The organism is Erwinia piriflorinigrans CFBP 5888 (genome assembly GCF_001050515.1).
Lineage (GTDB): Bacteria > Pseudomonadota > Gammaproteobacteria > Enterobacterales > Enterobacteriaceae > Erwinia > Erwinia piriflorinigrans.
Genome location: NZ_CAHS01000015.1, coordinates 518634 through 576304, shown reverse-complemented (window position 1 = coordinate 576304; position 57671 = coordinate 518634). Strand labels below are relative to the sequence as shown.

The 57671-nt window shown below is 51.8% G+C and carries 45 protein-coding genes, 1 tRNA gene and 2 pseudogenes (2 of these 48 cut by a window edge); 31 read left to right on the top strand and 17 right to left on the bottom strand.

Going from position 1 to position 57671, the window contains the following annotated elements:
• The 3 genes in view from EPIR_RS10815 to fes are tightly spaced (at most 59 nt apart) and all read right to left on the bottom strand, a layout consistent with a single transcriptional unit that may run on beyond the window.
• On the bottom strand, positions 1-5377 hold the 5' portion of the coding sequence (locus EPIR_RS10815) for a non-ribosomal peptide synthetase (RefSeq protein ID WP_048697367.1). It extends 3164 nt beyond the left edge of the window; the window shows 5377 of its 8541 coding nt (coding positions 1-5377); it begins with the start codon at positions 5375-5377; its stop codon lies beyond the left edge, outside the window.
• A 59-nt stretch (positions 5378-5436) separates the two neighbouring features.
• The gene (locus EPIR_RS10810; protein ID WP_023655437.1) at positions 5437-5649 is read right to left on the bottom strand and encodes an MbtH family protein; all 213 of its coding nucleotides are present in this window, start codon (positions 5647-5649) and stop codon (positions 5437-5439) included.
• Between the two features lie 5 nt (positions 5650-5654).
• Positions 5655-7001: an enterochelin esterase gene (gene fes, locus EPIR_RS10805; protein ID WP_023655436.1), complete on the bottom strand. Its 1347-nt coding sequence runs from the start codon at positions 6999-7001 to the stop codon at positions 5655-5657.
• A 304-nt stretch (positions 7002-7305) separates the two neighbouring features.
• Between fes and EPIR_RS10800 the strand changes: the two genes are divergently transcribed.
• Complete coding sequence (locus EPIR_RS10800) at positions 7306-9495, top strand: TonB-dependent siderophore receptor (protein WP_023655435.1); 2190 nt, start codon at positions 7306-7308, stop codon at positions 9493-9495.
• 200 nt (positions 9496-9695) lie between these two features.
• On the top strand, positions 9696-11624 hold the full coding sequence (locus EPIR_RS10795; RefSeq protein WP_023655434.1) for a sigma-54-dependent Fis family transcriptional regulator: 1929 nt from the start codon (positions 9696-9698) through the stop codon (positions 11622-11624).
• A 63-nt stretch (positions 11625-11687) separates the two neighbouring features.
• On the opposite strand, the gene EPIR_RS10790 is transcribed toward EPIR_RS10795, so the two are convergent.
• Both EPIR_RS10790 and EPIR_RS10785 read right to left on the bottom strand, forming a co-directional pair.
• Positions 11688-12743 carry a 2,3-butanediol dehydrogenase gene (locus EPIR_RS10790; RefSeq protein ID WP_023655433.1) on the bottom strand — a complete coding sequence of 352 codons (1056 nt, stop codon included), beginning with the start codon at positions 12741-12743 and terminating at the stop codon, positions 11688-11690.
• A gap of 203 nt (positions 12744-12946) precedes the next feature.
• Positions 12947-14404 carry an AMP nucleosidase gene (locus EPIR_RS10785; protein ID WP_023655432.1) on the bottom strand — a complete coding sequence of 486 codons (1458 nt, stop codon included), beginning with the start codon at positions 14402-14404 and terminating at the stop codon, positions 12947-12949.
• 443 nt (positions 14405-14847) lie between these two features.
• Here EPIR_RS10785 and EPIR_RS10780 point away from each other — a divergent pair, with 443 nt between their 5' ends.
• On the top strand, positions 14848-16071 hold the full coding sequence (locus EPIR_RS10780) for a cupin domain-containing protein (protein ID WP_023655431.1): 1224 nt from the start codon (positions 14848-14850) through the stop codon (positions 16069-16071).
• Between the two features lie 57 nt (positions 16072-16128).
• On the opposite strand, the gene EPIR_RS10775 is transcribed toward EPIR_RS10780, so the two are convergent.
• Both EPIR_RS10775 and EPIR_RS10770 read right to left on the bottom strand, forming a co-directional pair.
• Positions 16129-16788 carry a DUF421 domain-containing protein gene (locus tag EPIR_RS10775; protein ID WP_023655430.1) on the bottom strand — a complete coding sequence of 220 codons (660 nt, stop codon included), beginning with the start codon at positions 16786-16788 and terminating at the stop codon, positions 16129-16131.
• 161 nt (positions 16789-16949) lie between these two features.
• The gene (locus EPIR_RS10770) at positions 16950-17441 is read right to left on the bottom strand and encodes a hypothetical protein (protein WP_023655428.1); all 492 of its coding nucleotides are present in this window, start codon (positions 17439-17441) and stop codon (positions 16950-16952) included.
• A 319-nt stretch (positions 17442-17760) separates the two neighbouring features.
• Between EPIR_RS10770 and EPIR_RS10765 the strand changes: the two genes are divergently transcribed.
• On the top strand, positions 17761-18228 hold the full coding sequence (locus EPIR_RS10765; protein ID WP_023655427.1) for a nuclear transport factor 2 family protein: 468 nt from the start codon (positions 17761-17763) through the stop codon (positions 18226-18228).
• A 116-nt stretch (positions 18229-18344) separates the two neighbouring features.
• Here the strand turns inward: EPIR_RS10765 and EPIR_RS10760 are convergent.
• Positions 18345-18420, bottom strand: a tRNA-Asn gene (locus tag EPIR_RS10760).
• 504 nt (positions 18421-18924) lie between these two features.
• Here EPIR_RS10760 and EPIR_RS10755 point away from each other — a divergent pair.
• From EPIR_RS10755 to EPIR_RS10715, 9 genes are all read left to right on the top strand, one after another.
• The gene (locus tag EPIR_RS10755) at positions 18925-19848 is read left to right on the top strand and encodes a sugar ABC transporter substrate-binding protein (RefSeq protein WP_023655426.1); all 924 of its coding nucleotides are present in this window, start codon (positions 18925-18927) and stop codon (positions 19846-19848) included.
• Positions 19849-19881: 33 nt separating this feature from the next.
• A complete protein-coding gene (locus EPIR_RS10750; RefSeq protein WP_023655425.1) occupies positions 19882-21366 on the top strand; it encodes a sugar ABC transporter ATP-binding protein in 1485 nt (494 codons plus the stop codon).
• A 33-nt stretch (positions 21367-21399) separates the two neighbouring features.
• On the top strand, positions 21400-22413 hold the full coding sequence (locus EPIR_RS10745; protein ID WP_420834761.1) for an ABC transporter permease: 1014 nt from the start codon (positions 21400-21402) through the stop codon (positions 22411-22413).
• 335 nt (positions 22414-22748) lie between these two features.
• Entirely contained in the window at positions 22749-23666 is a 918-nt protein-coding gene (gene nac, locus EPIR_RS10740; RefSeq protein WP_048697362.1) for a nitrogen assimilation transcriptional regulator NAC, read from the top strand.
• A gap of 147 nt (positions 23667-23813) precedes the next feature.
• Positions 23814-24770: an HTH-type transcriptional regulator Cbl gene (gene cbl / locus EPIR_RS10735; RefSeq protein WP_023655422.1), complete on the top strand. Its 957-nt coding sequence runs from the start codon at positions 23814-23816 to the stop codon at positions 24768-24770.
• A gap of 148 nt (positions 24771-24918) precedes the next feature.
• Positions 24919-25521, top strand: coding sequence for a LysE family translocator (locus tag EPIR_RS10730; RefSeq protein WP_048697505.1), 603 nt, complete (start codon positions 24919-24921; stop codon positions 25519-25521).
• Between the two features lie 176 nt (positions 25522-25697).
• Positions 25698-26546 carry a GNAT family N-acetyltransferase gene (locus EPIR_RS10725; protein ID WP_023655419.1) on the top strand — a complete coding sequence of 283 codons (849 nt, stop codon included), beginning with the start codon at positions 25698-25700 and terminating at the stop codon, positions 26544-26546.
• Positions 26546-27472, top strand: coding sequence for a 2-hydroxyacid dehydrogenase (locus tag EPIR_RS10720; RefSeq protein WP_048697360.1), 927 nt, complete (start codon positions 26546-26548; stop codon positions 27470-27472). The genes EPIR_RS10725 and EPIR_RS10720 overlap by 1 nt, the downstream gene beginning before the upstream one ends.
• Positions 27473-28002: 530 nt before the next feature.
• The gene (locus tag EPIR_RS10715) at positions 28003-28461 is read left to right on the top strand and encodes a hypothetical protein (RefSeq protein ID WP_048697357.1); all 459 of its coding nucleotides are present in this window, start codon (positions 28003-28005) and stop codon (positions 28459-28461) included.
• Positions 28462-28520: 59 nt separating this feature from the next.
• On the opposite strand, the gene EPIR_RS10710 is transcribed toward EPIR_RS10715, so the two are convergent.
• The 5 genes from EPIR_RS10710 to EPIR_RS10690 form a co-directional block, all read right to left on the bottom strand.
• Positions 28521-29714 carry a glycoside hydrolase family 28 protein gene (locus EPIR_RS10710; RefSeq protein WP_048697503.1) on the bottom strand — a complete coding sequence of 398 codons (1194 nt, stop codon included), beginning with the start codon at positions 29712-29714 and terminating at the stop codon, positions 28521-28523.
• A gap of 452 nt (positions 29715-30166) precedes the next feature.
• Positions 30167-31003 (bottom strand): glycosyltransferase family 8 protein, encoded by an 837-nt coding sequence (locus EPIR_RS10705; RefSeq protein ID WP_023655415.1) that lies wholly within the window; start codon positions 31001-31003, stop codon positions 30167-30169.
• The gene (locus tag EPIR_RS10700) at positions 31003-32397 is read right to left on the bottom strand and encodes a D-arabinono-1,4-lactone oxidase (RefSeq protein WP_023655414.1); all 1395 of its coding nucleotides are present in this window, start codon (positions 32395-32397) and stop codon (positions 31003-31005) included. Before EPIR_RS10700 ends, EPIR_RS10705 begins: the two co-directional genes overlap by 1 nt.
• Positions 32398-32542: 145 nt before the next feature.
• A complete protein-coding gene (locus tag EPIR_RS10695; RefSeq protein ID WP_023655413.1) occupies positions 32543-33178 on the bottom strand; it encodes a TetR/AcrR family transcriptional regulator in 636 nt (211 codons plus the stop codon).
• A gap of 80 nt (positions 33179-33258) precedes the next feature.
• The gene (locus EPIR_RS10690) at positions 33259-34023 is read right to left on the bottom strand and encodes a hypothetical protein (RefSeq protein WP_023655412.1); all 765 of its coding nucleotides are present in this window, start codon (positions 34021-34023) and stop codon (positions 33259-33261) included.
• 275 nt (positions 34024-34298) lie between these two features.
• Between EPIR_RS10690 and EPIR_RS10685 the strand changes: the two genes are divergently transcribed.
• Genes EPIR_RS10685 through EPIR_RS10670 form a run of 4 tightly spaced genes read left to right on the top strand, consistent with a single transcriptional unit; the run spans position 34299 to position 38942 of the window.
• On the top strand, positions 34299-35822 hold the full coding sequence (locus EPIR_RS10685; RefSeq protein WP_048697500.1) for an ABC transporter substrate-binding protein: 1524 nt from the start codon (positions 34299-34301) through the stop codon (positions 35820-35822).
• Positions 35819-36754: an ABC transporter permease gene (locus EPIR_RS10680; protein WP_023655410.1), complete on the top strand. Its 936-nt coding sequence runs from the start codon at positions 35819-35821 to the stop codon at positions 36752-36754. Before EPIR_RS10685 ends, EPIR_RS10680 begins: the two co-directional genes overlap by 4 nt.
• Positions 36755-36765: 11 nt before the next feature.
• Complete coding sequence (locus EPIR_RS10675) at positions 36766-37554, top strand: ABC transporter permease (protein ID WP_048697498.1); 789 nt, start codon at positions 36766-36768, stop codon at positions 37552-37554.
• Complete coding sequence (locus tag EPIR_RS10670; RefSeq protein ID WP_023655408.1) at positions 37551-38942, top strand: ATP-binding cassette domain-containing protein; 1392 nt, start codon at positions 37551-37553, stop codon at positions 38940-38942. Before EPIR_RS10675 ends, EPIR_RS10670 begins: the two co-directional genes overlap by 4 nt.
• Positions 38943-38997: 55 nt before the next feature.
• Here the strand turns inward: EPIR_RS10670 and EPIR_RS10665 are convergent, their stop codons facing one another.
• Positions 38998-40131 (bottom strand): ABC transporter substrate-binding protein, encoded by a 1134-nt coding sequence (locus tag EPIR_RS10665; RefSeq protein ID WP_023655407.1) that lies wholly within the window; start codon positions 40129-40131, stop codon positions 38998-39000.
• Positions 40132-40442: 311 nt separating this feature from the next.
• On the opposite strand from EPIR_RS10665, the gene EPIR_RS10660 reads away from it, so the two are divergent.
• Together EPIR_RS10660 and EPIR_RS19075 are read left to right on the top strand one after the other, a co-directional pair.
• Entirely contained in the window at positions 40443-40805 is a 363-nt protein-coding gene (locus EPIR_RS10660) for a type II toxin-antitoxin system HigB family toxin (RefSeq protein WP_023655405.1), read from the top strand.
• On the top strand, positions 40806-41279 hold the full coding sequence (locus EPIR_RS19075) for a helix-turn-helix domain-containing protein (protein ID WP_023655404.1): 474 nt from the start codon (positions 40806-40808) through the stop codon (positions 41277-41279). It abuts the gene before it with no gap.
• On the opposite strand, the gene EPIR_RS10650 is transcribed toward EPIR_RS19075, so the two are convergent.
• Positions 41263-42477, bottom strand: a complete 1215-nt coding sequence (locus EPIR_RS10650) for an FAD-dependent oxidoreductase (protein ID WP_023655403.1) — start codon at positions 42475-42477, stop codon at positions 41263-41265. The genes EPIR_RS19075 and EPIR_RS10650 overlap by 17 nt on opposite strands.
• Positions 42478-43034: 557 nt before the next feature.
• On the bottom strand, positions 43035-44261 hold the full coding sequence (locus tag EPIR_RS10640) for an ATP-grasp domain-containing protein (protein WP_023655401.1): 1227 nt from the start codon (positions 44259-44261) through the stop codon (positions 43035-43037).
• A gap of 243 nt (positions 44262-44504) precedes the next feature.
• Here EPIR_RS10640 and EPIR_RS18580 point away from each other — a divergent pair.
• Positions 44505-44726 (top strand): annotated as a pseudogene (locus EPIR_RS18580) (transposase); the annotation flags it as partial.
• A 51-nt stretch (positions 44727-44777) separates the two neighbouring features.
• Here EPIR_RS18580 and EPIR_RS18280 read toward each other — a convergent pair.
• Positions 44778-44990 (bottom strand): annotated as a pseudogene (locus EPIR_RS18280) (transposase); the annotation flags it as partial.
• Between the two features lie 567 nt (positions 44991-45557).
• Here EPIR_RS18280 and EPIR_RS10635 point away from each other — a divergent pair.
• The 11 genes from EPIR_RS10635 to pabB all read left to right on the top strand — a co-directional run.
• Positions 45558-47006: a class I adenylate-forming enzyme family protein gene (locus tag EPIR_RS10635; protein ID WP_023655400.1), complete on the top strand. Its 1449-nt coding sequence runs from the start codon at positions 45558-45560 to the stop codon at positions 47004-47006.
• On the top strand, positions 46999-47265 hold the full coding sequence (locus EPIR_RS10630; protein ID WP_023655399.1) for an acyl carrier protein: 267 nt from the start codon (positions 46999-47001) through the stop codon (positions 47263-47265). The genes EPIR_RS10635 and EPIR_RS10630 overlap by 8 nt, the downstream gene beginning before the upstream one ends.
• Positions 47266-47278: 13 nt before the next feature.
• Positions 47279-48025, top strand: coding sequence for a class II aldolase/adducin family protein (locus EPIR_RS10625; RefSeq protein ID WP_048697352.1), 747 nt, complete (start codon positions 47279-47281; stop codon positions 48023-48025).
• A gap of 68 nt (positions 48026-48093) precedes the next feature.
• A complete protein-coding gene (locus EPIR_RS10620) occupies positions 48094-49386 on the top strand; it encodes a nitroreductase family protein (protein WP_023655398.1) in 1293 nt (430 codons plus the stop codon).
• 38 nt (positions 49387-49424) lie between these two features.
• Positions 49425-50684 carry a serine hydroxymethyltransferase gene (locus tag EPIR_RS10615; RefSeq protein ID WP_023655397.1) on the top strand — a complete coding sequence of 420 codons (1260 nt, stop codon included), beginning with the start codon at positions 49425-49427 and terminating at the stop codon, positions 50682-50684.
• Between the two features lie 58 nt (positions 50685-50742).
• Positions 50743-51609, top strand: a complete 867-nt coding sequence (locus EPIR_RS10610) for an alpha/beta fold hydrolase (RefSeq protein ID WP_023655396.1) — start codon at positions 50743-50745, stop codon at positions 51607-51609.
• On the top strand, positions 51606-52577 hold the full coding sequence (locus EPIR_RS10605; protein WP_023655395.1) for a TauD/TfdA family dioxygenase: 972 nt from the start codon (positions 51606-51608) through the stop codon (positions 52575-52577). The genes EPIR_RS10610 and EPIR_RS10605 overlap by 4 nt, the downstream gene beginning before the upstream one ends.
• Positions 52577-53659, top strand: a complete 1083-nt coding sequence (locus EPIR_RS10600; protein WP_048697347.1) for a TauD/TfdA family dioxygenase — start codon at positions 52577-52579, stop codon at positions 53657-53659. Before EPIR_RS10605 ends, EPIR_RS10600 begins: the two co-directional genes overlap by 1 nt.
• A gap of 4 nt (positions 53660-53663) precedes the next feature.
• Positions 53664-54857: an MFS transporter gene (locus tag EPIR_RS10595; protein WP_048697345.1), complete on the top strand. Its 1194-nt coding sequence runs from the start codon at positions 53664-53666 to the stop codon at positions 54855-54857.
• A gap of 2 nt (positions 54858-54859) precedes the next feature.
• Positions 54860-55588, top strand: a complete 729-nt coding sequence (locus EPIR_RS10590; protein WP_023655392.1) for a glutamine amidotransferase-related protein — start codon at positions 54860-54862, stop codon at positions 55586-55588.
• A gap of 3 nt (positions 55589-55591) precedes the next feature.
• Positions 55592-57671: the 5' portion of an aminodeoxychorismate synthase component I gene (gene pabB, locus EPIR_RS10585; protein WP_023655391.1), read on the top strand. 14 nt of this gene lie beyond the right edge of the window; the window shows 2080 of its 2094 coding nt (coding positions 1-2080); its start codon is at positions 55592-55594; its stop codon lies beyond the right edge, outside the window.

Genomic DNA, 57671 nt, shown 5'->3' with positions numbered 1-57671 from the left:
CGCGCTGGCGGCACAGCGCCAGCAGGCCCTGTTCCAGTTCCGGCTCCAGCACTGTGTCAATGTGATGCACTGGCCCCTGCTGGGGCTGGTTGCCAAACAGCAGCGTTGGGCGCACATCCTGCATCACCTGCTGCCACAGCTGGCGCGAGGCGTTGCCGTCGCGTGCCACCAGCTGACGCACGATATCGGCGTAGCTGAAACGGTGTGGGATCAGCGCCTGCGGCCCGTGCCAGAGTGCGGTAAACAGATCGCTGAGAATAACCGGGGTAGACCAGCCGTCCACCACCAGGTGATGGGCATTCAGCAGCAGGGTAAAACGCGCTTCGCTGGCGTGCTCTACCAGCAGGGCGTGCAGCATCACCGGTTGCTTAAACAGATCCCGTGCCAGCTCACGTTTTTCCAGCGCCAGCAGCGCGGCGGCTTCCTCGGTGGCGCTGAGTGGTGGAAGCTGATGGCATGTCAGCGTCCAGTGCTGTTGCTGTTGTGAAAGCTGTGGGATCAATTGCAGGGGCAGCAACGCCTGCTGGCTGTCGAAACGCGCCGCCAGCTGCGGATGGTGATGCACCACCGCATCCAGCGCGCTGCGCAAACGACATTCGTCGAGCGTACCGCTAAGGCTGATGCGCGTTAACGAGTTGTAGCTGCCGCTGTTATCAGCGGTTTCGGCATGAAATAGCAGGCCTTTTTGCAGCGGCAGCAGCGGCAGTATGGCTGCAACCGGGCCATGACGTTGTGTCAGGCTAACCACATCCTGCTGGTCAATTCCGGCGATGCCCACTTCGGCAGCCACCAGAGTGTCAGCCGCCTGCTGCGGGTGACGGCGGGCAAAATCGCTCAGCGCATCGCTGGCCTGAGCGATGGCGTGATGCAGGGCGTCAATATCCTGCTCGCTGAGCACGCCGTTTAGCCAGCCCCAGTTGATCGCCAGCCTCGCGGCACCGGCGCTTTCATCAACAAAGATATTGACCTCCAGCCCGTGCGGCTGCGGCATATCCGGCGTTTGCCAGACGGCGAACGCATCGCGGAAGTGTTTACGCGTGCGCTGCGGCGTCCACAGCTCGTCGCCTGAACAGAAGCGGCCGAGGTAGTTAAACAGCACTTCAGGCGCATGCTGCTGCGCCAGCTGCCGTAAACCGCTGCCGTGCACCGCGTCGAGATAGCGCAGCTGGCCGTAGCCAATACCGCGATCCGGCACGGCGCGCAGCACGCTTTTCACTGCACGTATCGCATTGTGCGGTTTGCTGCTGTCGCTGCCATCAAGCTCGATCAGCAGCGGGTATTCGGCGGTCAGCCAACCAACGGTACGGGCCAGGTCGATGTCGCCTTCTGCTTCGGCCCGGCCGTGGGACTCCAGGGTGTAACGCAGCCGAGTGACGCTAAAGCGATTGTTCAGCGCCAGCGTCAGCGCGCTCAACAATATCTCCTCCACGTTGGCGCGATACCGTGGCGGCAGCGTGGTCAACAGGGCTTCGGTTTGGCTTGCGTTGAGTAGGGTGCGTTTCTCGCGCAGCGCGCCGTGACGGTCGCTAACCCGCAGTGCGCGCTGTCCAAGCGGCGGCAGCCGATGCTGCAACATGCTTTGCCAGAACGGGAGTTCAGCGGCGCGTTGCGCCACTCCGCTTAACAGGCTGTCTGACCAGTCATGCAGCGAGGTCTCTTCGGCTGGCAGCGCCAGCGGTGTACCCCTTATCGCCGCCTCGGCCGCCTGGCGCAATTCGTCCAGCAGCACGCGCCAGGAAACGCCGTCAACGACCAGGTGATGGACAACCAGCACCATTCCAAAGGTCTGCTGGCCCTGTTGCAGCAGGGTTGCCTGCATCATCACCCCGTTTGCCGGATCGAGACGCGCGACGGCGGCCTCGAACGCGTCTTCTGCGCAGATCTCCGGCGCGTGATATAGGGCGAGGGTATCTGACCAGCGGCTGAACCCCGCCGGACGCGCTTCACCGACAATCAGCTGATTATTACGGGTAAAGGCAGCCAGCGCCGGATGCGCCACGCTCAGCGTCAGCAGCGCCTGTTCCAGCTGCGCGACGTTCAGTTCGGGCGGAACCCGTAAGAACACGCCGTGGGCAAAACGTTGGTTGATGCCGCCGTGCTGGCTAAACTCGTGCAGGATCGGCAGGCCGTCGATCGCCCCCTGGCGGGCAACGCGTGGTGATGCCGCACGGGTCAACAGCAGCGCCATATTTTGTGCCATGCGCGCCGGGGTTCGCTGGGAAAAGACATCACGTGGTCGCAGCAGGTAACCGGCACGGCGTGCGGCGGTGCCAAGACCCATCGCTGAGATACTGTCACCGCCGAGGGCAAAGAAGTCGTCGTCAGCACCGACGCGCGCAAGACCCAGCAGATCGGCTATCGCCTCACAGATCAGCTTCTCCTGTGCCGACTCCGGCTCGCGGCTCGCCGTTAGTGCCGCCTGCTGTGGGGCAGGCAGCGCCTGGCGGTCAATCTTGCCGTTGACGTTGAGCGGCAGTTCGTCCATCACCACCAGCACCGCCGGAACCATATAGTCAGGTAGCGTTGCCGCCAGGCGCGCCAGCAGTTGCGCGGATAGCTGCCCGTCGGCACGCAGGTCGTCATTGTGTACCGAGCAGTAACCGATCAGACGGTTGGTCGCACCAAGCGGCTGGGCGATAACCACGGCGCTACTGATTTCGTCCAGCGCCGCCAGGGCATTTTCCACTTCTCCTAGCTCGATACGGAAACCGCGTACTTTAATCTGGTGATCGACGCGACCAATAAACGCCAGCTGGCCGTCGCTGCGCCAGCGCATCAGGTCGCCGCTGCGGTACATCACCTCACCGTCAAGGAACGGGTTGGCGACAAAGCGTGCGGCGGTGAGATCCGGACGATGCAGGTAACCGCGTGCGATGCCACGACCAGAAATGTACAGCTCGCCAATGCAGCCCACCGGCACCGGGCGCAGTTTGCTGTCCAGCAGCCATACCCGGGTGTTCGCCACCGGGCGACCAATCACCGGCTGGTCGGAAACCATCACGCTGGCCCCGAGGGTATCAATGGTGTATTCAGATGGCCCGTAGTAGTTGACTATCTCCAGTTCCGGGTGCTGCTGCATCAGCTTCCACAGCGTGGGCGTGGCGGCCTCGCCGCCGATCATCACAAACGCCGGGCGGTGATTGCCCGCTTCGAACAGCCCGGCATCGATCATCTGCGAGAAGAACGACGGGGTTATATCCAGCAGGTCGATCGGCACCTGTTTCATTTTTTGCAGCAGCGCCCAGGCATCCCGTCTCAGCTCTTCATCAAAGATATGCAGTTCGCAGCCCATCATCATGCAGAACAGCGGCTCCCACGAGGAGTCGAAAGAGAATGAGGCGGTGTGACCGGTGCGCACAGGGCGCGTGCGGCTGCGGCGGAGTTTCTCCACCGCCGGGCCAAACAGATTGCTCTGGTGAGAGAGGAACAGATTCAGCAGGCCGCCGTGGGTGCTCATCACTCCTTTTGGCCGTCCGGTGGATCCGGAGGTGTAAATCATATAGGCCAGATGTTCGCCACGCAGGGGGACGCGCCGCTGCGCATCGACGATTGGCGTCGCCGGATGGGCATCACAGCGCACGCGGAACGCGGCATCATCAAGGCAGAGAGAAGGTAACGGCGGCATCTGCGCCAGAGTGCTGCCGTGAGTCAGCAGTAGCCGTGGACAGGCATCGTCGCACATCAGCGCCAGGCGCTCACGGGGATAGTCGAGATCCAGCGGCATATAGGCGGCACCGCTGGCCAGCACGCCGAAGATAGCCACCAGCGAGTCGACGGAGCGCGGTATCCCGATGGCGACCACATCCTCCGCGCCGAGGCCACGGGCGATCAGCTCGTGAGCAAGCTGCATCACGCGTGCCGATAGCTGGCCGTAGGTCAGGCTGGCATCACCGCAAACCACGGCAACGGTATCCGGCTGCTGCTCAACCCGCTGCTGAAGCATCGCCAGAATAGAGACCTCTCCAGCCGCCGGGGTGACGCTGATACCCTGTGACCAGCTGGCGATCTGCTGCTGCTCGTCGCTGGCCGCCAGCGCCAGAGAGCCCAGCGGTCGCTGCGGCTGGTCTGCCAGCTGTTGTGCAAGGAAGGCAATGCGTTCTCCGTGCCAGGCCAGCGTCTGACGGTCATATTTTTCCGCGTTAGCCACCAGCGTCAGCTGTAGCTGGCCCTGCTGGAAACCGACCTCAAATTCCATATCGTCCACCGGCCCCATTGCCAGGGTATGAGTGCTGGCGGGGATGCCGTCAAACATCAGCGGGTGGTGATAAACCTTCAGATTGATCACCGGGCCGTATAGCGGCTGGCTGCTGCCGACCAGTCCGAGGTCGCGTCTTAGCTGTTCAGCATCATAACGCTGGTGGCGGCGCACCAGCCTGATTTCATCCTGTAGCGCCTGGCCGATCTCTGCCAGCGTCATTTCCTCGCGAATGGTCAACAGTAGCGGCAGGACGTTGACTACCGGGCCGGTAGCGGTCAGCGCCGCCGAACCCATCCGGCGCATAAACGGGAAACCGATGCTCAGGCGCTGTTCTCCGCTGATGCGTGCCAGGTAAGCCACAAGAAGGGCACTGACTATCTCACCCGGGCTGCTTTCTTTCAGAGCTGGGATCTGATGAAGCTGGTTGAGCACGCTGGCGGGCAGGATGACCTGCTGCTTCAGCGGGGCACCATTATCACTCAAGGCGAACTGCTCGCTGGAGAGTGAAATGGCTGACGGGAATGGCTTTGCATGCTGTTGCCAGAACAGCGCGGCGCGCTCACGGGCGGGAGAGTGTTGCCAGGCCTGATATTCAGTCACCACATCGCCGAAGGAGATAAACGGCGATGGGGAAGGGGGAACCCCGGCACGCAATGCCTGATAGACCGCCGCGACGCGTGTCGTCAGGGCTTCAAAACTAAAACCGTCAAGCATTAAATGATGATAACGCTGATACCAGAACCAGCAATCGGCACTGACGCGGATCATCAGCTGGCGACAGAGCGGGCGATCGCCGTCCGCAGGCAGGTCGGCGGCAAGGTCGGCCTGCATCAGGCGCTGTGCGGCCTGCTCCCCATCGGTACGCTGGCTGAAATCCAGCCACTCCACCGTTGGCAGCTCTCCGCAGTGACCCGCAGAAGGCAACTTTTGCACCACGCTGCCATCGGCAGAAAGGCCAAACTTTGCCTGTACGGTATCGGTTTCCACCAGCGTCTGGCGAATGGCGGCATCCAACAGTGGGCGATCGATATCACCATGCAGTTTGCTGTAGTGGGCGATGGCAAAGGTATTTCTACGGCTGGCAATCTGATCGGCGATCCAGATGCCTGGCTGCGCGGCAACCAGCGGATATTCGGTATATTCAGCCTGAACTTCAGGCCGGGTCGGAGTTTTTGGCACGATGACAATTCCTGTCGGCAAAACGAAAAAGGGAACCTGTGTAAAGGCGGGGCCGCGTTTTAGTCCAGGTTCTGCAACTCTGCGGGACGCATGTCCTGCCAGTGCTCTTCGATATAATTGATGCATTCAGCGCGGCTTAGCGCTCCGGCAACCTGCTGCCAGCCAGCGGGAACCTCGGCAAAGGCGGGCCACAGGCTGTACTGTCGGCGTGCGTTCAGCAGCACCAGAAAGCTCAGGCTTTCATCGTCAAAGGGATTGTGTTGTTCGTTCATGGTAATTACCTGTTTTCGCCAGAAGGGGATGAAGGGATAAAATCGGCCAGCAGCCAGAGCAGCCCATCGAGCAGCCCGCCACGCCAGCAGAGGGCATCATGGCCGCCGGAGAAAATGCGGAAATTAACCTGGTGCCCGGCGGAGACCAGCGCCTCGCGCATCTGTTGATTAACCCAAACCATGTCGCATTCGCGATCGCCAGCTTCCTGAAATATTTTGAGCGTCCCGGCAGGCAGTTCGCCTGACCGCAGCCGTTTGGTCAGCCATCCCATTTCGTGCGGCTGGGCCTGATCGAAATGCGTAATCAGTTTGACATGGGGCCACCAGAATGAGCCGGACTGGCTCAGCACGCGGCCAAAGCGATGTGGCCAGTGCAGCCCGGCGAACATCGCCGCCAGCCCGCCGTAGCTCTGACCGGCCACGAGCGTGCTGTCCGACCGCTGGCTGAAGTCGACATACGAGCGCGCCAGCGGCAGCAGCTCTTCCTGTACCGCCTGCCAGAATAAAGTGCTGCACGGCAGCTCTTTTTCACGCCAGTCACCGTCAATGGCATCAATAAGCAGCCAGCAGGCGGCAGGCAGATGACCGCTGGCGGTTTCTGCATCAAGGGCGGAAAACAGCGGCAGCCCTTCTGCCCAGTGTTGTCCGTCCAGCAGGATAGCAAGCGGGCGTTGTTGCGGGTCAGTGGTGCTGCCGGTGGTATAAAGCCAGATACGGCGTTGATTACCCAACAAACGACTGTTCCAGCTAAACGGTTGCAGGCGGCGCTGGTCTGTGTCGGCGGGCTGCCCGCAATCGAAAGTGTGCCAGCCGGGCTGGTCCGGGGCCGCAGGCATATGCGCGGCAGACAGCCTCTGACGACGACTGTTGTAATAAGGGCGGCTGCGATTAAGCGGATCGGAAATGGCGAGCGGGAACAGCGAAATCCACCATTCACGTTGCTGTCTGCGGCGCGATGCTTCATCGCCACTGAAGGGCGGCGGTAGCTGTGATGCCTCTACCGGGATCAGGCTGTAGCTGCCGCGCCATTGCTCATCGATGGGGGTTGACCAGTGCCAGACGTCCGTTCCGGGCAGGCGTTGCAGGCTTTGTGGCTGCGGACTGTGATGGTCGGTCACGCAGTTAATATCCACGTAAACCTGTTTGATTGTTGAACGGGTTTCATCACCCTGCGGATCGCGCCAGAGATAGCTGGTCAACACTTGCCCTTCGGCAAATTCTTCCACCAGCGGAGTGCCGGTTTCGGCAATGTGCTGCCACCACGCCTCTTTGCCAACGTTATCGGCGGCAAGCCTTTGTGCCACATAACCAGCGACCTGACGCAGCACACACGTTCTATTCCCTGTTGCCACGATAATTTTCCTTGTTTGATATTGAATGACTTACCGCAGGTCTCAGGGATCTCATTTACAGTAAGTTACGATAATGCGAATAGTATTGAGAATAATTTACATTTGCAATAAGATGTATAGCAACTTTCTTCTGCAATCTTAACCTGTGGTAAATAAGGGGTTTTTGAAGAAGGTGAGATGAAACGCCGCAATCCGTGGCAGACATCATGCTGAATCTTCGCCATCACCCGTCTGTGATGCTTATGGATGGGCAGGCTTTATGATTTATTTCTTAGGCAGACTGTACCCGCAGAGATAACAGAACATGTTTACTTCGAAGAAAAAAAACGCAATACCCCTTTATGCAATACGTTCCGAACGATCAGCAATGCGACTGGTTCTGGCATCCTCGCTGTTCATGTTACCCGCTGCACCGATGGTGGCTGCGGCAGAGAATACCCTGACGGTCACCGCTGAAACCCAGGAAAGCGTCACCGCACCCACTAAAGGCATCGTCGCAAAAGAGAGCGCATCAGGGACAAAAACCGCCACCGCGCTGCGCAAAACGCCGCAGTCCATTTCTGTGGTAACCCGCGATCAGATGAACGATCAGACTCCGGCCTCGGTGGCGGATACGCTGAACTACAGCAGCGGGGTGATCACCGGCTATCGCGGTAACTCAAACCGTAACGATGAGGTGATCAGCCGTGGTTTTCGCTATGCGCCGAAACTGCTGGACGGACTGCACTACGGTTTGTCCAGCTCCAGCGGCGGGGCGGGGCAGTTTGAACCCTGGCTGTTAGAGCGCGTGGAAATGGTGCATGGCCCGGCAGGCGTGCTATACGGCCAGGTCAGTCCCGGCGGGCTGCTGCTGATGACCAGCAAGCGCCCGACCGCAGAGAGCATTCATGAGGTAAAACTGAGTACCGGTAATCGTCATTTCGGCGAAGCGGCGTTTGACTTTGGCGGTAAGCTGAACGACGACAACACGCTGTTCTATCGTCTGAACGGCATTGCTAATACCCGAAACGAGTTTGTGAAGAACAGCAAACAGCAGCGGGTGGCGATTGCGCCAGCCGTCACCTGGCTCCCGAATGAAGACACCAGCTTTACGCTGTTAACCAGCTATCTGAACGATCCGAAAGCCGGTTCGCGTAACTTTCTGCCACGTTCAGGAACGCTGTATGCCAGCCCGGATGGCTACAGCGTTCCCTATGACTTGAACGTCAGTGATTCAACGTTCGCCAGGTCGAAGCGTCAACAAACCTCAATCGGCTACAGCCTGGAGCACAGCTTTAACGAAGCGCTCTCTTTTACCCAGAATCTGCGCTACAGCCATCGTGATGAAGATTACAAATACCTGGTGTATAACGTTGACTCCGGCGATCACCGCATCACGCGTATGCCGCAGCATGAAAAAGTCATGACCAACGAAATTAACCTTGATAATCAGCTGAAAGGGGTGTTTGAAACCGGCGATGTCTCTCATACGCTACTGGGCGGGATGGATTATCGTTACAGCCACATTGATGCAAAACTGTCGCGTGACAGAAGCAGTGACTATCTGCTCGACTGGACTAATCCGACCAGTACTGACATTGATGAAAGCAAGCTGGCGTTGGCCAGCAGCACGCTGAAAACCCTGAATCAGTACGGCGTTTATGCCCAGGATCAGCTGGAGTGGAATCACTGGAATGTGGTGCTGTCAGTACGTAATGACTGGTCGCAGGTGCGTACTCAGGATCGCGTTAGGGGCAGCGATCTGAGCTACAATGACAGCCAGATCACCGGTCGTGGCGGCCTGCTGTACGCCTTTGATAGCGGCGTCTCCCCTTATATCAGCTACAGCACCTCGTTTGAGCCGGTGCTGGCGCAGAGCCTGCCGGGTAGCGATGCGCTGAAACCGACCACCGGTAAGCAGACCGAGGTGGGCGTCAAGTATCAGCCGACCGGCAGCAATATGCTGATGACCCTCTCGTGGTTCAATATCGACCAGAAAAACGTGGTCAGCGCTATCCGTAACACGAACTATTCCGACCAGATTGGTAAGGTCAACTCGCAAGGGATCGAAAGCGAACTTCACGCGCAGCCGACGCCGGAAATCAGGCTGATCGCCGCCTATACCTATACCGATGCCACCACCAAAGAGTCAAGAACTGCCGCAGAAGTGGGGCACACGCCGCCCGCCATTCCGCGCCATACCGGTTCAGTATGGGGCAGTTACAGTTTCCTTGATGGCGCTCTGAACGGACTGACCGTTGGCACCGGCGCACGCTACGTGGGTAAAAGCGCCGGGGATCCGACCGGTGAATACTACGTTCCGCACTACATGCTGTACGATGCAATGGTGAAATATGAACTGGGACAGGCGCTGCCGGTGCTGAAGGGGACGACCCTACAGTTCAATGCCCAGAACCTGACCGACGAGCACTATGTCTCATCCTGCTCCAACAGCGGGGCATGCTTCTACGGGGCAGGACGCACCTTCATTGCCTCGGTCGATTACCGCTGGTAACTCATCTGACCATTAAGTCATCACAAGGAGCCCACTCTGGCTCCTTTTTTTTATTCGCCGCCTGCCAACTCTCTGCCGTTAAATTTTTTACCTCTTGACTCATTATTACAGGCAAAATTAAGCAGTAACGTTCCAATAAGCGTATCCTGTTAGCGCATAAATAAACGTTGTCATTCCCACTCTCCACAGGAGAAAGGCCCGTGAACCAGAGCCAGCGCGAACATATTGCCACCGTGGTAGCCAGTACACGCGAAAACCTGCCATCCACGGCGGAGCATCAACACGATCGGACTATCCGTGACTCCTGGCTGCGCTGCATTGAGCTTCACGGTTTGGAGCCTGGCCGAATGCAGGAAGCGCGTATCCTGCCGTGGACACAGCTGCGTGAACATCGCGATCGCATGGAAGAGTTTCGCGGCATTGCCCGTCATGCGTTGACGGCGCTCTATCAACAGATTGCCGGAGCGGGTTATGTGGTGCTGCTAAGTGATGCGCAGGGGGTGACCGTCGACTATCTCGGGGATAATACGGCGGAGAGCGGGCTGCGCCGTGCCGGACTGTATCTGGGAGCGCAGTGGTCTGAAGCCTGGATGGGAACCTGTGGGGTGGGCACTTCGCTGGCGACGGGCAGGGCGCTGACCGTGCATCAGGCCGATCACTTCGACGTGGCGCATATCGCGCTGACCTGCTCCGCCGTGCCGCTGTTCGATCCTCAGGGGCAGCTTATTGCGGTGCTGGATATTTCGGCGCTGAGTTCCCCGCAGGCTAAATCCAGCCAGCTGCTGGCATTACAGCTTGCCCGACTGGCTGCGCAGCAGATTGAAAGCGCCTGGTTGGTATATCGCCACCGCGATGACTGGATACTGAAACTTAGCCCATCGCCCTCAGCTGGGCTTAATCCAGATTTTCTGATAGCCATTGACGCGGCTGGACGCCTATCCGGCGGTAATCAGCGCGCCCGACTTATGCTGGAACAAGAGCTGGCGCTCTGCCCGGCGTCCTCTTCCGGCGGCGGCATGCTGCTGGGCAGGCCGATGGAACAGCTGTTTACCGCCTCCATCGACAGTTTGCCGCAGTGGCTGGCCAGCGCCAGTGGTCATCAGAAAACGCTGGCGTTGTGCAATAGCGGGTCAGAACTCTATGCCAGCGCACAACAGCCTGCCACAAGGCCAGGGCAGCTGATGCCAATGGCAGCGCAGGCGTTGCCCGCTCCGCTGGCAGCACTGTGCGGCGGGGATCGGGGGTTACAGATGCAGTTGCAGCGCGCGGCACGCCTGTTGAATGCGCGTCTGAATCTGCTGGTTCACGGCGAAACCGGCTGCGGGAAAGAGTACTTTGCCAAAGCCTTTCATCAGTCGGGCGAACGTAGCAACCGGCCGTTTGTTGCCGTTAACTGTGCTGCTATCCCGGCCGAGCTGATCGAAAGCGAGCTGTTTGGCCATCTGCCGGGCAGCTTTTCCGGGGCGGGCAGTAAGGGACGGCGTGGTCTGATCCAGGAGGCTGATGGCGGAACGCTGTTTCTTGATGAAATCGGTGATATGCCGCTGAAAATGCAAACGCGCCTGCTGCGCGTACTGGCGGAGCAGGAAGTGCTGCCGGTGGGGGCGTCTCGCCCGGTGGCGGTTAACATCCGGGTGATTTCGGCGTCTCATCACGCGCTAGACCAGCTGGTTGCGCAGGGGCGTTTTCGCGCCGACCTGTTTTACCGTTTGCAGGGCGCGCATATTTCCCTGCCGCCACTGCGCCAGCGCCGCGATCTTGACTGGCTGATCGACAATATGCTTGATGCACCGGTGCAGCTGTCGGCGGCCGCGCGGCAGTGCCTGCATCAGCACGACTGGCCCGGTAATCTGCGTGAGCTAAGCAATGCTCTGGCCTATGCGATGGCGATATGTGACGGCGGGCGTATTGAAGCCGGCGATCTGCCGGACGGGATTGGGGGAAGGCCGTTAGCAGAGCACACCTTGTGCGATCGGCCTGAACTGTCACAGGAAGCATTGAGGCTTATCCAACATCTGCGCGCCGCCCGCTGGAACCACAGCGCCGCCGCTCGTCAATTGGGGATCAGTCGTATGACGTTGTACCGCCGTATGCAGCGCTTTGGTATTGTTTCGCCCCGACAACAATAAATGTCACCCTCGCCGGAGGGCTGCCATATGCGGCTGTGCTCCCCGGCGACAGTTACGGCGCGTTTATTGTGGCGGACGTACCAGAATTTTCACCTGGTTCTTCTCTTTCACCAGCGTTTCAAACCCTTCGGTCACCAGGTCTGCCAGATCGATACGTTTGGTCACCAGCTTTTCAGCCTGGAAATAACCCTGGGTCATCAGTTCCATCACCGCCGGGAAAATATGGCGATAGGCGATGATACCCTTCACGCTACGTTCGGCCAGCACCACTTTATTCGGGTGGAACGAGGCTTCGCCCTCCCAGATGGAAACAATAATGGTTTCGCCTTCATAGCGCGTACTGTCAATGCACTGTTTCAGCACCACCGGCACGCCGGTCACTTCGAAAGCCACATCCACCCCGCCTTGACTGCGTTCACGAATGGTCGCTACCGCGTCCTGCTGGCTGGGGTCGATAACCACGTTTGCCCCCAGCTCACGCGCTTTTTCTGCACGCTGCGGCGACAGCTCCACCACATAAATTTCTGAGGCACCCGCTGCACGCAGCGCTTCGATCATCAACAGGCCAATCGGCCCCGCGCCAAACACCGCCGCTTTATCTCCGACCTTGAGCTTACTCATCCGCACTGCGTGCAGCGCAACGGCTGCCGGTTCAACCAGCGCGCCCTGCTCATATGAGAGTCCTTCTGGCATGGGATGCACCATGTGTTCGTCGACCACGGTAAAGGAGGAAAAACCGCCGCCGCCGCCCGATAAACCGTGAAAACCGAGGTCTGCACACAGATTGTATTTACCTTCGCGGCAGGCTTCACAGGTGCGGCAGGAGAGGATTGGCTCGACCACCACGCGTTCACCCACTTTCACTTTCGTGACGCCGTTACCCACCGCAACCACCTGACCCGAAAACTCGTGGCCCATCACGATGGGGGCTTCGTCATGGCTCAGCTTGTGCGGCTTGCCGACCGGAGCAAAGATAGGGCCAGCCAGATATTCATGCAGATCGCTGCCGCAGATGCCGGTCCAGGCAATTTTGATTTTTACTTTGCCTGCACTGACCCGGGGTTCTTCGATATCTTCCACGCGAATATCATGGGCTTTATGCCAACGTGCTGCTTTCATCTTATTTCCCTTGAGATTGGATAACTGCCTGCCCATTGTCACCTATTGGTGACCGGTAAAGGCGCTCGGGGAGGGTGATGCGAAAAGCGTGCCAGGATCGGAATGAGGATCAACAGGGCTACAGAAGGTCATCTGCCGTTGAGTGAGCGCGAAAGTGACGCAAATTGTGACACCTGTAACGGTGACAGGTGTCACTCAGGGGGTTAACGGAACGGCGGCTCGTCAAAGGTGCGCAGTTTGCGCGAGTGCAGCCGATCGCCTTCGGCACGTAGCAGATCGATAGCACGAATACCGATTTGCAGATGCTCGGAGATCGCCCCTTCATAGAAGCGGTTTGCCTGGCCCGGCAGCTTAATCTCGCCGTGTAACGGTTTATCTGAGACACACAAAAGCGTGCCATAAGGGACGCGGAAGCGATAACCCTGGGCAGCGATAGTGGCGCTTTCCATATCTACCGCGACCGCCCGGCTGAGATTGAAACGCAGCGCCGAGGCACTGTAACGCAGCTCCCAGTTACGGTCGTCAGTGGTCACCACGGTGCCGGTACGCAGACGCTGTTTTACCTCTTCGCCCGGCATACCGCTCACCTGTTTGGTGGCGTCATACAGCGCGCGCTGAACCTCTGCAATGCTTGGGATCGGGATATCCGGCGGCAGCACCGCGTCCAGCACATGATCGTCGCGCAGATAGGCATGAGCCAATACATAGTCGCCGATGGTCTGGCTTTCACGCAGCCCGCCGCAGTGCCCAATCATCAGCCAGGCATGTGGACGCAGTACCGCCAGGTGGTCGCAGATGGTTTTCGCATTTGACGGACCCACGCCGATATTAACCAACGTGATGCCCTGACCATTTTCGGCGGTCAGGTGCCAGGCCGGCATCTGGTGCTTTTTCCACGCCAGATCGGATACCGCTTGTTCCGGATGTAAGGTGTCGCGGGTAATGGTGGTGCCGCCTGCACAGGACAGGGTCTGGTACGGCGATGCGGGGTCGGCGATCTGCGCGCAGGCCCACAGCACAAATTCATCTACGTAGCGTGTGTAGTTAGTAAACAGCACGTAGGGCTGAAAATCCTCCACCGGAGTCCCGGTGTAGTGGCGTAAACGTGCCAGAGAGAAATCCGTGCGCAGCGCATCAAAGTGCGACAGAGGGAAGGTTTCTCCCGGTGTCAGCAGGCCGTCGGCATTTTCATCGCCAATCTGCGACAGTTCGGTGGTGGGGAAATGCCTGGCGATACCGGCGCTCATACTGCGGTCCAGCGCCAGATCGGAACCATCGAGCACGTATGGGAAGGGGATCTCCTGCTGTGACGGCAATACCGCGATCTCAATCGGATATTCGCCGCTCAACATATTGAGCTGCTCACTCAGATAGTGGTGCAGCAGCGCCGGGCGGGTAATGGTGGTGCTGTAACAGCCTGCACGAGTGAAGCGACCAAAGGCGCGGGTGAGGCGCTGCACCGGTGCGCTGCCGTTCCAGCTGACGCGCAGCTGCGGGTAGACAAACAGTCCGGCGGCGCGCTGAACCGGATCCGGCAGGCTGCCATTATCGATAAAAGCGGTAATGGCAGCACGCAGAGCTTCTACCGCCGCGTTGTACTGGTTTTCAAGGGCATCAAGCGCTTCGTTAACCGTCAGGGATCGCACTTCGGGGTGAGTCATGAAAACTCCTTGCATCATTTACAGGTTTGTTGCACAGACTAACCGAAGACAACAATAAAAGGATAGCACCCGTGAGATAGCTGACGAAATGGCGTTCAGGGAGATGAAGGATGCAGTCGGTAGAGCAGCTAAAGCCAACAGAATTTATCCTATAAAATGAGTCAGAATGTTAAATTTAATTAATTTAAATCATAAGAAAAGAAAAGGTTAATGGCTGCGATTGGCTATTTTAGCGATAATCGCAATTTATAACGTTAAATAAATCTTGATATTATCAGCTGGAGTATGGTCGTGGGGATGCTTTGCTGAACCAATGATATTTCTTATTGAGCGGTAAATTGTTACATATCCGATGCCCTGATTATTCCCGATCCTGATTATAGCTGTTTAGCTGGTTAAATAGTTTCCAGCGTCACAATGACATGGATTAAGGAATATCAGTGATGAATAAACTCTCCAGAAGACGTTTTATGGCGTTCGCAGCGGGTGGGACGGTGGCGTTGGCTGCCGGTCAGGTTTACGCACATGACGACAGCATCAAATCTTATCCCGCCAATCCCGCATCTGGCGGCAGGGACCCCGGCCCGCACGATCCCGTCCGGGAGGCAGAAAATCCGGACATCCTCAACCCACCGATAACCGATAGCGGCACATTGCCCAATTTGCGTTTTTCATTCAGCGATGCGCATGTGCGCAAAAGCAGCGGCGGCTGGACGCGGCAGGTTACCCAGCGTGAGCTGGGCATATCAACCACCATTGCCGGCGTTGATATGCGCCTGAATGCGGGTGGCATCAGGGAACTTCACTGGCATAAGGAGGGGGAGTGGGCCTACATGACCTGGGGGAACGCGCGCGTCACCGCATTTGACACCGACGGAGGCTGGTTTGTCGATGATATCGGCGTTGGCGACTTATGGTATTTCCCACCCGGTGTACCGCACTCTATTCAGGGGATTGGCGCTGAGGGCTGTCAGTTTTTACTGGCGTTTGACGACGGAAGTTTTGATGAGGACAGCACCTTTTTACTCTCCGACTGGTTTAAACATATTCCGGCGGATATTCTGGCCAAAAACTTTCAGGTGCCTGTTTCGACATTTTCTAATCTTCCTTCCCCTGCTGACGAATATATCTTCGCGGGAAAGGTGCCGGGTAGCCTGGCCGGAGACAGTATCACCGGCGCGGCCAAATCAAAGATCGCCTTTACCCACCGCATGCTGGCCCAGGAGCCCATCAGAGCACCGGGCGGAACGGTGCGTATCACTGACTCTTCAAACTTTCCGATAGCAAAAACCATTGCGGCAGCGCTGGTGGAAATTGAGCCGGGTGGAATGCGTGAATTACACTGGCATCCTAATAATGATGAATGGCAATATTATCTCGAAGGCGAGGGGCGTATGGGCGTTTTTGCCTCCTCAGGTCAGGCCAGAACCTTTAACTACCGGGCGGGTGACGTAGGGTATGTTCCCTTCGCGATGGGGCATTATGTTGAGAATACCGGCAGTACCCCTCTGCGTTTTCTGGAGTTGTTTAAAAGTGATTACTATGCCGATATTTCTCTCAACCAGTGGCTGGCCAGTACGCCTCCAGAACTGGTGAGGCAGCATCTGAAGCTGGATGACACCTTTATGAACGCTCTTTCGCTGAAAAAAAATCCGCTGCTGAAATAGCCTTAATGACCAGCCTGGCTGGTCATCATCATTGGCAATCACCGGGTTATCGCTTTATTACTCAATGTTGCGCTTAACGTCACCATTTTTCATAATAAAGGTCAGCTTACCGTCCCAGAATTCAGCAATAAAAACATCATCGCGGTTAACGCCTATTTTCTCCAGCCTGGCGTCCAGCCACTCTTCATCTTTATCAATGCCGTTTAACTCCGAAAATCTCGGCGTACCGTCTTTCATCAATATCACCGAAGGCATTTTTCCCCCTTCGCAAACCACGGAAAGAGAGCCGCTGGGTTCAATCTGGGCGTAGCGGATCTCCTGGAAGGAGTGAATCCCCTGAGAATGAAGTTGAGAGGCAACGTTTAATATATCAATTTTATTCTTTCTTTTAAGGATGTTATCCATCAAGAACTTACCATTCTTGATGATTGGGATCGGTTCGCCTATGGTAAAGGAACGGAAGAACCAAATATGTTTGCTGATCCAGTTCAACAGAGATATCAGGGTGACACCCATCAGAAGAACCAGAATATACTGATGCATAGGAATGGCATCGCTGTAAATCACACCGCCAATAATCCCACCAAGCACAAAGTTGCCGATGAAATCAACGGGAGTCATTTGAGAGAGTTGAGTTTTGCCGGAAAAGTTGAGGTGTGAAATAACCACCACGAAACCGATAATAAATTTGAGCAGAACAATCGCATAGTAGATCATATTGTGTCCTTGCAAGGAAAAGGGGCATACAGCCCCTTTAAATGACGATTGAGTCGATGATGGCAGCCCATCGCAATGGGCCGCTGCCCCATTCCACGGAGGCCGGGGAGGGCAAGGATAAAATGCCCATTTCCGGCGACTTGTCAGGCAGTTTTTAGCACTTATTGTTGTTGTGAGTTGCCAGCCTGTGGCTGAACATCAGACTCTTTTGGCTGAATACTGTCTTTAATCTCTTTTGCCTGACCGGCTGCATCTGAAGCCAGAGTATTAGCCCCGGCAATGGCATTATCCTTGATCTGGCTTGCCTGCTGGACAATCTGATCACTTTTCTGTTTAGCATCAGCCTTGATGGCATCAGCTTTGTTTTTGGCTTCTTCTGACAGCGAGGCTGCTTTGTTATCCGCCTCAGCTTTGATCGCTTTAGCCTTATCGGCCAGCTGCTGAGCCTGGGTAGACGCCTCCTGCTTTATGGCGTCAATATGCTTATCCGCCTCTTTTTCAACCGCACTGGCTTTATCGGACGCAGCGTCTTTGATCTGCGCGGCATTGTCTTTCGCCTTATCAAGGTTAGCATCCACCTTTGATGCATCGTCACAGCCTGCAATCAGCAGACAGATAGCAGAAGCAAGCAGGGTTTTATTCCATAATTTCATACGCTTTCCTTTTGGATTTCATCATATTGAACGCAAAATATTCCGATACAGAAGTCAATCGAGGCCAGTGTTGCCGAAAATGGAGTAACAAACGCCATCAGAAAGTCGTTGTTCTGTATTGGTAGGAATTATCCTATTGTCATGAATATAGTAAATTATTTCCGTGCGTCAAGTCATTTTGCCTGTCAGAAGTGGCCGGGGTAACATGGTTTGAACGCCACTCTGCGGTTGACAGAGATCGTCGATTGGGTTGTCAGTTTGCATGCTCTACTATGGGTAAACAAACCTGTCTACTTGATATCATCATGAGGTCGCCCGAATGAATATACGCCCCCCTTTACCGCCTTTCACCCGTGAAAGTGCCATTGAGAAAGTCAGATTGGCTGAAGATGGCTGGAATAGCCGTAATCCTGCTAAAGTCGCGCTAGCCTATTCAGCGGATACTCAATGGCGAAACCGAACAGAATTCGCGACTAACCGAGATGAAGCTCAGGCATTTCTGGAACGAAAATGGAAGAAAGAACAGGATTATCGCCTGATTAAAGAGCTTTGGGCATTTACAGAAAATCGAATTTCCGTGCGTTACGCGTATGAATGGCATGATGACAGCGGAAACTGGTATCGATCTTACGGCAATGAAAATTGGGAATTCGGTGAGGACGGACTGATGAATCGCCGTTTCGCCTGTTTAAATGATATGCCTATCGATGAATCTGAGCGGTTGTTCCACTGGCCGCTGGGAAGACGTCCTGACGATCATCCGACTCTTAGCGATCTTGGACTTTAGGATTTAACAGTGTCTTCGAGTGTTTTTTAACAGACGTGAGTAGATAAGTGGGAAGGGATAACCCATTGATAAAAAGCAAAAAACCAGATACCCAAAAGCATCTGGTTTCTTAAATTTGGCTCCTCTGACTGGACTCGAACCAGTGACATACGGATTAACAGTCCGCCGTTCTACCGACTGAACTACAGAGGAATCGTGTGAACGGGGCGCATATTAACGGCGCAGCGTATAAATGTCAAAGTACTATTCCTTCCACCAAATGCGTTTGCTGATAAAAACAGCACGCTGGCATGGCGATGTGAAAAACTCCCTTCTTCCCCTGCGTCAGATCCCACTTCGTCACGTTTTCACCACCGATGTTAGATGTGCGTCAAATTTTAGTGATCTGCCTGTTTCAAAATAATCGTTTCAATGATTTTATGTTAATAGTTTCACTTGATTAAATAATGAAATAAACGTATCAATCATTTTTGAGGCCTGTATTTTTCATCGGTTTTTTATGGATTGTTTTTGTGCAAAATTCTGTTTTATAAGTAATTTATACACTATTAGCGAATGTGCTTATCGCCAGTAAAAATCACACTTCTCTTCCATAAACGTTTGTGTTTCCGCAGGTGGTGTTCAGTGAAAATAAAAGAAATTTTTCATTCGCTGTTTCACACACTTTGCGTACACCTGAATAAAAAGGGCATTGCTATGAAGATAAGAAAAACCATTTTAGCGTCGCTGTTAGTCTGTATGTTGCCTGCTACCAGCTTGGCCAAGGATTTACAGTTTGGTGTCTCAATGGCGCTGTTTGATGACAACTTTCTGACTATTGTGCGTAACGCTATCTCACAGGAGATGAAAACAGAGCAGATAAAAGGGCAGATTGAAGATGCCAAAGGTGATGTTGCGCAACAGTTGCAGCAGGTACAGAACTTTATCGGTCAGGATGTTGACGCCATTATTATTAACCCGGTGGACACTAACGCGGTGAAACCCATCGTTGACCTTGCGGCCAAAGCCGGCATCCCTCTGGTATTTGTCAACCGTAAGCCCGCCAGCCAACTGGTTGGAAAAACGGCCTTTGTCGGGTCTGACTCCGAACAGGCCGGGCGTCTTCAGATGGAGGCGTTAGCTAAGCGTATGGATTTCAAAGGCAATGTGGCGATTTTACTGGGCGATCTGGCCAATGAATCAACGCGCGAGCGCACCAAAGGCGTGAAAGCGGTAGTGGCGAAATATCCCGGCCTGAAGGTGGTGCAAGAGCAGACGGCGAAATTCACCCGTAATGATGCGGTCGACGTGGTGAGTAACTGGATGACGGCGGGGGATGATATTCAGGCTATCGCCTCAAACAACGACGAAATGGCTATCGGTGCTTTGCAGGCGCTGGGTAAAAACGCCGATCGTATCCTGGTTGCCGGGGTTGACGGCACGCCCGATGCGTTGCAGATGATTAAAAACGGCAAGATGGTGGTCAGCGTCTTCCAGGATGCTAAAGGCCAGGGTGTGGGTGCCGTACAGACAGCGGTTAAGCTAGTGAAGGATGAACCGGTACAGCAAGTTGTCGATATCCCGTTCAAGCTGATCACTGCGGATAATTACACGACGTTCACCAGCCAGAATCTGAAATGACTATTCCCGCACTCGGGCTAAGGGGATGTTGCGATGATCACATATGCGCTTGAGGCAGAGGGTATCAGCAAATTTTTTCCGGGCGTTAAGGCATTGAGCAACGTTTCCCTACATATCAAACCGGGAACGGTACATGCCCTGATGGGAGAAAATGGTGCGGGTAAATCAACGTTGATGAAGTGTCTGATCGGAATTTACCGCCCGGATGAGGGGCAAATCCGTATTAAGGGACAACCAGTACAGTTTGCCGATACGCTGGACGCGTTGCGTTCAGGGATCTCCATGATCCATCAGGAGCTTAATCTGGTTCCGCATATGACGGTGGCGGAAAATATCTGGCTGGGTCGGGAGCCGATGAAATTTGGTTTCGTCGATCGCAAAAGCCTCAACCGTTTAACTCAACAGCTGCTGGTGAAACTGAATATTGCTCTGCGTGCGGATCAAATGGTTGGCTCACTCAGTATTGCCGCGCAACAGATGGTGGAGATAGCTAAAGCGGTATCATGGAACGCGGATATCGTCATCATGGATGAACCGACCTCGGCGTTAACCGAAACCGAAGTGGCGCATCTGTTCACCATTATTCGCAACCTGCGTGAGCAGGGCAAAGCCATCATCTATATCAGTCACAAGATGGATGAAATTTTTGCCATTACCGATGAAGTCAGCGTATTTCGTGACGGTCGTTGGGTGGGCAGCGACGCCACGGCAAACTACACGCGTCAGTCGCTGATTACGCAAATGGTGGGGCGCGAACTGACACAGCTGTTTCCCAAAGTGCACAGCACGATCGGCGAAGACGTTCTGACGGTGCGCAATCTGACGCGAAGCGGGGTTTTCCACGATATCAGTTTCAGCGTGCGCCGTGGAGAGATCCTCGGGGTCGCGGGGCTGGTGGGAGCAGGGCGCAGCGAAGTGATGGAAAGCCTGTTTGGTATGACGACGACAGACAGCGGGCAGATACTCATCGACGGGGTGCCGACGACCATTGATTCACCGGCTAGCGCCATTGATAAGGGGCTGGCGTTCCTGACCGAAGATCGTAAAAAGTCGGGCCTGTTCCTGGTGCTGTCGGTGATGGAAAACATGAGCATCGTTAAGATGTCCCACTACAGTGCAAAAGGAGGCTTCGTCAACCATAGCGATATGGCGAACGATTGTCTGGAGCAGATAAAGCGGCTAAATATTAAGACCCCAACGATGGACCAGATCATTAATAACCTGAGCGGCGGTAATCAGCAGAAGGTATTGATCGCCCGCTGGCTGTTGGCACAACCCAAAATTCTTATTCTTGACGAACCCACCCGGGGTATCGATGTCGGGGCGAAAGCGGAGATCTACCGTCTGATCGGCGAACTGGCAAGCCGTGGTGTCGCTATCATTATGGTCTCACCCGAGTTGCCGGAAATTATTGGTATGAGCGACCGCGTGATGGTGATGCACGGCGGGCGCATTACCGGCATCCTCAATAAAGAGGACGCTGACCAGGAAACTATTTTGTCATTAGCGTCCGAATAGGCCGCTGAGGGAAAAAATATGAGTGATGTGAAAATGAGCGGGCAATACTCTGATGAGGTTTCATGGTTCGGCATGCTGAAAAGTAAGTTGCCGAAAGATACCGGTATCTTTCTGGTCATGGTGGGAATTGCGCTGGTTTTTGAAGCCTTCGGCTGGTATGTGCGCGATCAGTCATTTCTGATGAATCCAAACCGTCTGGTACTGATTGTGCTCCAGGTCGCCATCATCGGGATTATTGCGGTGGGGGTGACTCAGGTGATTATTACCACCGGAATTGACCTCTCTTCCGGTTCAGTAATTGCCTTAGCGGCAGTGGTCGCAGCCAGCCTGGCCCAAACATCCGAGAGTCTTTCACCCATGTTTCCTTCGCTGGTCAACATGCCTGCCGCGCTACCGATTGGTGCCGGTATTGGGGTTGGGCTGATATGCGGCATTGTTAACGGTGTGCTGATCACCAAAACGGGAATTCCCCCCTTTATTGCCACGCTGGGCATGATGGTCTCTGCCCGTGGGCTGGCGCAGTATTACACCCAGGGCAACCCCATCAGCTTCCTTTCCGACGGTTTTACCGCCGTTGGCCAAGGTGCGATGCCGGTGATTATCTTTCTGGTGGTAGCCGTTATCTTCCATATTGCTCTGAAGCACACCCGCTACGGTAAATATGTTTATGCCATCGGCGGCAATATGGTGTCGGCGAAGGTCTCGGGGATCAACGTCAGTAAATATCTGGTGATTGTCTATACCGTGGCAGGGGGATTATCTGGCCTGGCAGGGGTGGTGCTGGCGGCACGCGTCAGCAGCGGTCAGTCAAGCATGGGGCTGGCCTACGAGCTGGATGCGATCGCCGCAGCGGTGATCGGCGGCAGCAGTTTGATGGGCGGCGTGGGGCGCATTACCGGTACTCTGATCGGTGCGATAATACTCGGGCTGATTAAAAGTGGTTTTACCTTCGTCGGGGTCGATGCCTATATGCAGGATATTATCAAAGGCATGATTATCGTTGCGGCAGTGTCCATTGATATGTATCGCAACCGCAAGAAACGTTAGTCCTATCGGCTGCTGGTCCCCGGCGCACCGTATCGGGTGCCGTTGGGGATTGGCGAATGATCATGGCGCACCCCCCGCGCCAGCCTGCACAGTAGGATCGCATTACTGCACCATCAATGAGCAAGGTTTTCAATACCCTCTCGCAGCGGTGAAACAACGCCCGGCCGCAGTTCATTAGATTCGTTTATTTCTCCGTCTGTTAGTAGGAATATTTTAATGTTCCTATGCATTAGTTATCTTTTGGCATGTTCCTTGCTCATACCTGTGAGTCAGAATGAAAACTTATTATAAATCGCCAGCACCAATGGCACCCAGGGATGTGCTACGGAGGTATAATGAATTTAAGACGACTGAAGTATTTCGTTATTATCGTCGATACCGGCAGCCTGACTCAGGCGGCGGAAGTCCTGCATATTGCTCAACCCGCTCTTAGCCAGCAGGTGGCTACGCTGGAAAACGAGCTGGATCAGAAGCTGCTTATCCGCACCAAGCGCGGTGTCACCCCTACCGAAGCGGGTAAAATTCTCTATTCGCACGCACGAACCATTTTGCGTCAGTGCGAACAGGCCCAGACGGCGGTGATCAATGCCGGACAGGTGATGACCGGGCAGGTATCCATTGGTTTCGCACCGGGACCGGCGGCAGCATCGCTGACCATGCCTCTGCTGCAAACCGTTCGTGAACAGTTCCCGGATGTATTGGTATATCTTCACGAGAATAGCGGCGTTTCATTAAACGAAAAAGTGATGAATGGACAGCTTGACATGGCGGTGCTGCATGAGCGCGCGCCGACGGCTGGCATTACCAGCATTCCGCTGATGAAAGAAGAACTCTGGCTTGTTGGCACCGGTCTTTGTCCGGGGCAAAGCGTTGACCTCGCTGATGCAGCCGGGATGGGTTTGTTCCTGCCGCGTGATTATAGCGCAGTGCGCAAGCGCGTCGATGAAGCCTTCGCGTTACGCCGTCTCAGCGCGCGCATTATCGGAGAAATTGAATCGATAGCCACCCTCACTGCCGCGATTTCCAGCGGAATGGGCGCATCCGTGCTGCCTGAATCTGCCGCACGTGCGCTGGTAAGTTCAACACATGCCTGGATGGCGCGTATCATTAATCCAACGCTGAATCTGCCGCTATCACTCAACTTCTCCGCCAGACAGCCGCTGTCACCTGCTGCTCAGGCGGTAAAAAGCATTCTGTTAGCGTTGCTGAACAAGCCAACGGTAGAAGACCGCCAGCTACAGCTGGCAAGTTAATCCCCCCTGATGTCGGGCGTGTGAGTGCGCGCCTTGCTTGATGCCTTATCGCTAAAAGACATATAAAACCTCTTTTTATTATTTGTTGCTATCGATTTGTCTCCTTAACATGGCATTTATCAGTAGATAACAAATTGAGGTAAATTGGTGAATTTTCAGCAACTTAAAATCATTAAAGAAGCGGCGCGCTGTGAATTTAATCTCACCGACGTGGCGAATGCGCTGTTTACCTCTCAGTCTGGCGTTAGTCGACACATTCGAGATTTGGAAGATGAGCTGGGCGTTGAGATCTTTATCCGCCGGGGCAAGCGGTTATTGGGGATGACCGAACCGGGCAAAGCGCTGTTGACCATTGCCGAGCGTATTCTTGATGAAGCGGGTAAGGTCAGACGCCTGGCGGATGTGTTTACTAATGAGTCCAGCGGCGTGCTGACCATCGCCACCACCCATACCCAGGCGCGTTACAGTTTGCCAAAGGTGATCAAGGCGTTCCGCGTGCTCTATCCCAACGTTCGTCTTGAGCTTAATCAGGGGTCGCCACAGGAGATCGTGTCCATGCTGATGACCGGCGAGGCAGATATCGGTATTGCCAGTGAGCAGGTGGTGAATAACCCGGCGCTGGCCGCGTTCCCGTGGTTCAGCTGGCATCATGCGCTGCTGGTACCGCAAGGACATGAGCTGGAACAGCAGCAGCCGGTGTCGCTGGCCGCGCTGGGTCGCTACCCGCTGATTACTTACCGTCAGGGGATCACCGGGCGTTCAAAGGTCGACCGCGCCTTCCAGGCTGCCAGTTTGCAGGCGGATATCGTGCTAAGTGCGCAGGATTCTGATGTGGTGAAAACTTACGTCGAACTGGGGTTAGGGGTTGGGATACTGGCGGATCAGGCCTGCCAGCTGGATGAACACTCTTTGCTCACCCGGCTGGATGCGCGCCACCTGTTTGAATCAAACACCGTCTGGCTGGGATTGAAGCGCGGCCAGTTGCAGCGTAATTTTGTCTGGCAGTTCCTGGAGCTGTGCAACGCTAACCTGTCGCTCGAGGAGATCAAACGTCAGGCGCTGTCGCTGGGTGAAGAAGAACCGGCGATCGATTTTCAAATCTGAGCGTGGCCGAATGATTAGCGCAAGCCTGACGGGTGGGGCTGAATAGCGGTTCCATCTCGTTGATATTGGGCGAAACCGACTCTAAGAGTTCACTGATTTCTGCTGTGGCACTGGTGAGCCTGGCGCTTATCATCTAATGTTCAGCCATATGGATCTCAATTTAGTTGGCTTTATCCCCGCACTTTTACCCGTCGCGCTCTCCCCCGGCGCGAGTTTCACGTTGGTAATGAATAGCGCCTTAGCGGGTGGGTTGAGAGGGCTTCTCACCACGCTGGCCGGAACCGCCCTCGGCATCTATACCCATGCTCTGCTTATCAGCTTCGGTATCAGCGCCTTAGTGATCGCCTCTCCAGTCGTTTTTGGCCTGCTGAAACTGGCCGGAACGGCTTATCTTCTGTGGCTGGGAATTCAGCTGATCCGCAGTGGTTGTCAACCCCAGGGCAGCTCGCTCGGCTGCACGGCTGCGGTCGTGACGCTCAAAGGCGCATGGCTGGCTAACGTGATAAATCCGAAAGCCATTATGTTTTATCTGACCGTGGTCAGTCAGTTTGCTGGCAGTCACGGGGAAATCAGTGCTTATCTGCTGCTGGCCTCGCTACATATCATCGTTATGAGCATCTGGCTTATCGCCGTGAGCAACACGCTGGTGTTCTCGGCCAGAAAGGTAGATCCACGCATGCTGGAAAAATACGTCAATATAGGCGGCGGAATAATGCTGATTATTTTCTCTTTCCGCAGCCTGTTTCACTAAAAATTTTTATCCTCGTCTGACGGGCAAAACCTTTATATCCTCCCTCCGCTCGATACGTCATGAGATTATCGTGGTGAAAAATGGCTGCATGGTGACCCGGATTGTAGGCGATAACTTTCATTAGCCGTCAAGCTGCCTGTACTATGGGTGTTTGAAACGGGCGGCAAGGAGCAGAGATGACAATTGAATTGGCTACCATGAATGAAAGCCATCTGGATGCGGCGTTTGCCCTGACGCAACGGCTACAGTGGCCACACCGCCGGGTCGACTGGCAGCAAATGCTGCTGCTGGGAGAGGGGCTGGTCGCGTTGGAAAACGGCACGCCGGTTGGTACTACGCTGTGCTGGCGCTGGGGGCGCGACTACGCCACTCTCGGCCTGGTGATTGTCGATGCGGGCTACCGGGGGCGCGGTATCGGCAAGCTGTTGTTGCAGGCCACGCTGGAACCGCTGGGCGACCGTCGCGTGCGTCTGCACGCTACCCCGGAGGGGCAGCCGCTGTATGAAAAGCTGGGTTTTGTTGCCAGCGGCCAGGTGTTGCAACATGAAAGCTGTGCTTTGGCAGCGGTGCCCCCCATCTCCTGTTCAGCGCGGCAGCGGCTGCGCCATGCCACGCCGGAGGATGCGGCATTACTGATTGCTCTCGATCGTCAGGCGCTGGGACAGGATCGCTCGCCGCTGATAGGCCAGCTGCTTGCCAGCGCGCAGCGCGTGCTGATACTGGAGGAAGACGACATGGCGGCCGGGTTTGCCGGTTTGCGCCGGTTTGGTCACGGTTATGCCATCGGCCCAGTGGTTGCCGCTCATTTGATGCAGGCCCAGCTGCTGATCGGCCAGCTGTTGCGTGGTCTTGAAGGGCAGTTTGTACGTATTGATAGCGGGGGGACGGCAGGGCTGGCCCTGTGGCTGAATGAGTTGGGGATGGTGCAGGTCGATGCCCCAACCACCATGTATAAAGGCAAGCCATGGCAGCCGGAAGCGGGCGGTATGCACACCTTCGGGCTGATGAGCCAGGCGATGGCCTGATGAATATTGTCTATAAATCAGACCCTCAACGTGGCCAACAGTGGGCTGCGCTGTTGGCCGAACTCGCGCCTGCCGCCCGCTTTCACCAGTGGCCAGACGTCGGCGACCCGCGTGAAGTGGAGTACCTGGTGGCCTGGCAACCGCCGGACAATATCATGCAGCAGTTCCCCAACCTGAAAGTGCTTTTCTCCGTAGGGGCTGGAGCCGACCAGTTTGATTACGCTAGCCTGCCGCCACACCTGCCGGTGGTGCGAATGGTCGAACCGGGCTTGATTGCAGGGATGGTTGAGTATGTGACCTTTGCCGTGCTCGCCCTGCATCGTGATATGCCGCGCTACCTGCAACAGCAGCGCATAGGCATCTGGCAGGCGCACTCAGCTCCAACAAGTACAAAACGGCGGGTTGGGGTGATGGGGCTGGGTAGCTTGGGTGAAGCGGTACTGCAACCCTTGGTGGCACTGGGTTTTGACTGCGGCGGCTGGAGTCGCACCCCACGCATTCTACCCGGCGTGCGCTGCTGGTCGGGCGATGGGCAACGTAACGCATTCCTCGCACGTAGCGATATCCTGATCTGTCTGCTGCCCCTTACCGCCAGCACCTGCGGGATGCTGAATGCTGAACTTTTCCAACAGCTACCGCTGGGGGCGGCGCTGGTACAGGTGGGACGGGGCGCACAGCTTAACCATCAGGACTTGATCGACGCGCTGGATAACGGGCAGCTGAGCGCGGCGGTGCTGGACGTAACCGCACCGGAGCCGCTGCCCGACGGGCATCCTTTCTGGCAGCGGCCGGATATCTGGTTGACGCCACATATCGCCAGTCAGACCCAGCCCGAAAGCGCGGTTAACGCGTTGCTGGAGAATATTCGCCGCTTTGAAGCAGGAGAAAACATGGTCGGCGTAGTTAACCGGGAACAGGGGTACTAATATAGATATTAATAAATGAGTGGGACTGCGGCGTGATATTCACCCATATCCAGATGGCTGATATTTTCCAGTCTGTTTTTACGAACCGACCATTATTTTCACAGAACCTGGAGATTTTTCCCGATGGCAGGCTTAACGGGAAACTTCTCAAGTTTTTATATTCTATAGCTGAACATTAAAATTCTTTGATTAAAAAATCAGTGATGCCACCGAGTACAGGCTCAGTACTGGATTAATGCTCTGTAAATCCTGCTTGTTTTGGCTTGGAATACAAATTGTGATGATAAAAATAAGAGAACAGAAATTCATACTTTGAATAAATAAATTGATTCCTTTTTTTTTGAAAAAAATAAAATTGCGGTTATGGTTTTTGTGGTCAACAGGATTGGCTATTTTTTATAAACTCATCCTGTTTAAGTGGCTGAAATCGATAATTCAATATGCTTCTATCCTGACATCATTGGTTCAAATAAATCTCATGTTTGGCATGGGGTAAATAAATGACTATCACTTAAAAAGGAATAATTAAAATGGAAAAAAATTTAGCTAGCCCTGATTTTCGGGTAAAAATCACCCCCGAAGATGTACAAAGAATGACCGACCATGCCGGCACATATTATGTGCATAACAAAATCGAGGGTTTCTCTAATGAGATTATCGCCCTTACCGTTGTTCATAGCACAAGCCGATTTGGCAGGCAGTCTACGAACTTTAGCCATATACCAACGGGAGGCCGGACTGCTGGTACGAAATTTAAATATACGACCGGTGCATTTTCACCTTTTGATTACTGGTATGTGGAAGGACATGTCGATTTCGGTCCGGGAATGGCGACATTCAGAACGAAAGATAACTTTTACTGTAGTGTGGCTGCCAGTGATGATGGCAATGTCGATCTCATTCTAACCAGTTACAGACTGGACGGTTCTCCACGCTCTTTACAGGTTGAATTTAGTGATTCATCCGGTTGCGAGACCATGTTTGTCTAATTTGAGAATGCCGGATTGAAATCCTGCACCCGGACAGGGTGCAGGATATAACAGGCTATTTATTTAACGATTTCAGCATTGTTGAGGGTATATTTTGTTGCCGGATCGAGCTTAACGTTGGTCATTTTGACAACGATTTTCTGTTTGGCATTCTGTCCATTCAGGTTAACCACACCGGCTCCTGTCGAGGTAATATCCTGGTAGCTGATGTTTTTCCAGTCTGCTTTTTGCGAACCGGTTTTATTTTCATAGACGGTATCAATGACGATCGGTCTTTTAACGTTGGTCATGGTGACGTTTTTATAGGTCACGCCATCCACCTCACCGGCATTTGATTTATCGCTCTTAATACGTAGGCCATTATCAGTGCCGCTTAACGTTAAATCGTCAACCAGCACATCATAGATGCCATTTGTTTCGCTGCCAATCGACATGCCGTGCCCGAAGCCAAAGGTATTATGAATAACGGATATATTTTGCGAGTTGCCTTTATGGGTATAAGCCTTGATAGCGACATTATCATCGCCCGTAGAGATATTGCTGTGGGCGATAGTCACATTCTTAGATGAAATGGGGTCGATGCCATCGGTATTCCTTGCATCTCGCGGCGTGTTGATGGTGGTATTCCAAACCGTCAATCCATTGCTTTGATTAAAGACAACATGGAAATTGGGGGAGTTAGTCAGGGTAATATCATATAAGGTAAAATCAGTACTGTTATCGATCTGAATCAGACGCGGGGCATTTTGTTTCATCGATTTTACTTTTGCCTGTGCGGCAAGCTGCCACCAGGCAATCTTTTTATCCTGTAAGGTCACGCCGCCTTGACCGTCAATTGTCCCTTTGCCGTAAATGCCGCTGTTTTTGGCATCTGAAACGGTGATAAAGGCCTTACAGCCTTTGCCGCTGTTATTCAGCACCCCGCAAGAGTTTTTGCCATTGTCATAGGCCGCAGCATTGTTAACCGCCTTTAATGTCACACCGGCGTCCACCCAGAGATTTCTGCCCGACGGCAGGCTTAACGGCCCGCTGGTAATTACCGCGCTGCTGGCTGATTTTTGCAGTTTCACCGCCTGACCTTGCGGGCAGGCATTAAGCGCTTTTTGTATTGCATCGGTGCTTATTGCCTGACCCGCCTGCAGAACGCTACAGACTGCGGGGTATTGCGGCTCAGATACTTTTCTGAGATCTTTTGCTTCACTCATTCCGGTAGAAAGGATGAGTAAAAAAGAGATCTTTGTCAGGTTGTTCATCATAATATTAATCCTTAATATAACTAAGGTAAATTATGCCAGCCGTTTTTTTATTTTAAATTAGAAACTTCCTAAACTTGTCTTGCTGCACATTGATGAAAATCAGCAATAGGATTATTTGCTGGGCAGTGATGCTATTGGGTATGACTGTCCAGAGCTCTGATGTTAACGTCCAGGGTGATTTAATATATTCTGATTAACTGTCGATAATAAAAATAATCAGTTATCGAATAAAATGCATAGTGCAATAACTTTGCAAAAATGGAAAAAATGTATTTATCGTTGATGATATTTGGTTGGACGCTTCTTACCTGTTGACCCCGGTGATACTCAAGGTATCGGTCACCGTTTTTCTGGCACATAGCCGGGAGAGGATAAGAGTGACCGGCAGTATTACCGATGCCGGAGAGACGGATAGAATACGTCAGGCCACTCCCTATTTTAGCTAACCCTCAATCAGCTACCGGCAGTGGCTGCGCAATCTCTCGCCACAGCTGGTCTAGCGCATCGTAGGGATCGTTCTTATCCGGCGACTTCTGCCAGGGCTTATCAAGGATATAATGGATATTTTTTACCCGTGACAGATCCCAGACGGCAGGGTGCTGATGCGGCAACGTTTTAAGCGCGTTGTAGATCCACGGCAGCGGCTGCCAGCGTCCGTGATAGAACTGATTTAAGAAGTCCTGTTCGGCAAACAGATAACCTGACAGGTCGTCCAGTGCGGAGAGCTGCGCCAGCATCTCTGCAAAAACCGCCTTATCCGGTGTAAGCAACAGAAAACCGCCGTTCAGGTAGTTATCCACTTTATCCAACTGCTGGACGTGATCCACTCCCGTGCACCAGCTGTAGAAGCAGTTCTCCGGTACCCAGTCTGCCGGGTAGCTGGCAATCTTATTGGGATTACAGCGGCAGGCGTGGCAGGCGGCAAGAGTTCCTGTCGGTAACGAAAGGCTGAACAACTCATCCATATTTTGCGTGACCAGCATATCGGCATCAAGAAAGGCAACGCGCTCGAATTCGGTTAACGTCCATACTGCCAGCTTGGTCCAGACTTCGGAAAAGCGCGCATTGGCGTAACTGTGGGTTAACTTCGGGTCGGGATGGAGTGGGTCAACAGCACGCAGCAGGCAACCTTCCTGCTCCAGCTGCTGACGCTGCGCGTTACCGATATTCCCGGTGACCATGACAACCAGCGGGTAGCGGCTGTGACAAGCCCGCAGCGAGGCGTGCAGGGCGCGTACCCCCACCATGTAATCCGGCTGCGTCAGTAAAGTTACCCATGCTTTCATCACTCTGCTCCTCCATTCAGCAGTCGTTCGCTGAATGCATTGCTAAATTTATGCTGCGGATCCATGGCTTCGCGCACGGCACAAAACGCCTGCCACTGAGGGTAGATGTCCTGCCACTGATAAAGCGAGGCGTCGAAGTATTTCCCCCAGTGCGGGCGGCCCCCTTCTTCGGCCAACAGTTTTTCTATTTGCTGCAAGAAATCCACCCCCTCGGATGAGAGCGAACCATCTTCGGCGTAGTAGACCACAAATCCAAAGAAGCAACTCTCCTGCTGCCAGGAAGGGCTGAGCCAGCTTTCAGAGGCCCCGGTACAACGCAGGATCACTGGATAGTGCATATGAGGCTGGGTTTGCTGATGCCAACGTTTAATGCGTTCGATGACCGCGCCAACACGCGCCACAGGGATGGCGATCTCTACGTTAATTTGGGGTGTGGCAATACCGCGACAGAAAACCTGATAAATGTTACCCGTCACGTCGGAGAAATCTTTAAAACGAGTAACGGTTCTGAACGGTTTACCGTTTTCGTCTGTGATTTGTGTATCGCTACGCATCTCTTTCAGCGTCTGGTCAATCGTCTGGTTCATGGTATTGCTTGTCTGCTCTTGCACCACCAGTTCCTGCTGATTGGCCTGATACTGTGCCCGTTCAGCATTATTTGCTACGCGTGCCGCCCAGAGATGTACCTGATTCTCACCGGGGAACCACCAGGCTTTGCTTAACGCATAATCACGGTTCCATGTCAGCAAATCGCTTTCTAACGTGTCGGCGCTGACGGCATACTTAAAGCAGGTATATACCTCTGCTGGCCGGGTACGCAGCGTCACTGCGGTCACCACTCCGAGGCAACCAAGACCAACCTGTACCGCATGGAACCACGGATGCTGGCGGTCGAACGTCTGGACGCTGCCATTTGCCAGTACCATGCGGAAACTTAGCGCCTCATCGCCGATAGAGCTTTGACCAAGCCCCTGGCCGTGCGTGCCGGTTGCCAGCGCACCGCCCAGGGTTTGTACATCGATGACGCCGGGCGAAGCCGGGAGGATGCGGCCCATATCATTGAGCACCTGATAAACTTCGTGCAGAGGAGTACCGGCGGCGAAAGTCGCGCTACGATCGTCGCTGCTGATAAGACCACGCAGCGCAGAAATATCAATCAGCAGATCGTCTTGTCCGGCAATTGACAACATCCGTCCGGGGGACATTTTGCTCCCCGTCAGTCGCACCCGACCCCGGCAGTTTTTTAACAGGGTTTGCAACTCTTTTTCGCTGATGGGGCGCACCTGCTGGTTTTTTTCAGCCAGCGTCGCATTCTGTGCCCAGTTCCATAAGCGGGTTTCCTGTGGCGAGAGTTGCGGCTGGCGGCGTGGATAGCCGGACGTTTCAGTTGTCATCGACAGCTCCTGTGCAGGACGATATAAAGCAGATAAACGTTGAGACATAACGCTTAGAGAAAGCGTTAAGCGTAGACGAGAAACCCGATTAATGCCCTGTTGCAGGATGATAAAACTGTACAGTATTTATTTTTATGTACAATTTTTAGGTGAGGCGCACGTACCCCAGGGTGGCATCGACCACCAGCCGCCGGTTGCGCGCAATCGTCTGCTGTTCGCTTTCATCCGCGCCAAACAGAGTATGGAAGGTATAACGATTCGCCACGTTGTGAGTACAGATACTGCTGATCAGCCGGTGTACGTCAACGGCCTCCAGCGACGGGTTAAATTCACCGCTATGCTTGCCGCGATCCAGCACGGTATTCAGCACTTCCAGCGCACTGTGGTTAAGGGCTTTTATCGTCTCTGACTGGCTGATATATCGGCCACCCATCAGATTTTCACAACAGACCAGTCGTATAAAATCAGGGTGGTTGATGTGATAGTCAAAACTGGCTTCCGCCAGGCGGGCAATAGCCCGCGAAGGCGTCAGCGTCGCCAGATTCAGCCCGGTCTCATGTTGGCGCATTTCCTGATAAACCCGATGCAGTACCGCCACATAAAGCTGTTCTTTATTGGTGAAGTGATAGACCACCATGCGTTTAGTGGTTTGCGCGTTTGTCGCTATTTGCTCCATTCTGGCACCCGTCAGGCCGAACTCGGCAAAGAGGGGCAGCGCACTGGCAAGAATACGTTTTTTTAGCCCTTCAGGATCGTTTTTACGTTTGGCAGAAGTTGACATAGCCGATCTATATCCATTGTCTTGCTGAAATATCGCAGCCAGAGTAGCGCCAGAGGCAACGGTTTACAAATAGGCCTTTTTTACAGAGTGTTAAACCACGGATGGGTGCGTTCAACAACGCTGATATGATGTTGTTTAATCCTTTTCGCCAACTGTGTGGCGGTGGGCAGTGGATGGTCTCGCAACAGCGCTTCAGCAGTCGCCGCGAAAGCAATAATTCCACGTGCGGCAAGATCTGCCGCTGCGATATAGCTTGCCAGCAGGGATTGATTTTCGTGGCTTTCTTCCTGTTTCTGGCGGCAGCTTACCAGTAGCTCGGCCAATAGCTGGTAAAGCTGATGGGCATCACCCAATAAGGCGACCCGGCAACTGGATTTTTGTAGCACTTTTTGAATCTGGGTAAATACCCGTTGATTATCGTCCGTGCTGTGTAGCGCGGCTAACGTTTTGTGCCAACGCAGGTAGGTGCGGAGAAAGAACTTATACTGCACCAGTGCCACGTTGGCCTCTCGCCAGGGAAAATGTTGAACGCATGTCGCTATCTTGTGCTGCAAGCGGGTGAATTGAGTAAAATCATCCGGTTCTTCTGCCAGCAAAGGCTTCAACTGGTGAATAAACCTTGAAATTTCTTCCTCAGCTTCAGGCGTTAGCAACGGCAGCGTTTTACGCTGTTGCAGAAGTTTCAATAACGTCAGGTCGTAAAATGCGGCGCTAACCCTCTCTCCGGCTAACAGTGCCCGGTTAACCTGTTGAATAACTTCGGCTGACTGTACCGTCGATCGCTGTTGCAGCAGGGTATCATGTCGCTGGAAATAGGCCGGAGATGGGCTGAGTTCAGTGTTCATCGTTAGCCTCGCTGTGGAAGAATTTTCCAGCCGCTGGCTGGAGAGCTGACACAAAGTATGGCAGATAATACGCTGCGCTAAAGATTAAAGGGATTTTCGGTATTAATCCAGGTGCCCGCAAGACGACACGCGTTTGCCGAGTCGTTTCAGGTCGCTGTCGTGAAGGAATGTAAGCGAAGATTACCAATTGTAATGTTATAAAGTAACGGTTATCATCCGCCGCGTGGGCCTGACCTGCATGGTTCCATTTTTCTGGAGAAAGGATGAATAATCTGATGCACAAATTTGCACTTTTGCCGCTGCTGCTTTTGTTACTCGCAGCCGTTAATGGCCCGGTCAGCGCAGCCCCGGAGCGGGTTGCCACGCTGGTTGCCCCGTTTGAAATTAAAGGCAGCGATCCCACCCTGTCAGGGGATATTTTCCTGAAAATGTCCATCGTCGAAACACTGGTTAATGCTGACAGCACGGGGCAACCTCTGCCGGGTTTGGCCACTGGCTGGCGGGTATCCGAGAATGGTCTGTTGTGGCGCTTCAATCTGCGTTCTGGGGTTAAATTTCATGACGGCAGCATGCTGACGTCGGAAAGCGTGGTCAATGCGCTGAATGTGTCGCGCAGTAAGCCGGGGCTACTGGATAAAGCGCCGATAACGGCGATCCGTGCCGAAGGCCAGCAGGTCGTCATCGAACTTAAACAGCCTTTTACTCCTTTGCTCAGTATGCTGGCGGAAAACCGTGCGCAGATACTGGCTCCAGCCTCCTATGATGATGCAGATAAAGTGGTACAGGTCATTGGCACCGGGCCATACCACCTGACCTCATTCCAGCCGCCGCAAAAACTGACCGTGGCACGTTTCCATGATTACTGGGGCAGCGCTCCGTCTATTGAACAGGCCAGCTATATGGCCGTTGGGCGCGCGGAAACCCGTGCGTTACTGGCAGAGAGTGGTGATGCCGATCTGGTGCTGAATCTTGACCCGGCCAGCCGTAGTCGCTTGAAAAGAAATGCCAAAGTACAGCTGTTGGCGATCGCTATTCCGCGTACTGTGCTGTTAAAGGTGAATTCCGGTCACCCATTGCTGAACGATGTCCGCGCGCGCCAGGCGTTGAGCATGGCGTTGGATCGCGAAGGTATTGCCCACGCCATCCTTCGCTACCCGGCGGCTGCCGATCGGCTGTTTCCGCCTTCCGTTGCGCAGTGGCATAACGCCAGCCTGACACCGCTGAACCGCAATCTGCCACAGGCACAGGCGCTGCTTGCTGACCTCGGCTGGAAACCCGGCGCGGATGGTACGCTGCAACGTAACGGCCAGCCGTTTATCCTGACGCTCACCACCTACCCCGATCGCCCGGAGCTGCCGCTGATAGCGGCGGCCATTCAGCAGCAGCTGCGTGATATTGGTGTGAAGGTGGCGATCAATTCAACCAACTCTGGCGAGATTGCCGCTAAACATCACGACGGCTCGCTGGAGCTGGCGCTGGTTGCGCGCAATTTTGCACTCACGCCGGATCCACTCGGCACGCTGTTACAGGACTATGCGCCACAGGGCGGGGACTGGGGAGCGATGAACTGGTCAGATGCGACCTTCAATCAGACGTTAGCCAGTCTGGTCACAGGCAGCGAGTCGGCTGACGCTCAAAAACAGCGTGAGCAGCTGACGCGCATTCTGCAAAGCGAGCTGCCCACTATTCCTGTGGCGTGGTATCAGCAAAGTGCCGCTGTTTCTCACCGTCTGAGTGGTGCCGTACTGGATCCCTTCGAGCGCAGTTTCGGGTTGGAAAAAATGAGGTGGGCTGAATGATGCGCATGTTGGGCTACCGCCTGTTACAGGCCGGGCTGGTGGCGCTGCTGGTGGGAGGGCTGACCTTTATCATGATGCGTGCGCTGCCCGGAGACAGCGCTTATCGCATTGCCGCCGGGCGCTATGGTTATGACCACGTTGATGCGGCTGCGGCCAGCGCGGTTCAGCAGGAGCTGGGGCTGGATCGTCCGGCATGGCAGGCGCTTGCCGACTGGTTTATCGAACTGCTGCGTTTTAATCCCGGCAATTCATTAGTTTCTGGTGCGCCGGTGATGCAAGAGATCGGTCATCAGCTGGGGCAGTCCCTGCTGCTGGCGGCGGCGGCACTGCTATTGTCGCTGCTGCTTGGGCCACCGCTGGGTCTTATCGCCGGGCTGTTTCCAGGCGGAAAACTTGACCGGATGCTGCTGGCGATCTCTACCGCGATACGCGCGCTGCCACATTTTGTGCTGGGGCTGATTCTGGTGCTGGTATTTGCCCTCGGCCTCGGTTTTCTTCCTGCTGCGGGCTATGGCGATGCTGAACACCTGCTGCTACCGGCACTGACATTAGCGCTTGGGCTGGCGGCGGTTTCCTCGCGGGTGGCGCGCAATGCGATGCGTCAGGTCACCGACTCCGCCTGGTATCACTTCGGGCGCAGCAAAGGGCTCAGTGAACGGACGCTGTTCTGGCGTCACGGGCTGCGCAATGTCAGCGTGCCGCTGGTGACTTACCTGAGCGTGCAGTTTATCTATCTGATTGAAGGGGTGATTGTGGTGGAAACCCTGTTTGCCTGGCCGGGGATTGGCCATGCGCTGGTACATGCGATATTTGCACGTGATGTTCCGGTGATCCAGGGGACTGCGCTGGTCATGGGGCTGTTGTTTGTGCTGCTTAATGCGCTGAGCGATGGACTGTGCTACTGGCTCGATCCACGGAGGCACAACGCGTGATCAATAATCTGATGTACCGCACCTCACTGGCACAGCGTGTCGGCGCGACGTTACTGCTGTTGTTGGGGATATTCGCCTTTATTCTGCCACTATTGTGGCCGCAGGATCCTCTGCGCCAGCAGCTGACGCTAGCGCTACAGTGGCCCACTCTGGATGCCCCGCTGGGCTATGACCATCTCGGACGCTCGCTTTTCGCACGCCTGACGGCGGCGATTCGTTTGTCGCTTGGGCTGGCGCTGGTCAGTGTGCTAAGTGCACTGATTTCGGGTGTTTCTCTTGGCGTACTCGCCGCATGGCGTGGCGGTGTGGTCGATCGCGGTGTGTCGCTGCTGGCGGATGCATTTCTTGCGTTGCCGGGGCTGCTGCTGGTTTTACTGTTAACCGCACTGGTGCCGGACTCCGCCCTGATGCTGTATGTCGGTATTTCGCTGCTGCTATGGGTAGAGTACTTCCGTCTTAGCCGTGCTATTGCCCGTCCGTTGTTGGCGTCTCCGGCAGTGCAGGCCTCGCGCCTTCTCGGCTTCAGTCCGTGGCTTATTTTCCGCCGCCATTTGTGGCCTGAGATGGCCCCGGTGGTGCTGACCGTGGCCGCATTCGGTGCAGCCAGCGCCATTATGGCGATTGCCGCCCTCGGTTTTGTTAGTGTAGGTGTACGTCCTCCCACGCCCGAACTGGGGCTGATGATGACCGAACTGCTTCCCTATTATGAAGAAGCGCCATATGCGCTGCTGCAACCGGTAGTGGTGGTGTTTTTACTGGTATTAAGCCTGTTACTGCTGGCCGGGAGGGAGAAATCATGATCCTGATGAATATTGAAGAAGCGGCGGTGAGCGGAGGCGACCTGCCGGTACAGCCCCTGTCGTTCACTTTGCATGCGGGTCAGCCTTTTACCCTGCTGGGTGAATCAGGCTCTGGTAAAAGCCTGCTGGCTCAGGCAGTGACAGGCACATTACCCGATGGATTACAGGCCAGCGGGACGCTGGATTTTAACGGCCAGCGCCACGATCTGGCCAGCCGCCCGGCACGCGCCCTGTGGGGACATACGCTGGGCATCCTGCCGCAGGAGCCGTGGCTGGCGCTTGACCCGATTATGCGTGCGGGCGATCAGGTGGCAGAGGGGTATCAGTTTTTGCGCGCGTTGACTGCGTCGGACGCGCGTGCGCGTGCCATCAGCGATCTGCATGCGCTGGGAGTGGCTCAGGCTGCCGATAAGCTGCCACAGGCGCTGTCAGGTGGAATGGCTCAGCGTGTCGCCTTTGCCGCTGCCCGTGCTGGCGGCGCTCATATTATGGTTGCCGACGAGCCGACCAAAGGGCTTGACGTGGCGCGCCGCGATGAGGCGATAGCCCTGCTGTTACGTGAAGTGCAGGCCGGTGGTGGGCTGTTGACGATTACCCACGATATTGAGCTGGCGCGGAAGATCGGCGGTGAAGTGGCGGTGATGCGGCGCGGTGAAATTGTTGAGCGTGGTAGTGCGCAGCAGGTACTGACGCAGCCGCAACATCCCTACACTCAGGCGCTGCTTGACGCTGACCCATCCCGTTGGCCGGTGCGTCAACCCGTTGAACATACTCAGCAGGTGGTACTGGAAGCCCGTAATCTCAGTAAAAGTCGTGGTGGACGCCAGCTGTTCTGTCGCCAGTCGCTGTGCGTGCGTGCCGGGGAGGTGATTGGTGTTACCGGACCAAGCGGCTGTGGCAAGAGCAGTTTTGGCGATATTTTATTGGGGCTGTTATCTGCCGATAACGGTTATGTGGTGCGTCAGCCAGAGTTGGCGGCGGTCAGATTCCAGAAAATATTCCAGGATCCCCCCTCGGCCTTTGCACCCCGGGTTACGGTGCGCCAGACGCTGGAAGATGTCGTACGCCTGCATCGACTCGACAGGCTGCGCATCGGGCAGCTGATGGAGCGGCTGAAACTCTCCCCGCAACTGCTTGACCGTTATCCACCGGAGATCTCCGGCGGCGAACTGCAACGCTTTGCATTACTACGCGTGCTGTTACTTGATCCGGTATTTCTGTTTGCCGACGAGCCGACTTCCAGACTCGACCTGCTTACCCAGCGGCAGACCATAGAACTGCTGGTCGAAGTGGCGGCAGAGCAGAACTGTGCGCTGCTGATTGTCAGCCACGATGAGGCTCTTGTTGACCGCATTAGCCATCGTCGTATCAGGCTAGGTGAAGGATAGATGTTGAAACGCGCCGGAGACCGGCGCGATCGCTATACTTCTGATAAGCACAGCACTACTCGGGATGATATTCGATATTAATCGGCTCATCCGGCAGTTGGGTAAAGGTGCGTATAATGGTGTGGTAATCGGCAGTGGGGTTCAGCTGTGTAAACTGCTGAGGGTAAAAGTCTTTTGCCAACATCTCCATACCGATAATGTTGTACGGGTGGTTGTAAAAGTGGTGGTAGACCGCCGCCACTTTACCCGCTTTCACTGCCGGAATATCTTTCACACCGGTGCGGTCGCGCAGCTGGGTGAACGTTGTCCTTATTTCTGCGACGTTGGTGTTGTAGCCCAGTGGAATAACGTTACTGCCTTTACCGCCGCGCTTCGAGCCACTCATGACGTAGTAATCGGGATTGAGGGCGATGACCTTTTCTACCGCAATGGTGCCACTGGTGCCGGGCAGCAGTTCAGAGCCGATATTTTTGGCTCCAGTGGCTTCCACCAGTCCACCCCAGCCATTATGCCCATGCGTAAAGCAACAGCCTTCACCGCCGCCGCTGATACCTGCAATAGGTTCAACAAATACGGTTGGTTTTGGCGAAACGCCCTTTACCGCGTCCTGCATCGCATTCAGCTTGTGCTTGTACCAGTCGGTATAAGCCTTTGCATTTTCTTCCTGATTCAGAACCTGGCCGAGTAGCGTAATGCTGGCTGCGGTGTTTTGTACCGGGTGCAGTTCCGTATCGACAAACAGCACCGGGATATTTAGCGTGCTGAGCTGAGCCAGAACGCCGCTCTGTTGCAGAGCGGGCTTAGCCCGTAGCTGGGCAATCATCACATCAGGATGTTTGGCGATCACCGTTTCCAGATTAACGTCTCCCTGGTCAGAGAAACCCATATCCAGGATTTTTTCGGATTGTGGCCAGCGCTTATACAGCATATTCCAGCTGCCGCTGTCCTGCTTCTTCATCAGATTATTCCAAGCGACCACGCGGCGGAAAGGATTGTCGCGATCCAGTAAGGCGAGACTGAGAATTTCACGGCCGTCTTGCAGGATCACCCGTTGAGGTTCCTGCCTGAACACCACTTTCTGGCCATCCATGTCGGTGACGGTCAGTGGGTAGGTGGTGGCAAAACCCAGTGTTGGCAGGGCGCAAATCAGCATGGCGGGCAGAGTTTTAAGCGGGGAAATGGCGGTCATAGTAAGGATATCCTGGTCAGGCAGTTGATGATAAATATTATCATTCTTCTTTGGGAAGTTGTATTAATGCCTGGACACCGATGAAGCCACGTACCTTTACGTTGCGAAAAGGGGGAGCTGTTTTCATCTCTTGCTGATCTTGCGAGCTGTTATCCATCATCAGCACCTCATTCTGTTTTTCTAGCGCCTCTCGCTTAATCTGGGTGCCGTTTCTGCATCACGGCGGAAATCCATTGTCTTTAACCAAGAGTTCATGGAGAAAGATCTTTAGATTGCTAATATCGTAATTTGCGATAATATAAGGAGCCAACATGCGAGTCATCACGGCAAAGGTTGTCACAGAGGCTATGCAAAAACATGCGCAGTGGAAGGTCGGTTTGAAGCTATGGCTCAATGTGTTCAATACGGCCACGCTGCGATTTGATTCCTTTTCACAGCTGCGGGCGCACTGGTTGCAGGTATCTGGCTGGGATCTGGACTTTATATCCTGTGCACGACTTAAGCCAGAGAGTCGCAAGGGGCCGCTGGATATATGCGTTTTTGATATTCACAAAAACCAGTGTCGTTTAGTGACATGGATCAACACCAGGTCAGGGACTTTGTACATTAAACAGGTTTGTTCACATGCCGACTACGACAAATGGTGGCGAGATCAGACCAAAGCGAAGAGGTGAATGATGGAAAGATTGTCGGCGAATACTCTCCAGCTGGAAGGATTGATCGCCAGCCTGCCGCTGCTGCTGCAAACCACGGCAGGCCAGCTGGAGGCCATGTCAGTACTGCTGCGCGCCTGTACCCATCCAGTCGAAAATGACAGCGATCTGCAGGGGCGTATGGCACTGATTGATGCGCTGTACGCCTGTGCCACAGGGGTTGAGCATTTTGCTGCCCAGTGTGCTGAGCGGGTGGCTGACCGCGTACACGAATATGAGATGAAACATCTGCGGATGCCTGACGTGGCACCCGGTGAGGTGCTCTCAGTATTGATGAAAGATCGCGGCATCCGTCAGGTCGATTTGCAGCATATCGCTACGCAGAGCGTCATCTCTGACATCATTAATGGCAAACGAGCCATGAACGTGTCACAGATCAAGGGGCTGGCGAAATTTTTCCGCGTACCGGTGGACATGTTTATCGGCCAACAATAAAACGGCGTGGTTTTTCACGCCGAAAACCCAGACCAATAATCCAGCCAAAAACCCAGGGCAGGAACGGGAAGCGTTTGATGATACGCGGCAGCGGGCTGGGCTGGTCATCGTTACGTTTTTTACCGCTCATTTTTATCTGGATAAACTGGGTTGCGCGTGTCGGGAATTGTCGGCGCTGCTGCACTTTTTCCAGCAGATGCAGGCTGATTTCGCCTTTTAGAAGTGCGGTGGCCAGATAGTTGGCGCTGGCAACGGCATCCTGGATAGCCAGATTGACGCCAACGCCGCCAATTGGCGACATGGCGTGAGCGGCATCACCGATGCACAGTACGCCGGGTTTCATCCACTGATCCAGTCGGTCGATACGAATATCCAGTAGCCTGACCTGCTCCCACTCTGTCAGCGGTTGCAGGCGCGCCAGCGGGAAGGGGGCTACTGCGGCGATCTGCTGTTTAAAACGATCGATACCCCCCTCCTTTATCGCAGCAAACTGCCCTTTATCAATAGAATAGCCGCACTGCCAGAAGCTACCGCGATCGAGCATGATAAAGTTTTGTTTCGGCCCTTTGTGGCCAGTGTTCCATTCCGGGTCATCGACGGCTTTGTTCAGCTGAAACCACAGGACGTCTCGAGGTGCACCAAAGGATTCTCCTGTTAGTCCGGCCAGTTGCCGTACCTTCGAGTGGCGTCCATCGCAGCCTACCACCAGTTTTGCCCTGATCTCACATGAGCCATTAGCACCCGTCGCACGCACGCCACAGACCGTATCACCTTCATAGATCAAGTCGCTTAATACGGTAGACTGGCGCAGTGTAAAACTGGGTAGGGCAGATGCTTTAGCACTGAGAAAGTTAAGGAAATCCCACTGCGGCATAAACGCCATAAAACGGCACTTTACCGGCAGACGCGAAAAATCAGCCAGCGTGATCTCCTCGCCGGCTATCTCCGCCTGTAGGCGCGGAAGGCGCTGATGCGGTAGGCTAAGCAGTTCTTCCAGTAAGCCAAGATGATGCATTACTTGAAGGGTAGAAGGGTGGATCGTATCGCCACGGAAGTCGCGCAGGAAATCACCGTGTTTTTCAATGACGATGACCTGCACGCCGGAACGGGCCAACAGATAGCCGAGCATTAATCCTGCTGGCCCCCCTCCGACAATGCAACAATCAGTGGTTAAAAGTTCAGGTGGTGCTGGCTGCATATTGACTCCCGCAATACAAATCGTCATTCATGATAATGGTTATCATTAGCTTTATCGAGTGCAGCGTGTCATTTCTTATCCGTCAAATGGCAGGTGCGGCAGGTACGTCATTATGCTTATTCACGGCGCAAATGACATCCCACCTGATATTCACTGGCATTGCGAAACATCACCGAGTCATTGACGTGTTCCCGGATTATGTGGTGGTACACGCTAACCTGCAGCACACTCGGACAAATGAGGTCATGGAGCACCGTAAGAAGCATATATTTGGTTCCTGCAACGCCATTATCCAGGCGGGAAAGGTTATTGGCCGGAGTTGAAATAAATGCAGGATCAGAAACATATTCAGGAATAACTTCAGCAAAGAAATCCCGTTAGACGGCAGTGCTGGCTCTGTGGATTTATGACGCCGCATGATGTTACATCACTGCGGCATTATCATGGATGTGAGGGTTGTCATCGTGTGTCGTACCACCAGGGAGGCCGCTGCCTTTTCCCTGGCGTCCGATAGCTATGCCCCGGTGATGTTTCTTAAGATAATCGCTAACCTTCCATTATTTAACCTGACGTACTTCGGTATCTTTGTAGGTAAAGGCGATCGTCGATAACGCATTCCGGGCTGCACTTAACGCTTCGTCCGCACTTAACCCGGTAGCAATTGCGTATGCGCTTCTGTCAAAGCTGTTCTTCACCGGGCGCGCAGTATCGCCAGGCTGAGCAATCAGCGTAATATCTGCGATATTATCCCGTTTTTTCGCTTCCTCTACCCCGGTCACACTGTCAAGAATGAAACCTTCCTTACCCTCTGGTGAGGAATACCATACTGCCGAGTAACCGTTTTTATTTTTCTTACAGAGTTCGATCTCTGCTAAATCATCTGTGTTTATCCTGGCAACAAGATTCAACAGATCTATTCCTGTCGATAGCTCAAGCAGGCGATAGATATTATCGCCACCGGGGCGTGTGTGGGTTTCAATAACAACAGGTCCGTCAAGGGAGATAATAATTTCAGTATGAGACGGGCAATTATCAAACTGCATAACGGTGAGAAATCTTGTCACATAGTGTTTTATCTGATTTTCAAGTGAAGCCGATAGGGGGGCGGGCAGTGCATGGCCCACTTCGACAAAGTTTTCATTCTTGTATTTTTTGGTGATAGCTAAGATATGATGCTGGTTATGATAAGACACCGCTTCAACGCTATATTCATCACCACAAACGAATGACTCGACTAAAAAGGCTTCGTTAAGCCCTGACTCAAGGATCGCGGTCAATTGATGGTAGCTTTGCTCATCCTTTAGCAAAAATATATCCCTGCTCGCTTCGCCAGACAGTGGTTTGAGTACCGCAGGAAATCCGACGCGATTTAATGCATCATGCAGTTCGGAATAGAGTGTTATTTTCTCAAATTTTATTGTAGGGAAATCATTTTTATCCAGGTGTTTACGCATTGAATATTTATCAAGAGTTCTGCTGACCAGCTTCACATCGTGAATAACGGGTAAGCCAGCCTCTGAAGCAACCCGGGCAGCAACCAATTGCCATCTTTCACTGAATGCCATAACACGGTCAATATTAAATACAGAACGCTCAAGACATATCTTTAGTGCGACTGATTCAATATTTCCCACATCCTGAACAAAGTGTACTGCTTCGTAAATAGCGTTTTCATCAATCTTAATTTTCTTCCCTGGGTCGGGAATGATAAATAAACGATGACCTAATGCCTTAAGCTTGTTATGTATGGCGGAAAAACTACTACCTAAAATCAGTATGTTCATTGCATAACCCTTCTTGGGACTATTCCTGTTCTTCAGCTTCTCCTTTTATGTTTCGCAGGGCAACTGAGAATATTGCGCGGATAAAAAATATAGAAAAATCCTATACGACTAACCGATAGGGATTTCAGGGCATGTTGTCGTTGATCTTCACGCCGTGCCCCTTAATCACATGATCTATAATAACCGTCTGTTTCCACTACATTTTGAACTATGGCTCGCTACGGCCTTACCGATGAAGCATGAATGATCAGCCTGCCTTTACTGCCAGCTGAACCAGTAACACCCCGGGCCGGATGTTCATAGGCAGAACATCGTAAAACCATCAACGGCATGCTCCGGGTTCTGTGTTCAGGTGCGCCATAACGCGATTTTCCTGAGCGATATGGTCCGTGGGAAACCGTATATAACCGCGTTAACCGATGGTAGAGGTCGGGAGAAATTAATCTAATTTTCAATATCTTAATTTAGTCATCTGATGAAAACGGTGTTGTTGGCCGGCCTGTCACGGTGCTGGATGACAGCATGCCACTGGCGTTCAATATGATTTACCCACGGTGAGTAAACAGGCTGGCAAATTACCCTTAACATTGGATTCTGTTTCAACCAGCGCAGGGTTTCACGACTCTTGTGGCTGATGTCGTTATCAACGATCGGTGTGATAGTTTCTGCACGCCTGTATGACGCTTCCAGGTGTTTTAGCAGACTGATGAACAGCGTAGCCGGATAACTCTCTGTGCTGAGAGACGGTAATCCCGGCCATACGATCTTTTTTCCTGCAAATTATAAACGGTTATCAATCACTGCCACAGATAATGACTGGCCGCTATGCTGCGCAGCATCTCTGCAACTTAGGTTGAGCGCAGATTCAGCCCGACACCGACCACAACAAATTCGCGTGTGAAAAAAACTAATATACAGCATAAAACTTAACTTATTTCGCAATGAATAATAAATAGATGGAAGTAATAAGTTTCCTTCCTTTATGCAAAATATTAAATAAGAAAAAACTTAGGTCTTTTTGTTCATTTTTCATGATACTAAAAACCAGATATTTACAATAAAACAGTGATAATGCGCTGCTTTTTATGCGATAAATGGTCTTTAATTTTTAATGTAACGGCAATGTTGATTCTTTAATTTCCTAATAACACAAGCTATTGGTATTAATTTTCATGTGTGCTAGCATCATAAAAATTAGATTTTCTAATGATTTAACTTTCTGGAAATGTACGTTGCCAGATATAAAAATTAATTGATGACAAGCAATGTAATAACGAGAATTAAACCGTGAAAAAAATGTTAGGAACTCTGACGCAAGCGGTCGAGAGTTATCCGGGAAATATAGCCATCAAAGATGCGTTTTCTCAGATAAGCTATTGCGTGCTGTGGGAAAATATTGAAGCGTTGTCGAAAAGAATAAAAAAAAACCAAGCTGGTCAGCGTTGTCTGCTAATAAGCAGGAACTCACACTATTCCGTCACGGCTTTCTATGCATTAGTGAAGTGTGGTATCGCACCATTTCTAGCAGACCCTGCCTGGTCGTACGAACACTGCAAAATATATGCATCAGGTTACGGTATCACTCATATTATAGTCGACAATAGTAGTGATGCATGGAGGTTAGATAATGCCTCTTTTTTGACGGATGATGGCATGCTTTCCATCGCGTCTTTTGATGACAGTACTGAAGTAACCAGCAAATTAATAACCGTAAAAGAACCTTTTTTTGCACGTTTTACATCCGGTTCAACAGGCAGACCAAGAGCTTTAGCTTTTGGTGAAGATGCGGCTATTACCGCCGCCGAAAATTGGTCTGAAGCAGCCGGTATTGAAGCGGGCACGCGCGTGCTTTGCCTGGCTTCGCTAAATAATGGTTTATCTTTTAATACTTCGCTTCTTTCTGTTTTTATGAAAGGTGCGATGCTTATTTATCATGCTGGCCCGCTGCTGCCTGGCGTGTTAACTAAAACATTATTGAACTTCAATCCGCATATAATGGTAGCGTTTCCCTTTATCTATGAAATGCTCTGCTCTAAAAAAGAGCGCCTGTTGCTCCTGAAAGAGAAAGTAAAATTCGCCGTCAGCTCTTCGGCATTGCTTCCACAGGAAGTTATCGACTCATGGACAGAAGCCACAAATATACCGATTAAAAACTACTATGGCGTGGCGGAACTGGGCCCGGTGACTTTCAGCAGTAAAATGGTGAAAGGGAGTGTTGGTCAAGCGATACGTGGTGTTGACATGATCATTGTCGATGACAATGGCCAGCATTTACCTCGTGGTGAACAGGGGAAAGTAGCGGTCAAAACCAAATCTGCCGCCTTGAGTTACCTCGACGAAAGGGGCGCAGACTATCTGAGCAGCCTGAATGCAGCAGGCTATTACGTGACAAAAGATTTAGGGATTATAGATAAGCAGGGTTATTTATTTATAAAAGGGCGAAGCGGAGCTGTTATTAATATTTCAGGGCAAAAAATAGATCCGAAAGAGATAGAAGACTGCCTGGAAAACCTTAAGGGTATATCGAAATCTGTCGTCACTGCGGAAAAAGGCACTAACCGTATTTATCTGTGTGCTCATGTAGAAACCCAATCAGTGACCGAAGAAGATATTCGTATTTACTGTGGGAGTCAGCTTTTGCCATCAAGGATACCCACCGTTATTCGTATCTATGAAAAAATGCCAAGATCAGCAGCAGGAAAGGTTCAATTTTCAGAGCTAATAAAAGGAACGCAAGATGAGTGATGACGCATCAGCAAAAATCGAAGAACTAAAAACAACATTAATCGCCTTAGTTAATGAAATAAATGATGGGAATATTAATATCAAGGCTGAGCAATCAGCTATCCCGCTTAAAGATTTAGGTTTGGATTCGGTAGGGTTGTTAAGCTTTTTGGTGGCGATAGAAGACGAACTTGGCATTGAATGGTCGCTTGATGTGGATAAAAAAGTATTTACAACTATCGACAGTTTGACCAATCACCTTGCTCTCACCCACGGCTGAGCGGAACAGGATTATGAGTCATATAACCGGAGCGTCGGCTTCTTTATCCGGGCAGGCATTGCAGCGAAAACAATTAGCGCTTGCAAGCAGGATCCTTTCATTAAACGGGCATGATGATTTCAATCAGGGACAGGTCTCATCTCGGCTGAAGGGAAGCGATAGCCTGATAATTAAAAGGGCAATGTCGGGTTTTATGTGCGCAGAGCCGACGGATATGATTGCCTGTGCTGTGGACCCAGACTGCCGGGCACCTGCGGAGGCCCCGCCAGAATTGCCCCTTCATCAGGCTATATATCTTGCCAGGCCTGATGTTGGTGCAATCGTGCATACTCACCCGGAACACGCGCTGGTTTTTGGTGCTACAGAGTATGAGATAGAAGCCATTTCTCACGAAGGAAGCTTTTTTTCCAGCACCATACCTCGGTTTACCGAGAGCAGTCAGACCATACTGAATTATGAAATGGGTATACAGGTAGCAAAATGTCTGGGGAAAAGTTCAGCTCTGTTTTTATGTAACCACGGTATCGTGCTTGCTGCGAAAACCATCAGGCAGGCTACCGTGCTGGCTGTCATGCTGGAGAGGGCATGCAGAATTCAATTGCTTGCAAAATGCTCTACGGATCATTATCGCACGTCCTGGCATTATGAACTGTCGGATAAGAAAGCATATATCTACTCGGATGTGGCAATGAAGTCATATTGGGATACCAGCGTGGCGAATTTATATCACCAGTTTCCCGAGATAAAAGAGTGGAATTAATGATGAACAATTTCCTTAGTGATTTAAAGCGACAGGACATTTCTTCGTCCCTTTCAAGGACGTCTAAAATGTGTTCTCATACGATTTTTTCCCCAGCAATTTTGATTAATCGTCATTCCGTTTTGCCAGAAGAGTTAATTCCATTGAAAGAAGCGCTGGGATGGACATGTGGCAAGAAAAATAGTAGCCACAATGGTATCCAGAAAAGATATATACCTTCTGCCGGTGCTCGCTATCCAACGGAGGTTCTGGCACTTTATCTGGCAGACGGTGTTTATCAACTTTATTATTATGATGTTGACGAGCACAAAATGTATAGCACCTTTAACAGCGGTCAGGCTGGGTTAGGTGAAATATTTGCCGATCATAAGGCTAATGAAAAAGAAGTCGTTATTATTTTTGCTTCCGTGTTATGGCGCACCCTGGAGAGGTATGGGCTGCGCGGATACCGTTACTGTCTTATTGAAACAGGTTGTATGGCATCGCAGTTGAATAAAACAACGGGTGCGGTTAATGGTCATATTGCACTTAAAACACCGACAGAAAACCTGGATAAGCATCTTGGGTTGAGCTGTTCAACGCCTGCAATGGCGACCTGCAAATTAGAACTTAACTCTCTGAAAGGTGTGAAAAAATTCAAGATAGCGGAAAAAAAAGGCGTTCAATATATTGATGAGCAAACGCCCACGATGAACCCATTGCTTAAACGAGTGGAAAAATTCCACCGTAAAGCCATGAAGAAAGTCACAAGGATAGCGGTGCCAGCATCGATGTCGTTCTCTGAATATGAAAAAAGAGAATCAGCGAATCATTTTAGTGAAAGATTACTGAGTAATGATGATATTTCTTTAATAAAACGCCATCTTGTCGAGCAGTGCAGAAATCATGAAAATGAACGGCATGAACACTTAGATATAGTCATTCTTTCGGTTGATGAAGATAAGTTCATTAATCCAGTGATGTTATGGGTACGCAACGAAGGGGTGAAAGAAATTTCATTGCCGTATCGGAGTGTTGATATATCATCTTTTACCGATAATGTATTCCAGCAGCAAGAAATAGTTAAGCGCTCAAGCGTGATTGTTATGGTCGGGATGTCTACATGTCTTACCGATTGCTTCGATTATGGATATTTTTCCAGGATGAGTCTTAAAGCCGGTATGTTGATTGCCGATCTCTACAGGTTGGCAGACAGCGCGGATATTGGAACAACCACAATAGGTGGATTCTCTGACGCTCAGTTCGTCGGCAAGCTGGGGTTAGATAACTTCTATCCTCTCATTGCTCAAATATATGGAAAAACATCAGAACGAGATATAAAAGAGGACTCGCGAGTATTATTGACGTCAGAAAGATTTTGATTGAGCCAGAAAAAACAAATTAATGACTAGAGGTTAAAATGGAATATCATCAGATCCCAACGGTTGATAACGAAATTTATAAATTATTGAAAGATGAAGAGCATCGTCAGCATTCAGGATTGGAGCTTATCGCGAGTGAAAACTACGCAAGCGCCGCCGTTTTAGAAACCATGAGTAGCGTACTGAATAACAAATATAGCGAAGGATATCCGGGCCGACGCTATTATGGCGGGCAGGAAGTTACAGATATCATTGAACAGTTAGCTATTGACAGGGCTAAGGCTTTGTTCGGTGCACAGCATGCCAACGTACAGCCACATGCAGGCGCACCGGCTAACATCGCCACCTATTTCGCCTTGGCAAAGCCAGGCGATACGATTATGGGTATGGATTTAGGACATGGCGGACATCTGACTCATGGCGCTCCGGTAACAGAAATAGCTAATGTATTCCGTTTTGTCCGCTACAAAATGAAAAATATTGAAACGGGCGAAATAGATTACGATGAAATGAGGGAAACTGCGCGCCGTGAAAAACCGCGTATTATCATCGCTGGTTTTTCTGCCTATCCGCGAGAGCTGGACTATCAAAAAATCAGGGAAATTGCTGATGAAGTGGGTGCATGGGCTATTGCCGACGTCGCACATATTGCCGGGCTGATTGTCGGCGGGCAGCTTGCAAACCCATTTGATTCAGGGTTCGACACCGTGTTAACCACGACGCATAAAACGTTACGCGGACCAAGAGGTGGGCTGATCCTGTCGCGAACCGAAGAGATTGGCAAAAAAATCGATAAAGCCATTTTCCCTGGTATGCAGGGCGGGCCAATTATGCAGATGGTGGCGGCCAAAGCCGTGGCCTTCAAAGAGGCCGCTCAGCCTGAATTCAAAATTTATGCAGCTCAGGTGATTAAAAATGCGCGAATGCTTGCTGAAACTCTGATGGAGCGCGAAGCGCGCTTAATCACCAACGGCACCGACAATCATTTAATGCTTATTGACTGTGTTAAAAGCTGGAATCTGACCGGTGGCGAAGCACAGGTTATTCTCGATAACATCGGTATTACCCTAAACAAAAATATGATCCCTGATGACCCCCGTAAAGCACTCGATCCAAGCGGGATTCGGATCGGCACACCAGCGTTAACCACTCGTGGAATGAAAGAAGAAGAGATGAAGCAGCTGGGGGAAATTATTATTAAGGCCGTCACTAATAGTTCGCAATCACATCTTGATTATTTGAAAAAAGAAGTGGTAGCACTCGCCACACGTTTCCCGGTTCCGGGTATCAATCTTTAATTATTAATCTAAGGCGGAGGGGATTGAGCCTGATTCGCCTCTGCATACAGGATGAACGATGTCTAATAATAACGTTAGCGGAACGGTTCCCGTTAGTCACGGTATAGATATTTACTATGAAACTCGTGGGGAAGGATTTCCATTACTTATTTTGAATAATTTCTTTATGACATCAGAGCAATGGCGACCATTAACAAAACACATTGCGTCAAAATTCAAAGTTATTAACTATGATCTTCGTCATCAGGGGCGTTCTTCCCGAACCGAAGATGCGATAACGCTTGAAGATCATCTGGATGATCTGACGGTGTTGATTGAAAAATTGGGGTTAGATAAATTCTATTTAATGGGGACTTGCGTTTCTACATTAATTGCCCGCGATTATGCCATGAGACACCCTGAAAGGGTTAAAGGTGTCGTAATGGTTGGGCCTATATTCAGCCCTTATGGGGACCTACCGAGAAAGTTGATGCACAGGTCGTTGATTAATAGTTTGAAGTCTGGCGGCGGTGAGGCGCTGTTTGATCATTACTATCCTCTGCTTTATACGCCAAAAACTCAACAGTCAAACCAAAAAGTAGGCTATCTGGCCCTTAAAGCAAGATTTTTAGAGAATAATTCGGACGAACAACTACTGAAGCATCTTAGCTCTACCGTTGACGTGGTGGATAATCCGGATGGATTAGCTAATCTCGTCGTACCGACTATATTAATTTCCGGGGAAGAGGACCCTTTTACCAGTCGTAGAGGATTGAGACTTCTCGAAAAGATGATCCCTGATTGCGTTGTTGAATTAATTGAAGCTACGGGGCATAACCCCTATATAGAATCAAACTCGGTATTTGAGAGCTGCATAGTTCGCTTTATGGATACGATCTGTGAACGAGATGTGTCAGCGGAAAGTTCGAATGAGGTCATAGTATGACTTCACTTCATTCTTTGTTGCATTACTATAATGAAGAAAGTTTCCCTTTGGTTATTCATTATAATAAAAAGATATTTCAGTTTTATAATGATCAGCCGTCTGCTTGGATAAATGGCATAAACGATCTGCTTCTGAAGCACGGTGCAATATTGTTTCGGGGTTTCCCTGTCTCTGGCGTTGATGCTTTTGAGAACTTTGTTTCTGGTACCAGCGGTAGCGAAAACTGGATGGAGTATCCTGACGAGAAGGCAACGCCTCGCAGCGCGGTAAAAAATAAAGTTATGACTTCAACTGAGTATCACGCGCAGGGGTCAATATATTTACATAATGAGTGCTGTCATCGTAAAAGCTGGCCGCAGCATCTCTATTTTTGCTGTCATCAACCTGCAAAGGAAGGCGGCGCAACGCCCGTCGCTTCCGTCCGTGCCGTGACCAGAGCGATCGAGCAACAGTTCGGTGAACTTTTCCGCCAGCGTGGCGCACGTTATTTACGAAACTATGGCGGCCAGTATGGCGCTAATCTAAGTTATAGTTTTGGTACGGAAGATCCTGAAACGATTGAATCTTACTGTGAAGCTGCTGGATTAAGCTGGCAATGGTTGGGTAAAGGCCAGTTAAGAACCCTGGCTGAATTTCCAGCTTATCGAACGCATCCGCAAACGCATGAAGCATTGTGGTTCAACAATATCACTTTTTATCATCGCACTAGTATCGAGCCTCGGTTCGCCAGGCTGCTTGCGCATGTTCCTCCGGAAGAGCTGGCTTTCGCCAGCTATTACGGCGACGGTGAGCCGATTGCTGATACGGTTATTCAACAACTCCGCGCGGCATATGACAGTTATACCACCAGATTTGCGTGGCAGGCTGATGATGTTTTGCTGATTGATAATATGATATGCGCTCATGCCCGCGATCCTTATAAAGGTGCCAGAACCACGTGGGTTGCTATGGCGAGGGAGGTCTATTAATGAAAAACGATCGGCTTGCCGTATGGAAAATTGCTCAGCCTGTCTGCAATCTTGCCGGTTATGCTGAAGCCAGCTCTTTTATAAAGTATGCTGATTCGACGATCGCTAATGAAAAGTTGTTTCATATTACTTTTTATCCAGAGGCGCTGGCGGCGTTTAAACAGGGTAAACTTACTCAATTTTTACAGGCTGTCATTAAATACACTGGCGCGCTTTTAGTGAGAGGCTGGGAAATAAAAGCAGAAGATTTTCAGTATGTGCTCGACACACTCGCTAACGGCCGACGTGCTAGTTATGGTGAAACGCAATCATTGAGGTTGCATGTGGGGGAAAATGTTTATACATCTACGGAGCATCCGAGTAGCCAAAATATTTTCTATCACAATGAGAACTCTCACAGGATGATATGGCCAAAGCTTATTTCATTTTACTGCGAATACCCGTCGGATTCAGGCGGTGACACGCCCATCGTAAATAATTATTTGGTTGAGGGTTTTCTATCAGAGGAAACTAAAGAACGTTTTATGCGCCTGGGTGTTCGTTATCGGCGTAATTTCCGCAATCAATTTGGCGTTCCCTGGCAAACTGTATTTGAAACAGATGATAAAAAAGTCGTGGATGATTATTGTCAGGTGAATGACATCCAGGCTGAATGGCAAAGCAATAACGATTTAACGGTCACTTATGATCGCCCTGCTTATGTTGTTCATCCGGAAAACAATCGTTCGATATGGTGCAATAATGTGGCGTTTTACCATCCACTATCACTTGAATCACGGCAATATCGTACGTTGCGGATGATAATGAAAGAGAATGAAATGCCAACGTATGTCAGTTTCGGTAACGGGGAGACTATCCCACCTGAAATAATTGAAGAAATTAAAAACGCTTATCATCAGGCAGCCAGCCGGTTTAGCTGGAAGGCACAGGATATGTTAATCATGGATAACATAATTTATGCTCACGGAAGAGATGCCTTCACCGGTTCAAGAAGAATTCTTGTCACTATGGCGGAACCGGTAACTCGCAGCTTTAAACCGCGTTTGGATCAGCCGGCCATACTCAAAGCATGTAATGGATAACACGATGAACTTCCCCATAAGAAATGTTTTTTTGGTTATTTTTTGTCAGTCTTTGGCTTTAACATCAATGACGCTGGCAACCACCGTTACGGGTGTTGCGGGCAACATGATGGTAGGCCAGGCTGGCTTTGTCACGCTGCCGCTTGCTGTCAATGCCATCGGAACTGCGCTGGCAATGATGCCGGTAGCGCAGGCGATGCAAAAATATGGACGGCGTCCGGTTATGCTTTTCGGTTCGCTGACAGGCGTGATTTCAGGCCTGCTTGCTGCACAGGCTTTTCACGCAGGTAGCTTTTTACTTCTCTGTTTTGCGCTCTTTGGTGTGGGAATAGCGATGGCGAGCAGCGCTTTTAACCGATTTTTAATCGCGGAAATAACGCCGCAGGCATCACGAAGCCGGGTAATATCCTGGGTGCTGGCCTCCGGGCTTATTGCCAGTTTCGCCGGGCCTGAAACGGGTAAAATAGCACTAAAGTACTTTCCGGAGCTTGGGTTTGCTTCGCCTTATTTGGCGCTAGCCGGGTTATGGTTAATCCAGTTGATGGCAATATGTTCATTCAAAAATCTCCCCGTCAAAAAGCAGGATGAAAAAAATAATAGCGCGCGCCCAATGCGTCTGATAATTACCGATTGGGGTTTTTTCATGGCACTTATTGCTGGTGTTGTGGCGAGTTTAATCATGGGAGCCATGATGATAAGTACCCCAATGGCGATGACGCATAGTGGGCTTCATTTTGATAGCGCGGCAACGGTTTTGCAGTGGCACTATATGGCTATGTTCTTACCGGCATTTTTCACTGGCGATCTTATTAGAAAATACGGTAGTCGTAAAATTATTGCCACAGGCGGCGTACTTTGTTTCATTTCTGTCGCTAGCGCTTTTGGCGCGCAATACGGTAATTTTCTCGTGGCGCTGTTTTTAGTCGGCGTAGGCTGGAATTTTATGAATACAGGCAGTGTCACCCTGGCTATTACGCGTTACAGTCCGGAAGAAAAGGGAAAGGCTGAAGGTTTTTATGGCACCACCATGTCTGTCACCAGTGCCATCGCTGCGATTTCCTCAGGTTATTTACAGCAGAATTATGGCTGGCATGCCGTTCTGATAATGTCATTTGTTATGATAGCCGCACTATCTTTAGCTTATATATTGATAGATAAAAAACATGGATCGAGAGAATTTGATGTGGATGCAGGTTAAATATGCTATCAGATAAAAAAGTACTGATCGTCACTCAAACTTCTTTGTCACAAAATTATCATGAAACTTTAGGCCGGGTTCCACGCTTGCTTCGCCAACATGGTTATGCTGTCGAATGGCTGAAGGTAACAGAAGAACGCTTTATTTTTGATAATATCACGCAATATTGTGGAGTATATTTTGATGGCGCTGCTATAAGCGCTAATGATACTGATAAACACGCCTGGATGAGAGACCAGGAAAATTTTATGAAACAGTGTGTGGATAAAGGAGTGCCTGTACTGGCTATCTGTATGTCGGCAGGCTTACTTACGCGCGTTTTGGGTGGAAAGGTTAGTCGCCATGCCTCGGGGACTGGTGAACGCGGCTATCGTAAAATTATCCCTACGGCTGAAGGCAGACATTTTTTCCCTGATGATTTTAATGCTTATTTCTGGCATCAAGACGGATTTTCGCTGCCGAAAGACGCGGTGCTGTTGGCAAAATCGACGCTTTTTAATCAGGCGTATTGTTACAACGGGAACAGTTACGCCATTCAGTTTCATCCTGAGTGGACTCATGAAATTATTCGTCGCTATTCGCTTACCGTAGAACGCGATGCGCTCATGTTTAAAGGCGCGGATGATGAAAAAAAACAATCAGAAGATGCAAAAAAACATGCCGCTTCTATTGAAGCATGGTTTGACTATTTTCTTAATTACTGGCCAGTGAACAATCACTTGAGAAAATGACGAATGAGAACAATAATAATTGATAATTACGATTCATTTACCTATAACATCTTCCAAATGGTTGCTGCAATCAATCAATGTAGTCCGCTTATTTTTCGTAATGATGAAATAAGTTGGCAGCAGATACAGAAACTGGATTTTGATAACATCATTCTTTCGCCGGGACCAGGTTCGGCTGAAAATGACAAAGACTTCGGCCTTTGTCGTGATATAATTTTATATTCAACTAAACCTGTGCTGGGTATCTGTCTTGGTCACCAGGGGCTCTGCCATTATTGGGGTGGGAAAGTAACTCAAGCCCCTGTTCCCGTACATGGCCGGCAGAGTAAAATTTATCATGCAGGGCATTCTATTTTATCGAATATCCCGTCGCCTTTTAATGTGGTTCGATATCATTCTTTGATCGTTAACGATCCTATTCCTGATTGTTTTGAAGTCACGGCCCGTACCGAAGAAAATTTGATTATGGCAGTGGCGCATAAAGAAAAACCTTTGTGGGGAGTACAATTTCATCCTGAATCAATCCTGACCGAATGTGGAAGTGAGATTATCAGGAATTTTAACGAACTCACTGTTAGTTATCTCAAGGAAAATAAAATAAAATCCGCGAATGGATCTTATGCTCAACCTAAAATGGTTAAATTAAAAAAACCAGCTGCGGAGATTTATTTTCATTTAGAGTGTGAAGTTATCGCTTTTGACAGGGACCCCGGTGATATATTTAAGCGTATTTATGGCGATTCTAAAAATGCTTTTTGGTTAAATCGTGAAGCTTCATCAGCTTCGCCGTTTTCATACATGGGTGATGCCAAAGGCGAGAATGCCTTTATGCTATCTTGGTGTCAGGTCAGACGGCAACTGACCATTGATTCTGCGCACGAGAGCAAGGTTAGCTCGTCGGATATCCTTAGTTATATGGATGCGCATTTAGCAAATATCAACGTATCAGGAAGCGAGACGCCCTTTGGTTTTCGTGGCGGATTTGTTGGCTATATCGGTTACGAAGTCGATGTTTCCGGCGAACGCTGCTGTCAGCCTGCGGCGGATGATGATGCGAAAATGATTTTCCCTGACCGTTTTATTTGTATTGATCATCAGAAGAGTTGCATTTATCTCGTGACCCTGACGCCTCTTCATCAGGATAGAGATAGTGCCTGGATTGAAGACGTCAAAAGGCGTATTGCGGCTCCAGATAATGCATTAACCCAGCCATTGGCCAAAGAGAAAAAACAGGCCCAGGCATACTGGCTACACAGTAAAAAGAAGTATTTGCAGTTAATTGAGTCATGTTTTTCTGAAATCAGAAGCGGCGAAAGTTATGAAGTATGCCTGACCAACCGGCTATATCTTCCTCCTCTTAGTGCGCCATTTTCCGCCTGGCAACAACTGAGAAAAAGTAATCCATCACCGTACGCTGCTTTTTTACGCTTCGATGACCTCAATATCATATGTTCATCACCAGAGTGTTTCCTAAAAATCGATAAAGAAGGCCATGTTATTTCCAAGCCGATAAAAGGAACGCGTCGTCGCGGAAGAGATGCTGATGAAGATAATAAGCTGCGTCTTTCTTTACTGACGGATGAAAAAGATCGCGCTGAGAACCTGATGATTACGGATTTACTTCGTAACGATCTGGGCAGGGTCTGCCAAGTTGGCTCCGTACAGGTGCCTGAGCTGATGGTGGTGGAAACCTATCCCGCTGTACATCAACTGGTCAGTTCAGTGACAGGTAAACTTCAGCACACTTCGGCAATTTCATGTTTTAAAGCCGCATTCCCTGGTGGTTCTATGACCGGTGCGCCCAAAAAAAGAACCATGGAAATTATCGACAGGCTGGAAAACCGGGCGCGTGGCGTCTATTCCGGAAGTATTGGCTACTTCAGTTCTGACGGTTCTGCCGATATGAATATCGTTATCAGAACGCTGGTCAGTAACGCTTCTCATTCCGTGATAGGGGCCGGAGGTGCAGTGATAGAGCTATCTACGCCTGAAGCAGAGGTCGAAGAGGTTATGCTCAAAGCCAGCGCTCTGCTTGATGCTGTTGCAATCAGTCAAAACTGGGCCATTTCGTTAATCGAGAATG

What these genes read in the sequence shown, in the direction of transcription:
- EPIR_RS10810 (WP_023655437.1), bottom strand. Translation starts at nt 5,649, where the DNA reads ATGAACGAACAACACAATCCCTTTGACGATGAAAGCCTGAGCTTTCTG.
- EPIR_RS10800 (WP_023655435.1), top strand. Translation starts at nt 7,306, where the DNA reads ATGTTTACTTCGAAGAAAAAAAACGCAATACCCCTTTATGCAATACGT.
- EPIR_RS10790 (WP_023655433.1), bottom strand. Translation starts at nt 12,743, where the DNA reads ATGAAAGCAGCACGTTGGCATAAAGCCCATGATATTCGCGTGGAAGAT.
- EPIR_RS10785 (WP_023655432.1), bottom strand. Translation starts at nt 14,404, where the DNA reads ATGACTCACCCCGAAGTGCGATCCCTGACGGTTAACGAAGCGCTTGAT.
- EPIR_RS10780 (WP_023655431.1), top strand. Translation starts at nt 14,848, where the DNA reads ATGAATAAACTCTCCAGAAGACGTTTTATGGCGTTCGCAGCGGGTGGG.
- EPIR_RS10775 (WP_023655430.1), bottom strand. Translation starts at nt 16,788, where the DNA reads ATGATCTACTATGCGATTGTTCTGCTCAAATTTATTATCGGTTTCGTG.
- EPIR_RS10770 (WP_023655428.1), bottom strand. Translation starts at nt 17,441, where the DNA reads ATGAAATTATGGAATAAAACCCTGCTTGCTTCTGCTATCTGTCTGCTG.
- EPIR_RS10765 (WP_023655427.1), top strand. Translation starts at nt 17,761, where the DNA reads ATGAATATACGCCCCCCTTTACCGCCTTTCACCCGTGAAAGTGCCATT.
- EPIR_RS10755 (WP_023655426.1), top strand. Translation starts at nt 18,925, where the DNA reads ATGAAGATAAGAAAAACCATTTTAGCGTCGCTGTTAGTCTGTATGTTG.
- EPIR_RS10750 (WP_023655425.1), top strand. Translation starts at nt 19,882, where the DNA reads ATGATCACATATGCGCTTGAGGCAGAGGGTATCAGCAAATTTTTTCCG.
- EPIR_RS10745 (WP_420834761.1), top strand. Translation starts at nt 21,400, where the DNA reads ATGAGCGGGCAATACTCTGATGAGGTTTCATGGTTCGGCATGCTGAAA.
- nac (WP_048697362.1), top strand. Translation starts at nt 22,749, where the DNA reads ATGAATTTAAGACGACTGAAGTATTTCGTTATTATCGTCGATACCGGC.
- EPIR_RS10730 (WP_048697505.1), top strand. Translation starts at nt 24,919, where the DNA reads ATGGATCTCAATTTAGTTGGCTTTATCCCCGCACTTTTACCCGTCGCG.
- EPIR_RS10725 (WP_023655419.1), top strand. Translation starts at nt 25,698, where the DNA reads ATGACAATTGAATTGGCTACCATGAATGAAAGCCATCTGGATGCGGCG.
- EPIR_RS10720 (WP_048697360.1), top strand. Translation starts at nt 26,546, where the DNA reads ATGAATATTGTCTATAAATCAGACCCTCAACGTGGCCAACAGTGGGCT.
- EPIR_RS10715 (WP_048697357.1), top strand. Translation starts at nt 28,003, where the DNA reads ATGGAAAAAAATTTAGCTAGCCCTGATTTTCGGGTAAAAATCACCCCC.
- EPIR_RS10710 (WP_048697503.1), bottom strand. Translation starts at nt 29,714, where the DNA reads ATGAACAACCTGACAAAGATCTCTTTTTTACTCATCCTTTCTACCGGA.
- EPIR_RS10705 (WP_023655415.1), bottom strand. Translation starts at nt 31,003, where the DNA reads ATGAAAGCATGGGTAACTTTACTGACGCAGCCGGATTACATGGTGGGG.
- EPIR_RS10700 (WP_023655414.1), bottom strand. Translation starts at nt 32,397, where the DNA reads ATGACAACTGAAACGTCCGGCTATCCACGCCGCCAGCCGCAACTCTCG.
- EPIR_RS10695 (WP_023655413.1), bottom strand. Translation starts at nt 33,178, where the DNA reads ATGTCAACTTCTGCCAAACGTAAAAACGATCCTGAAGGGCTAAAAAAA.
- EPIR_RS10690 (WP_023655412.1), bottom strand. Translation starts at nt 34,023, where the DNA reads ATGAACACTGAACTCAGCCCATCTCCGGCCTATTTCCAGCGACATGAT.
- EPIR_RS10685 (WP_048697500.1), top strand. Translation starts at nt 34,299, where the DNA reads ATGCACAAATTTGCACTTTTGCCGCTGCTGCTTTTGTTACTCGCAGCC.
- EPIR_RS10680 (WP_023655410.1), top strand. Translation starts at nt 35,819, where the DNA reads ATGATGCGCATGTTGGGCTACCGCCTGTTACAGGCCGGGCTGGTGGCG.
- EPIR_RS10675 (WP_048697498.1), top strand. Translation starts at nt 36,766, where the DNA reads ATGTACCGCACCTCACTGGCACAGCGTGTCGGCGCGACGTTACTGCTG.
- EPIR_RS10670 (WP_023655408.1), top strand. Translation starts at nt 37,551, where the DNA reads ATGATCCTGATGAATATTGAAGAAGCGGCGGTGAGCGGAGGCGACCTG.
- EPIR_RS10665 (WP_023655407.1), bottom strand. Translation starts at nt 40,131, where the DNA reads ATGACCGCCATTTCCCCGCTTAAAACTCTGCCCGCCATGCTGATTTGC.
- EPIR_RS10660 (WP_023655405.1), top strand. Translation starts at nt 40,443, where the DNA reads ATGCGAGTCATCACGGCAAAGGTTGTCACAGAGGCTATGCAAAAACAT.
- EPIR_RS19075 (WP_023655404.1), top strand. Translation starts at nt 40,806, where the DNA reads ATGATGGAAAGATTGTCGGCGAATACTCTCCAGCTGGAAGGATTGATC.
- EPIR_RS10650 (WP_023655403.1), bottom strand. Translation starts at nt 42,477, where the DNA reads ATGCAGCCAGCACCACCTGAACTTTTAACCACTGATTGTTGCATTGTC.
- EPIR_RS10640 (WP_023655401.1), bottom strand. Translation starts at nt 44,261, where the DNA reads ATGAACATACTGATTTTAGGTAGTAGTTTTTCCGCCATACATAACAAG.
- EPIR_RS10635 (WP_023655400.1), top strand. Translation starts at nt 45,558, where the DNA reads ATGTTAGGAACTCTGACGCAAGCGGTCGAGAGTTATCCGGGAAATATA.
- EPIR_RS10630 (WP_023655399.1), top strand. Translation starts at nt 46,999, where the DNA reads ATGAGTGATGACGCATCAGCAAAAATCGAAGAACTAAAAACAACATTA.
- EPIR_RS10625 (WP_048697352.1), top strand. Translation starts at nt 47,279, where the DNA reads ATGAGTCATATAACCGGAGCGTCGGCTTCTTTATCCGGGCAGGCATTG.
- EPIR_RS10620 (WP_023655398.1), top strand. Translation starts at nt 48,094, where the DNA reads ATGTGTTCTCATACGATTTTTTCCCCAGCAATTTTGATTAATCGTCAT.
- EPIR_RS10615 (WP_023655397.1), top strand. Translation starts at nt 49,425, where the DNA reads ATGGAATATCATCAGATCCCAACGGTTGATAACGAAATTTATAAATTA.
- EPIR_RS10610 (WP_023655396.1), top strand. Translation starts at nt 50,743, where the DNA reads ATGTCTAATAATAACGTTAGCGGAACGGTTCCCGTTAGTCACGGTATA.
- EPIR_RS10605 (WP_023655395.1), top strand. Translation starts at nt 51,606, where the DNA reads ATGACTTCACTTCATTCTTTGTTGCATTACTATAATGAAGAAAGTTTC.
- EPIR_RS10600 (WP_048697347.1), top strand. Translation starts at nt 52,577, where the DNA reads ATGAAAAACGATCGGCTTGCCGTATGGAAAATTGCTCAGCCTGTCTGC.
- EPIR_RS10595 (WP_048697345.1), top strand. Translation starts at nt 53,664, where the DNA reads ATGAACTTCCCCATAAGAAATGTTTTTTTGGTTATTTTTTGTCAGTCT.
- EPIR_RS10590 (WP_023655392.1), top strand. Translation starts at nt 54,860, where the DNA reads ATGCTATCAGATAAAAAAGTACTGATCGTCACTCAAACTTCTTTGTCA.